Raw genomic sequence first — 57,671 nt, 5'->3', positions numbered from 1 at the left:
AACCGGCCCCCGGTGTGACGGAAATCATAGAGGCTGCTGATGTGGTGCTGCTGGCACCCTCGAACCCCGTGGTGAGCATCGGTGCGATCCTCGCCGTGCCGGGTATCCGGGGCGCCCTGCGGACCACCTCCGCCAAAGTCGTCGGTTTATCGCCCGTGATCGGGGGAAAACCCTTGCGCGGCATGGCCGATGAATGCCTCGAGGTGATCGGCGTGGAAACCTCGGCCGAGGCCATCGGACGGCACTTCGGCGCCCGGTCCGACACCGGCATCCTCGACGGCTGGCTGATCCACTCGAGCGACGAGGCCGACGTACCGGGTGTGGAGGTGCGCAGCGTGCCGTTGCTGATGACCGATCCGGCCGCCACCGCGGCGATGGTGCGGGCAGCGCTCGATCTCGCGGGAGTGCCGGCATGAGCGATCAGGCGCGGAGGCGGGAGCGGAGCATAACCACGCAGCGCCCAGCTCATGCCGAAAATGAGCACAGCATGAGCGATCAGGGGCGAAACACCGATCACGCGCCCGGCGGGGAGATCCGGATCATCCCGGTGCCGGGGCTGCCAGAATTCCGGCCGGGCGACGACGTCGCGGAACATATTGCGGCCCAGGCTCCTTGGCTCGCCGACGGTGATGTGCTGGTGGTGACCAGCAAGATCGTCGCCAAGGCCGAGGGACGCATCATCGAGGCGCCGCGGGATCCGGACGAGCGCGACGCGGTGCGACGGAAACTGGTCGATGCCGAGGCGGTGCGGGTGCTGGCGCGCAAGGGTCGCACCCTCATCACCGAGAATCACATCGGCATCGTGCAGGCCGCTTCCGGCGTGGACGGCTCGAATGTGGAACAGGGCGAATTGGTCCTGCTACCAACCGATCCCGACGCCAGCGCGAAGGCGTTGCGGGCGGAATTGGCCCAGCGCCTCGGCGTCGACGTCGCGGTGGTGATCACCGACACCATGGGTCGCGCCTGGCGCATCGGGCAGACCGATGCCGCGATCGGCGCCGCCGGCCTGCGCGTCGTGCACGACTACGCCGGCGCGGTCGACGGGCAGGGTAACGAGTTGCAGGTCACCCAGGTGGCGGTGGCCGACGAACTCGCTGCCGCAGCGGATCTCGCGAAGGGCAAGCTGGGCGGGGTGCCGGTCGCGGTCGTGCGCGGGCTGACTCCGCACGACGACGGATCCACCGCCAAGGATCTGCTGCGCGGCGGCGAGGAGGATCTGTTCTGGCTCGGCACCGCCGAGGCGATCGAGCGTGGCCACCGGGAAGCGCTGCTGCTGCGCCGCTCGGTGCGGACCTTCGCCGATACCCCGGTCGACCCCGAGGTGATCCGGGCCGCGGTCGGCGACGCGCTCACCGCGCCGGCGCCGCATCACACCCGGCCGGTTCGCTTCGTCTGGGTGCGGCAGCCGGAGCTGCGCGCGCGACTGCTGAATTCGATGGCGGCGCAATGGCGCACAGATCTCGGTGGCGACGGTCTCGATCCCGAGCGGGTGGAACGCCGGGTCGCGCGTGGCCGGATCCTGTTCGACGCCCCCGAGGTGATCATCCCGTTCTGTGTCCCCGACGGCGCGCACGACTATCCGGACCAGCGTCGCCGTGCCGCCGAATCGACCATGTTCACCGTCGCGGTGGGCGCGGCTGTGCAGGGACTGCTGGTCGGCCTGGCCACGCGGGGCGTCGGCAGCTGCTGGATCGGCTCGACCATCTTCGCGCCCGAGGTGACGCGTGAGGTGCTGGGGCTGGCGCCGGACTGGAATCCGTTGGGCGCCATAGCCATCGGCTATCCCGAGGAGGAGCTTTCGCCGCGCCCGCCGCGCGAGGCGGGAACGGGCCTGGTCGAGTTGTGAGTACCGAGTCGCTGCACGCCTCGGCCACCGAGCTGCTCGAAAACTGGAAGCCCGCAACGCATCCGGAACAGTCGGTGCGCGAGGCGATGCTGGCGTTCCTGGGGTCGGCGCCGCGCGGGTGTCTGCGCGAACACGCACCCGGCCACATCACCGCGTCGGCGGTGGTGTTCTCCCACGACGAGCGTGAGGTGCTGTTGACGCTGCACCCGCGAGTCGGCCGGTGGATCCAGCTGGGCGGTCACTGCGAGCCGGGGGACGAGACCGTCGTCGACGCCGCGTTGCGGGAGGCGACCGAGGAGTCCGGGATCGCCGGGCTGCAGGTCGAACCCGGCCTGTACGGCGCGCAGGCCCATCCGATCACCTGCTCGCTGGGGGTGCCGACCCGCCATCTGGATCTGCTGTTCAAGATCCGCGCTCCGCGCGGCGCGCTGCCGGTGCGCAGTGCGGAGTCGACGGATCTGCGGTGGTGGCCGGTCGACGCGCTGCCCGCCGATTCGGATGTGCTGTTGCGCTGATCCAGCTTTCACCGGCGGGACGGGTCGCCGAGCGGAATCCGTCCCGCCCGGCCGTCGCGCGGTCACAACGCGTTTACAAATCGGCAAAAATGTATAGACACCCGACAGGCATCGGCATATTGTCCACGGTAATGGTTACCCACATCACAGTAGATGTGGCAGCTGTATCGAATGGAGACGACGATGTCGACCGAAGCCGGAACCACCGACGGCCTGCTCGACTCGGGATGGCGTGACCGCAAGCGCTATATGTGGTTGTGGGGGTTGTTCGCCCCGACCGGACTGTTCATCATCGGACTACCGCTGATCTGGGGACTCAACGAACTGGGCTGGCATACCCTCGCGAAGGTGCCGTTCTGGCTCGGTCCGATCCTGATCTATCTGGTCATTCCCGCCGCCGACCTGTTCTTCGGGGCCGACGGTGAGAATCCGCCGGACGAGGTCATGGAGTATCTGGAGAACGACCGGTACTACCGCTACCTCACCTATATCTACCTGCCGTTCCAGTACGCGTCGCTGGTCATGGCGTGCTACCTGATCACCGCGGACAACCTGAGCTGGCTCGGCATCGACGGCGGGCTCACCGTCGTGGACAAGATCGGCCTGGCCCTGACGGTCGGAATGGTCGGCGGCATCGGGATCAACACCGCTCACGAACTCGGGCACAAGAAGGTGCATCTGGAACGCTGGCTGTCACGCATCGCGCTGGCCCAGACGTTCTACGGCCACTTCTACATCGAGCACAATCGCGGGCATCATGTGCGGGTGGCCACGCCGGAGGATCCCGCGAGTTCCCGGGTGGGCGAGACATTCTGGGCGTTCTGGCCGCGCACGGTCTGGGGCAGTCTGCGCTCCGCGTGGGGCCTCGAGCGGACCCGGCTGGAACGGCTCGGGAAGCGGCCGTGGAGTCTGCACAACGATGTGCTCAGCGCGTGGGCGATGTCGCTGGTGCTCTACGCGGCGCTGGTGGCCGGCTTCGGCATCGAGGTCCTGCCGTATCTGGTGCTGCAGGCGGTGGTCGGCTTCAGCCTGCTGGAGGCGGTCAATTATCTGGAGCACTACGGTCTGCTGCGGCAGCGCACGGCCCGCGGCCGGTACGAGCGGCCGACACCGCGGCACAGCTGGAACAGCGACCACCTCGTCACCAACATCTTCCTGTACCACCTGCAGCGGCACAGCGATCACCACGCCTACCCGACCCGCCGCTACCAGACCCTGCGCAGTTGGGACGGCGCGCCGAATCTGCCGAGCGGTTACGCCAGCATGATCCTGCTCGCCTACTTCCCGCCGCTGTGGCGGCGCGTGATGGACAACCGCGTTCTGGCCCACTACGACGGCGATCTCACGCTGGCGAATGTTCAGCCGAGCAAGCGGGACAAGGTCCTCGCGCGTTACCAGGAGGCACGATGAGCGACAATCGCGCAGCGGCTCGTCGTGCCGACCGGGTGCGGGTGTCCCGCACAACACAGGAGGGATGATGGGGGCTTTTCGTTGCCCTGTCTGCGATTACGTATACGACGAGGCGAAAGGCGCTCCGCGGGAAGGGTTTCCGGCGGGCACGCCGTGGGAGTCGGTGCCGGACGACTGGTGCTGCCCGGACTGCGGGGTGCGGGAGAAGATCGATTTCGAGGAGGCAGGGTGAGTGACAATCGCGGAGCGGCTCGCCGTGCCGACCGGGTGCGGGTGTCCCGCAAATCACAGGAGGCACGGTGAGTCGGCCCTATCGGATTTTCCAGTGCATCCAGTGCGGCTTCGAATACGACGAGGAGCAGGGCTGGCCGGACGAGGGTATCGCGCCGGGAACGCGCTGGGAGGACATTCCGGACGACTGGACATGTCCGGACTGCGGCGCGGCCAAGGCCGACTTCTTCATGGTCGAGATCGAACGTTCGTGAGTCGTTTTGACTGTGGAATCGACCCGTGACACCGTCGCGGGTATGCCGCGTAACGGATCCCGGGTCCCGTATCAGGAGGCGGCGCGCACCCTGCTGCGCACGTCGGTCCTCGATGCGGTGCGGGAACTGCTGATCGAGCGGGACTGGGCCAAGATCACGCTCGGCGACGTCGCGACGCGGGCGGGGGTGAGCCGCCAGACCCTGTACAACGAATTCGGCTCCCGGACGGGGCTGGCGCAGGCGTATGCGCTGCGGCTGGCCGACCAGCTGGTCGACCATGTCGGAACGGCCATCGAGGACAATGTGGGGGATGCGCGGGCGGCGTTCCGCGAAGGCCTGGCAAATTTCATCCTCGACAGTGCGGCCGATCCGCTGGTGCAGTCACTGGTGGTCGGTGAGGCCAAGCTGGATCTGCTGCGGTTGATCACCCTCGACGCCGGGCCGCTCATCGAACATGCCGCCCGCCGTTTGGGCGCGGCATTCGAAAACAGCTGGGTGGGGGCGTCGCCGGCGGAGGCGGATGTGCTCGCGCACGCCCTGGTGCGCATCGCCATCAGCTACATCCCCACCCCCGCCGCACTGCACCGCGACGCGCCGGAGGAGCTGAGCAGGTTGCTGTCGCCGTATGTGGAGGCGATTCTCGCCGCGCGGGACCGGACCGGCGGCCGGTAGCCCGAAATCGCCCTGTGACGGATAACGATTCGTCTCCGGGCCGGTTGGGGTGCCGGCCGACAACCGGGCGTGCGCTCGCCGGCCGATCGAGTGGACTGGATGGGTGCTGACCTGGGCGCTCGCTGCGGAAACGATGGTTGCTGATGCGATGCGGCGCAGCTGGTTCCGGCCCCCGCTGTCCGTGACTTCGGGTCCGCCTGTGTAACGGTTACCACTTTGCGGGTTTGAACCGGGCGTAACGGCCCCGGAGCAGCTACATATTTACCTGGCAGGAGTCCAGGTTCATTCAAGTGGGGCAATAAGTGCAAACGGTCGGCAAACGCTCGGGTTCGGCTGATCCCAAGAAGCATCTGTGGATGTTGGGATTGATCGCTCCGGGCTGCGCATTGCTCCCTTCCCAGCTGGTCGCCCGGACCGGCATCGAAGCGTTCTGGTGGATCGGGCCGATCATCGTGCTGATCGTGATACCGCTGCTGGACTGGTTCGTCGGCGAGGACGGCACGAACCCGCGCGACGAGGATTACGAGCGGCTCTCCCACGACCGCTACTACCGGTGGTGCACCTATCTGTTCCTGCCCATCCAGCTGGCCGGACTGGTGATCGCGGCCTACATGTGGTCGGGTGACGAACTCGACGTGGTGGACAAGCTGGGGCTGGCGGCGACGCTCGGTTTCGTCAGCGGTATCGGCATCAACGCCGCGCACGAGCTGGGGCATCGGGTGGAACGGCTGGAGCGGTGGCTGGCCAAGCTCGCACTGGCGCAGTCCGGATACGGGCATTTCTTCGTCGAACACAACAAGGGGCACCACGCCCGGGTGGCCACCCCGGACGATCCGGCCAGTGCCCGGATGGGCGAATCGCTGTGGATGTTCCTGCCGCGCAGCATCTTCGGCGGACTGCGCTCGGCGATCCGGCTGGAACGCGAAAGGCTGCATCGCAAGGGCCTCGGCTGGTGGAACGTGCGCAACAACATCCTGCAGGCGTGGTCGATGACGGTGGTGCTCTACGGTGCGCTGCTGGCGGTGTTCGGTTTCGCCATGCTCCCGTATCTGCTGCTGCAGGCCGTGATCGGATTCGGGCTGCTGGAAACCGTGAACTACGTCGAGCACTACGGGTTGTTGCGCCGTCGCCTGCCCGGTGGGCGCTGGGCGCGCTGCTCGCCGGCCGACAGCTGGAACTCCGATCGGCTGGTCACCAACATCTTCCTGTTCCATTTGCAGCGCCACAGCGACCACCACGCCAATCCGGGCCGTCGCTATCAGACCCTGCGCAGCACCCAGGAGGCTCCGCAACTTCCGGCGGGTTACGCGACGATGATCCTGCTGGCCACCGTTCCGCCGCTGTGGCGGCGGGTGATGGATCCGAGGGTCGCCGCCCACTACGCGGGCGATCTCGGCAGAGCCAATATCGCGCCGCGCAAGCGGGAGCGCACCCTGGCCGCCTACCGGCTCGCCGGATAGCGGGTTCGGGCAGGACCGGGTTTCAGGCGGGGACGAGCTCGGTCCGTTCCGGGGGAGTCGCGGGTGCTTCGGCGGGTTCGTCGTCGACCATGGTCGTCTCGTCGAAGGGGAGTTCGCGGTCGAGCACGGCGCGCAAGCGCACATCGTCGACGGTCTTGGTCCAGGTTCCCACCAGGACGGTGGCGACGGCGTTGCCGGAGAAGTTGGTGACGGCGCGGGCCTCGGACATGAACCGGTCGATGCCGACGATCAGGCCCACACCGTCGATCAGATCCGGGCGATGGCTCTGCAACCCGCCGGCCAGGGTGGCCAGACCCGCGCCGGTAACCCCGGCCGCGCCCTTGGAGGCGACGATCATGAACACCAGCAGGCCGATCTGCTGCCCCAGCGTCAGTGGCTTACCCATCGCGTCGGCGATGAACAGCGAGGACATCGTCAGGTAGATCGCGGTGCCGTCCAGGTTGAACGAGTATCCGGTCGGCACCACGATGCCCACCGTCGAGCGTTCGACCCCCAGATGTTCCATCTTCGCGATCAACCGCGGCAACGCGGACTCCGAGGACGAGGTGGAGAAGATCAGGAGATATTCGCGGGCCAGGTAGCGAACCAGCTTGAAGATCGATACGCCCGAACTCACCCGCAGTAGCACGCCCAGTACGCCGAAGACGAAGATCAGGCAGGTCAGATAGAACGCGAGCATCAGTGCCGCAAGCTGCTTCACGGCATCCAGTCCGGTCGCCGCCACCACGTTCGCGATCGCGCCGAAGGCACCGAGCGGTGCCAGCCACAGGATCATGGTCAGGATCTTGAACACCAGCTTCTGTGCCAGCCCCACCGCGCGCAGGATCGGTTCGCCCTGCTTGCCCATCGCCTGCACGGCGAAGCCGACCAGCAGCGCCACGAACAGGGTCTGCAGCACGCTGCCGGCGGTCAGCGACGAGAGCAGCGAGGTCGGAATGATGCTCTCCAGGAAGTGCCAGGTGCCACCGCTGCCCTCGGCCTGTTTCACGTAGCCGGCGGCAGCGCCGATGTGTTCGTGGACGTTCAGGCCGCTGCCCGGCTGCAGCAGGTTGCCGACGACGAGACCGATCGTCAGCGCCACCGTCGACATGATCAGGAAGTAGCCGATCGACAGGCCGCCGATCTTGCCGACCCGTGCGGCCGCCCGCACCGACCCGATACCCAGCACGATCGTGCAGAAGATGACCGGGGAGATCATCATCTTTATCAGATTGACGAACATGGTGCCCAGCTCGCCCACGGATTTTCCGAATGCGGGCGCCAGCCAGCCGACGAGTACGCCGGCCACGACCGCCACGATGACGGCGAGATAGAGCCAATGGGTACGGTCGCGACGGTGCGTCCGTGTCGAGTCGCTCATGAGATGTGCCTCCGGTGCTGCCCGATCTGTCCCTCGGGTTCGTACTGTGATGATGGGGGTGACCGTGACCTCGGTCACCATTACGTACGTTTCGTTCACGGGAGGACCGTTGCGGGCGAGAGGCCGGACCGCCGGACGTGGACGGGGCATGACCCTGGCCGGCCAGGTCTTCGTGGTGCAGCTGGCGGTCCTGGTGGTGGTGATCGCGGTCGGATCGGCGCTGGCGGTGTGGGAGGTGCGCCGGGAACAGGACGATGCGACGGCCCGGCGGGTCACCGGCATCGCGGTGGCCCTCGCGCAGGCGCCTTCCACGGCGGCCGCCGTGCGGACGCCGGATCCCACGGCCGTGCTGCAGCCGGTGACCGAACGGATCCGGCAGCGGACCGGAGTGGACTTCATCGTGGTGATGGCCCCCGACCGCACCCGGTACACCCATACCGATGTCAGCCGGATCGGACAGCCGTTCAGTGGCAACATCGATCGGGCGCTGGCCGGTGAGACGTTCACCGAGACCTACACCGGGACGCTGGGCCCGTCGATCCGGGCGGTCACACCCGTCGTCGACGACACCGGCCGGGTCGTCGCGCTGGTCTCGGCGGGCGTGACCCGCGCCCGCATCGGCGATCAGGTGAGTGCGCAGCTGCCGCTGATCCTCGGGGCGGCCGGCGCCGGTCTGCTGCTGGCCGTCCTGGGCGCACTGCTGCTGCGCCGCCGGCTGCTGCGCCAGACCCAGGGACTGGGTCCGGCCGAACTGCGGACGCTCTACGAACATCACGACGCGGTGCTGCACTCCGTGCACGAGGGCCTGATCGTGTTCGACCGCGACGACGAGGCGGCGGCGGTGGTCAACGACGAGGCCAGACGCTTGCTCGAACTCCCGGACGGCCCGGTGCGACGCGCCGATCTGCCGGTCTCGCTGCGGCGCCTCGACGCGACCGTGATCCGCGACGAGATGCACGTGACAGCGGCGCGGGTGCTGGTGGTCAATCAGGACGTCGTCTCCTGGGCGGGGCGGCGTCTCGGCACCGTTCTCACCATCCGTGACCACACCGAATTGCGCGACATCATGGGTGAGTTGGACTCCGCGCGCGGTCTGGCGGAATCGCTGCGCGCACAGGCACACGAGGCGGCCAACCGGTTGCATGCGGTGATCACCATGGTCGAACTGGGCAATGTCGCCGGAGCCGTCGATTTCGCGACGGCCGAGCTACAGCTGTCCCAGGCGCTGATCGACCGCCTGACCGATGCGGTCCACGAGCCGGTACTGGTGGCACTGCTGCTCGGCAAGGTCGACCGGGCCATCGAGCGCGGAGTGGAGCTGACCGTCGCCGACGACACCGCGCTGGAATCCGCCGCCCCGCTGACCCCGCAGGAGATGGTCACCCTGGTCGGGAACCTCGTCGACAACGCGGTGGACGCGGTGGCGCAGAATCCCGACGCGTGGGTCGAGGTGACGGTCCGCTCGGAGGCATCGGCGCTGGTGGTCAGGGTCGCCGACAGCGGCCCGGGAATGTCGGAGGAGACCTTCGCCCGGGCGATGGAGCGGGGATATACGACCAAGGCCGAACATCACGGCCTCGGCCTGGCGCTGGTGTGGCGGCTGGTGACCCGATACGGTGGCTCGCTGCGGGCCGAGCGAAGTCCCGAATCCGCTGTCGTGGTGAGGATTCCGGTGCGATGACGGGCCAGCCGATCCGGGTGCTGATCGTGGAGGACGAACCGCGCATCGCCGAGGCGCATCACTCGTATGTCGCGCGGGTGACGGGATTCGAGCCGGTGGGGGTGGCCGCCACCGGCCGCGACGCCATCCGCACGGCGACGCACGCTGCCGCCGCGGGAACTCCGATCGATCTGGTGCTGATGGATCTGGGACTGCCCGATATCGGCGGGCTCGAGGTGACCGCCGCCCTGGCCCGGCTGCGCCCGCGCCCCGATGTCATCGCCATCACCTCGGCGCGCGACCTCGAGATGGTGCGTGCCGCGGTCGCACACGGGATAGCGCTGTATCTGCTGAAACCGTTCACATTCGCGGCTTTCCGGGACAAACTCGAGCGCTATCTGGAATTCCGGGCCGCGCTGCCGGCCGATGATTCGACACTGACCCAGCACGACATCGATCGGGCATTGAGCGCGCTGCGCACCACCGATCCGAAGGCGTCCGCGCCGAAAGGTATTGCCCCGCAGACACTTCAGGAGATCTCCCGGGCGGTGCGCGAGACGCCGGCCGGGCTGTCGGCGACCGAAACCGGCCGCGCCGTGGGGGTTTCGCGGGTGACGGCATGGCGTTATCTGGAGCAGCTGGCGGCCGACGGCGTAGTGGAGCGCCGATCGGACTACGGCCGCGCCGGGCGTCCCCAGGTCCGATACGTCTGGCGCCGGTGATGTGCGGTCGGCTGTGCGGACGGTCGGCCGGGCGAGCACCGGCACGGTCGGGACCGGAATACGATCCGGCTCGGCGGCCGCACCCCGTCGGCGTACACCGAACGCGTGCGAGCGACTAGCCTGAGTTGTCGAACCGACATCCACCGAGAGGCTGATCCAGGCGCATGACGACCTCAGAACTTTCCGCTCAGACGAACCTGACTCCCGATGTCCGTAACGGCATCGACTACAAGGTGGCGGATCTGTCGCTGGCCGAGTTCGGCCGCAAGGAGATTCGACTGGCCGAACACGAGATGCCCGGTCTGATGGCGCTGCGCCGCGAGTACGCGGAGGTGCAGCCGCTGAAGGGTGCGCGCATCTCCGGTTCGCTGCACATGACGGTCCAGACCGCGGTGCTGATCGAGACCCTGGTCGAACTGGGTGCGCAGGTGCGCTGGGCCTCGTGCAACATCTTCTCCACCCAGGATCACGCGGCCGCCGCGGTCGTGGTGGGCCCGCACGGCACCGTCGACGAGCCCAAGGGCACCCCGGTCTTCGCCTGGAAGGGCGAGACCCTGGAGGAGTACTGGTGGGCGGCCGAGCAGATGCTGACCTGGCCGGGCGAGCCCCCCAACATGATCCTCGACGACGGCGGTGACGCCACCATGCTGGTGCTGCGCGGCGCCCAGTTCGAGAAGGCGGGGGTCGTCCCGCCCGAGGACGAGTCGCATTCGACCGAATACAAGGTATTCCTCAACCTGCTGCGCGCGAGCCTGGCCGCCGACGCCGGCAAGTGGAGCGCGATCGCCGAATCGGTGCAGGGTGTCACCGAGGAGACCACCACCGGCGTGTTGCGGTTGTACCAGTTCGCCGCCGCCGGTGAGCTGACCTTCCCCGCGATCAACGTCAACGACTCGGTCACCAAGTCCAAGTTCGACAACAAGTACGGCACCCGGCATTCGCTGATCGACGGCATCAACCGCGGCACCGATGTGCTGATCGGCGGTAAGAAGGTGCTGATCTGCGGTTACGGCGATGTGGGCAAGGGCTGCGCGGAGTCGATGGCCGGCCAGGGCGCGCGCGTGCAGGTCACCGAGATCGACCCGATCAACGCGCTGCAGGCGCTGATGGACGGTTTCGACGTCGTCACCGTCGAGCAGGCGATCGCCGATGCCGACATCGTGATCACCTCGACCGGTAACAAGGACATCATCGGCCTGGACCACATGAAGGCGATGAAGGATCAGGCGATCCTGGGCAATATCGGCCACTTCGACAACGAGATCGATATGGCCGCGCTGGAGAACTCCGGGGCCACCAAGCTGAACATCAAGCCGCAGGTCGACCTGTGGACCTTCGATTCCGGCAAGTCGATCATCGTGCTGTCCGAGGGCCGGCTGCTGAACCTGGGCAACGCCACCGGCCACCCCTCGTTCGTGATGAGCAACAGCTTCTCCAACCAGGTCATCGCGCAGATCGAGCTATGGACCAAGCCGGAGCAGTACGACAACGAGGTCTACCGCCTGCCGAAGGTGCTCGACGAGAAGGTCGCCCGCATCCACGTCGAGGCGCTGGGCGGCACCCTCACCAAGCTCACCAAGGACCAGGCCGAGTACATCGGCGTGGACGTCGAAGGCCCGTTCAAGCCGGAGCACTACCGGTACTGAGTTCGGAAACGGTTGTCCCGCAGGAGCTTTCGCTTCGACGGGACAACCGTCTCGTGAGCCGCGACGCTCAGATCTGGCAGGTGGGGCTGGGGTGCAGCAACCAGCACAGCACCGAGCCCGGCTCGTTCGAACCGCTCGCCGAGCCGGATCCGAGCGGCGTGTCGGCGATCGCGGTGTTCGCCTCCGGGGTCCGGGCTGCCGTCGCCGCGGCGCAGACGGTGCCCGGGGTGCACCCGTGGCTGATGTCGCCGAGCAGTTTCAACAGGTCGATGAGGCTGCTGCCGGCGCCGCCGTCGGTGGCCGAATCCGCACTTCCGGAGGCGCCCGCGACCGGGGCGGCGGGCTCGAGCGGGAGCGGTGCGGCCGTCGCGACACCGGCGACGAGGCCCGCGGTGATCGCGAGAGTCGCTGCGGCGGTACGTAATACACGAGTGATGAGCATGGGCGCCTTCCTGTTTTCGGGACGCTTCCTTGATCCCGCGCGGCGTCGCGGCCGTTATCCGGTGCGATGCCCCCAAAAGTAGCGCCTTCTGAAACGTCGACGTTTCCGATAACGCGCGGCGGGTGCGTGGAACAGGGCGGACGCAAAAGCTGTAACCTGCACGTTATGGGTGCACTCATCGCGGTAGAGGGCCTCGACGGCGCGGGTAAGCGGACGTTGATCGACGCCGTCGTCGCGGGCCTGCGCGACCGCGGTCTGCGCGTGGAGACGCTGGCCTTCCCGCGCTACGGCCGGTCGATCCACGCGGATCTCGCGGCCGAGGCCCTGCGCGGCCGGCACGGCGATGTGGCCGCATCCGTGAGCGCGATGGCGCTGCTTTTCGCCCTGGATCGCGCCGAGGCCCGCGACGAGTTGTCGAAACTGTTGGTGGACAACGATATTGTGCTGCTCGATCGGTATGTCGCCTCCAATGCCGCCTACAGCGCCGCACGGGCCGGCGAGCAGGCGGACGGCGAAACGAGTTCGTGGGTAGCGGAATTGGAGTTCGGCCGGTTCGAACTGCCGGTCCCCGATATCCAGATACTGCTCGACGTGCCGACCGAGCTGGCGGTCGAACGCGCCCGGCGCCGAGGTGAACTCGACACGGCACGCGCGCTCGACGCCTACGAACGGGATATATCGCTGCAGGAACGTACGGCGGCGGTCTATCGTGTGTTGGCCGAATCGCGGTGGCACGGGCCGTGGTGGGTCCATGCGCCGCAGGACGATCCGGTCCGACTCACCGAACGACTGGCGGAAATGATTGGCCGATAGGGTGGCATGTGCGTCGGTAATGTAACCAGTGTTGGCGTGGTTGCCCGTTCCGAGCCGGAGAGATGACAACATAGTAATTATGAAGCCGAAGATTCTGGTCGTCGACGACGATATGGCGCTCGCCGAGATGCTCACGATCGTCTTGCGCGGCGAGGGTTTCGACCCCCATGTGGTCGGCGACGGCACGCAGGCGCTCACCGCGGTCCGGGAGCTACGCCCGGATCTGGTGCTGCTCGACCTCATGCTTCCGGGCATGAACGGTATCGACGTGTGCCGGGTGCTGCGCGCCGATTCCGGTGTGCCGATCGTGATGTTGACGGCCAAGACCGACACGGTCGACGTCGTCCTGGGCTTGGAATCGGGTGCCGACGACTACATCGTCAAACCCTTCAAGCCGAAGGAGCTGGTCGCGCGGGTGCGGGCGCGGTTGCGCCGTACCGACGACGAGCCGGCCGAACTCCTGTCGATCGCCGACATCGTCATCGACGTGCCGGCCCACAAGGTGACCCGCAGCGGTCAGCAGATATCGCTGACTCCGCTCGAATTCGATCTGCTGGTGGCACTGGCGCGCAAACCGCGGCAGGTGTTCACCCGTGAGGTGCTGCTCGAGCAGGTGTGGGGTTACCGGCACGCGGCCGACACCCGCCTGGTGAACGTGCACGTGCAGCGACTGCGGGCCAAGGTCGAGAAGGATCCCGAGAACCCTGAGATCGTGCTGACCGTTCGTGGCGTGGGCTACAAGGCCGGACCGCCGTGATCGCAGGCTCCAGAAGCCGCGTCGAGCGGCTGCTGGCAGCCGTGGTGGCCTGGTTCAAATCCGTCGGAGAATCGCTGGGCCACACGTGGCGGCGATCGTTGCAGTTGCGCGTGGTGGTCTCCACGCTCACTCTGTCGCTGATCGTCATCACGATCCTCGGTGTGGTGCTGACCAGTCAGATCACCGACCGCCTCCTGGACGCGAAAGTCAATGCGGCCGTTGAGGAGATGAGCCGCGCTCGCAATACCGTCGAGGCGCAGTTGACGGGCGTTTCCGATTCGAGCACCCAGGCGGTCCGGCTGCAGGACGCCGTGCGCGCGCTGTCGACCGGCAGCAGTTCGTCCGCCGGCGGCGCCGGAACCTACAACGTCGCGCTGGCGATGGTGGGCGACGGCCAGCAGGAGGTGACCGCCGGGCCCATCACGGAGGTGCCGGCCGAGTTGCGCCGGTTCGTCCAGCAGAACCAGGTGAGCTATCAGTTCGCGACGATCTCGGATCCGGACGGTTACCGCGGGCCGGCGCTGATCATCGGCAGCCCGAGCTCGGAGGTGCCGACCCTCGAGGTCTATCTGATCTTCCCGCTCAACAACGAGCAGCGCAGCCTGAGCCTGATGCGCGGCACCATGCTGATCGGTGGCATCGTGCTGCTGCTGTTGCTGGCCGCGATCACCGCGCTGGTGGCCCGGCAGGTGGTGTTGCCGATCCGCTCGGCCGCCCGGATCGCCGGACGTTTCGCCGACGGCCGCCTCAAGGAGCGGATGCTGGTCCGGGGTGAGGACGATATGGCCAGACTCGCCATGTCGTTCAACGAGATGGCCGAAAGTCTGTCCAATCAGATCACTCAGCTCGAGGAATTCGGCAATCTGCAACGCCGCTTCACCTCCGATGTCAGCCACGAACTGCGAACTCCGCTCACGACGGTGCGCATGGCCGCCGACCTCATCCACGGATCCAGCGACGAACTCGATCCGGCGCTGGCCCGCAGTGCCGAACTGCTGGTGACCGAGCTTGACCGGTTCGAGGGTCTGCTCAACGACTTGCTCGAGATCAGCCGCCACGACGCGGGTGTGGCCGAATTGCAGATCGAATCGCTGGATGTGCGGATGTGCGCGCGGGCGGCGGTCTCCACGGTCCGGCATCTGGCCAAAGACGCCGGCTGCGAACTGGTGGTGGACCTGCCCGAGGAACCGCTGGTCGCGGAGGTCGACCCGCGCCGCGTCGAACGCGTGCTGCGCAATCTGCTGGCCAACGCCATCGACCACAGCGAGGGCAAACCGGTCCTGATCCGCATGCGTGGTGACGTCGACGCCAACGCCGTCGCGATGGTGGTGCGCGATCAGGGTGTCGGACTTCGGCCCGGTGAGGAGAAGCTGGTCTTCAATCGCTTCTGGCGGTCGGATCCCTCGCGGATGCGCCGTTCCGGCGGTACCGGCCTGGGTCTGTCGATCAGCGTCGAGGACGCCAATCTGCACGACGGCCGGCTCGAGGCCTGGGGGGAGCCCGGGGTGGGCGCGAGCTTCCGCCTCACCCTGCCACTGGTGCGCGGACGAAAACTCGGACCGAGCCCGCTGTCGCTGGAACCGCCCAAGCGGCGGCTGGCCGAGCTGCCGGCCGGGTCGGTGGAGGCGGCGGACGCGCTCGCGGAACCGGCGGACGATGCGCTCGCCGACCCGGCGGACCCGGCCGCGAGCCGGGCGCCGGCGGACGGGCTCGACGGTCACGCGGTCGTTGCCGGTACCGTCGAAGCGGATGCCGATGCCGAGCCGTCGGCGCGGACGACGCCGCCGGCCGCGGACGCCTCGGAATCGCCGGACGGTGAACCGGGGGCCGAGCGGACCTCGCCGAAGCCGGCGGGTGAGAGCGCGGGCGGCTCGGACGACTCCGCACTCGCCGACAAAGAGGACATCAACCCATGAACCGCACCCGTCTGGCAACGCTGCTCGCCGCGCTGTTCAGCTGCGTGCTGGTCCTCGCCGGCTGCGCCAATCTGCCGGATTCCTCGGCGCCGCAGGCGTTGGGAACGCTCAACCGTCAGCCGACGTCGACCGGCCCACATCCGCCCACCTCCGGGCGGGACCCGGATCTGTTGCTGCACGACTTCCTCGACGCCACCGCCGATCCGGCCGACCACCATCGAACGGCGCGGCAGTACTTGACGCCGGGGGCCGCGGAGGGTTGGGACGACAGTGCGCGCACCGTCATCGTCGACAAACCCGACACCCTTCGGGAGTCGAGGTCGGACGACTCCGCGACCTACCGCATCCGAGCGCGAAAACTGGGTGAGCTTGCCGCAGACGGGTCCTTCCGCGCCCAGGACAATACGTACGAGACCAGAATCGAGATGAGCAAGGTCGGCGACGAGTGGCGCATCAGCCAGGTGGAACCGGGCGTGGTAGTGGACAGCTCCGCGTTCTACAAGTCGTATCGTCGGTATCCGCTGTATTTCGCCAACAGCCCCGGGACCACCATGGTTCCCGAGTTGCGTTGGATCTCGAGCCCCAAGGACCAACTGACGCAGCGGCTGGTAGGACTGCTCGCCGCGGGCCCACAGCCGACCCTGGCACCGGCCGTGCGCAATATGCTCGCCCCGCCTGTCAGCGTGCGCGAAGGTATCACCAAAGCCAACGGCGAACCGGATAACGTCGGCGTCGGGCTGGGCGGGGTACGCATAGATTTCGCCGGTGCCTCGGCTCTTGATGCGCGCGGTAAGGAAATGCTGGCAGCCCAGGTGGTACTGACACTGGCAGGGGCGGATATCCCCGGCCCCTACGTGTTACTCGCCGACGGCAAGCCGCTGGACGACCGGTACGCAGGCGTGGGCTGGTCGTTGGACGACGTCAGTGCAATGAACCCGACAACTCCCACAGGAGATCGGTCCAACCTCCATGCGTTGCGGGATGGCTCGCTGGTTGCCGTGGATGTCTCCAAGGGGCAGATCGTCCGTATGCCCGGATACTTCGGTGCCGCCCGAAATCTGCAGTCGGTCGGATTGTCGGAAGACGGAAAGTTGATCGCCGCGGTCGCCGAGAGCGGCGAGCCTGCGCCCGCGCCGAAGCACACCCTCATCATCGGCAGCTATGACGGCGCTTCCACATTCTCGGTCGTCCAGGGCGAGACCATCACGCGGCCGTCATGGACCTCCAATGGCGAGGCCGCGTGGGCGGTGGTCGACGGAACTCGGGTGATCCGAGTTGCGCACGATCGCGGCACCGGCAACGTATCGATGCAGGACATCGATACGTCGATGCTGACTTCGGGTGAGGCGAACAGCACCGACCCGGTGCCCCGTCTCCCGATCACCGATCTCAGTATCTCTCGCGACGGAACGCGTGCAGCGATCATCGCCGGAGGCAAGGTTTACCTCGCTGTCGTGATTCAGCATCCGGATGGCAAGTTCGCACTGGTGTCGCCCAGGCCGGTGGCGGTCGATCTGAGCACAACGGCCGTATCCATCGACTGGTCCACTCCTGATTCTCTCGTTCTGGCACGAGAAGGAGACGTGAACCCGGTGGAGTCGGTCTTCATCGATGGTTCGGAGCTGACGCCACTGTCCAGTCAGAACCTGACTCCACCTGTCCGCGTGGTGAGTGCTGCCCCCGGTATTCTCTACGCCGCCGATTCACGTGCGGTAATGCAACTGCAGTCGACAGGACCGTCGGCGGACCGGTTTTGGCGTGAGACGCCGGGGCTCGGTGCGAACACGGTGCCGGTTCTGCCGGACTGAACAATCGATCCGCGCCATAATCCGTTGTGCTCCAAAGGATCTCGATGTACTGTCGGCTGCGGCCCGACGAGTTCGTCGAGCTCGGGGGTTTGTTCAGGGAGGGATTCGAATGTTCCGCAAATTGTCTGTCGCCGCAACATCTGCACTTGCCGTTGCTGTTGTCGGTATCGGGGTCGCGCACGCCGCTGACCTGCCCACTCCGGAGGGAACAGTGTTCACGGGCGAATATGCGCAATATGACTGCGCCAGGGCGTTGGAGCAGGACCTCAATGCGCTCAATGGGGCGGCGCAGGGTACTTGTGACCCCGACGGGTCAGGCGGGTGGGTGCTGCACATCGGCACACACTGACGGCGGGAACTCTGGTCCGTCCAGCAACTAGCGCGCGGCCTGGGCATCCGGAACCGGATGCCCAGGCCGTTCGTCGGTTCGGGGCCAATTGAACCTTTCCCGAGCGCTACCTGTCGGTGGCCTCGGCCAGACTGGGCCGATGCGGACGCTGCTGGATTTGGTCCTGCCGCAGTACTGCGGGGGATGTGGATCGGCCGGAATCGGATGGTGCGGGGAATGTGCCGCGACACTGAGCGCGGAGCCCATGCGGGTATGGCCGCGCACCGATCCGGGGGTGCCGTGCTGGGCGTTGAGCGGATACGCGGGTCCGGCCCGGCGCGCCGTGGTGGCGGCCAAGGAATCGGGCCGCCGGGATCTGATCGCACCGCTGGGCCGGGCACTGGCCCGCGGTATCGGCCTGCTGCGGGCTCCCGGCCGCCCGCTGATTCTGGTTCCGGCGCCGAGCCGCCGGGTCGCGGCCCGGCGTCGTGGGGGCGATCCGGTCCTGCGGACGGCGCGCGTCGCGACCGGTTGGCTGTCCGATTGCCATCTCGCACCCGTGCTGTGGGCGCGCGGTGACGTGCGCGACTCCGTCGGACTGAGCGCGCGAGCGCGCCGGGACAATCTGGCGGGCCGGCTCGTCTGCCGCATCGGTGCGACGTCGGCCCTGCGGACCCTCGCGGCCGCCGACATCGTACTGGTAGACGATGTTCTCACCACGGGCGCGACCGCAGCCGAATCGGTGCGGGTTCTGGCGCTGGCCGGGCTGAACGTGCGGGCCGTAATGGTGACATGCGCCGCGTGAGTGGGAGAAATTTGCGTGAACAGTGGCGGACGGATCGTTGGCGTAATAGCGTTGCTGACAGAGCGATCTGACACCCGAACCCAGAGTTTGGAGGTGGCGACTCGGACGACTTCGTACCGAGCATTCCGGCATGAGTGGCGGGCCACGGGTGGCAGTCTGCAAGCCCTTTCCGAATCCCGCGCAACCTCTCCCGGTCGGCTCGGTGCGGTTGCTAACCCGCCGCACATGGAGTTGTGCGGCCAGATCCGGGAGGTACGCGTGACGACTTCACGACCTTCAGTGAAAGAAGCAGATCCCTCGACCGGTACGGGCACCCAGCTGGGTTCCGGTGAACTGAACGGAGCCGAACAGACTATTTCGGATGTGCCCCGGACGCCCGAAGCGGACGTCGTGGTCAAGGGACGTAACGTCGAGGTACCCGATCATTTCCGCATTCACGTCGCGGACCGACTCTCCCGTCTGGAACGTTTCGATCCGTCGATATACCTCTTCGATGTCGAGCTGTTCCATGAACGAAACCGCCGCCAGCGCAAGAACTGTCAGCGTGTCGAGATCACCGCGCGCGGCAAGGGCCCGGTGGTCCGGGCCGAAGCCTGTGCCGACAGTTTCTACGGCGCACTGGAATCCGCGGTGGTCAAACTCGAGGCCCGATTGCGGCGCAGCAAGGATCGCCGCCGGGTGCACTACGGCGAGAAGACACCCGTCTCCGTCGCGGAGGCGACGGCCGCACTGGTCGAGGACACCCTGCCCGCCGGCGCCGACGGATCCGAGCCGGCCGACCGCGCCGACACCGAATCGAGCGAGTACGCCGGGCCGGGGCATATCGTGCGCACCAAGGTCCATTCCGCGACTCCGATGTCGGTGGACGACGCGCTGTATCAGATGGAACTCGTCGGCCACGATTTCTTCCTCTTCCACGACCGCGAAACCGACCGACCGTCGGTGGTCTACCGCCGCCACGCCTTCGACTATGGGTTGATCAGGCTGACGTAACGAGTTTTCGGGAGCTGGACGGCCGGGGCCTAGAGCCCCGGCCGTTCGTCGTTCACCGGGCCGGCGAGATTACCGTGACATCTTGTATCGGCATCTTGCTCGTCCTACTGTAAAGGCATGGCCACCAAGCGTTCTCGCCGCGCCGTCATCGTCGCGGGTGCTCGTACCCCGTTCCTGCGCGCCTTCACCGACTACACGCGGATGGACACCATCGATCTGGGTGTCCTGGCGGTGGGCGGGCTGCTCGAGCGGACCGGACTGCCCAAGAATCAGGTGCAGGCGATGGTGTGGGGCGGGGTGATCCTGCCGAGTGCGGCGCCCAACGTCGCGCGGGAGATCGCCCTGGATCTGGGACTCGACCACGGTTGCGAGGGCTACACGGTCACCCGTGCGTGTGCCTCCGGACTGCAGGCGGTGACCGCGGCGGCGGCCGCCATCGAACGCGGGGAATACGACATCATGGTCGCCGGAGGCAGCGATTCCACCAGCAATGCCGAGGTGAAGCTGCCGCAGAAGATGGTGCACGCGGCCGCGCCGCTGGCCCTGGGTAAGCCGAAGCCGAAGGACTATCTGTCCGCGGTGGCGCAGCTGGCGCCGTTCACGGATCTGCTGCCGCGCCGGCCGAAGATCGCCGAGCGCACCACCGGCGAGGTGATGGGGGAGTCGGCGGAGAAGATGGCCCGCATCAACGGCATCACCCGGGAGCAGCAGGACGCCTTTGCCGCCCGCTCGCATCATCGCGCGGCGGCGGCGATCAAATCCGGCCGGTTCGACCGGGAGGTACTCGCGGTCGCCACGCCGGACGGGAAGGCGGTCACTCGCGACGGACTCGTGCGCGCGAACACCGGTGTCGAGAAGCTGGCGACCCTCGCCCCGGTCTTCGAGCGGGACGGGACGGTGACGGCGGGCAACGCCAGCCCGCTCACCGACGGCGCGGCCGCGGTGCTGCTGATGAGCGAGGAGAAGGCGCGCGCCCTGGGCTTCGAACCGCTGGCGGCCTTCCGGTCCTGGAGTTTCGTCAGCGTCGACCCGTCCGATCAGGTGCTGATCGGTCCGGCCATCTCCATGCCGCGGGCGCTCGACAAGGCAGGGCTGGCCCTGTCGGACATCGATGTCGTCGATATCCATGAGGCCTTCGCCGCCCAGACCCTCTCGGTGGTGTCGGCCCTGGGCAGCGACGCGTGGGCCAAATCCCGGCTGGACCGCGACAGCGCCGTCGGCGAGATCGACCCGGACATCCTCAATGTGCACGGCGGTTCGATCGCGATCGGCCACCCCTTCGGCGCCACCGGTGCGCGCATGGTGACGACCATGGCCAACGAGCTGGCACTCACCGGGAAGAGCACTGCGCTGCTGGGCATTTGCGCCGCGGGAGGGCATGGCGCGTCCGCGGTCCTCGAACGGGTGTAGGCAGGGCGCTAGTACCGCTCCCAGTGGATCGCGTCGTCGAGTGGACGCCGGTCGCGCCAGCCGAACCGTTCCAGATCCGGCGTGTGCTGGAATTCGTGCACCGGGCCGATGCACAGCCACGCGACGGGACGAATGCCGGCGGGCAGCTCGATCAAGTCGGTGAGGAAGGGTGCGTCGTAAAAACTCACCCAGCCGACGCCCACCCCTTCGGCGGTCGCGGCCAGCCACAGGTTCTGGATCGCGAGAACCGTGGAGTACAAACCGGTTTCGGGGACCGTCGCGCGACCGAGGATCTGCGGGCCGCCGCGACTGTCGTCGTGGGTGACGACTATCCCGGTGCCGCTCTCGGTGATGCCCTCGATCTTGATCGGCTCGAAGGTGCGGGCTCGCTCCGGTGGCAGCGAATCGCGGAATTCGACGCGCTTCTCGGCGACGTGTGCGGCGAAGCGCGCCAATGTCGCCGGGTCACGCACGACGACGAAATCCCACGGCTGCGAATTGCCCACGCTGGGTGCGCGATGGGCCGCGTCGAGGATTCGGAGCAGGGTCGCATCGTCGACGAGATCGCCGGTGAATTCGGCACGCACATCGCGCCGCCGCCGGATCACGTCGTAGATGCTGGATTCTTGCGTTGACACCGGTTCAGTCAATCAGGCCCGGACGTGGGCAGACGAAAGGGGCTCCCCGGATATCGAATCCGGAGAGCCCCTTCTGTTCGGTGATCGCTAGGCGGCCGAGCCGACCGTCTGCCGGCGTTCCGCCACCCGGCGCCTGCCTTCCTTCAGCGCGGTGCGCAATCCGCGCCGGCGCCCGGTCACCGGGTCGACCGTGCCGATGCCACCGAATGCGCGCTCGGACTTGGTCTCGGGAGCGTCGTCGGTGCCACGGCGCAGATATTTGTTGGGCAGCGACAGCTTGATGATGGTGCGCCACGATTTCGCGTACTGCACCGGCAACGAGCCGCTGGTGTAGGGCAGGTCGTATTTGTCGCACAATTCCCGCACGCGCACCGAGATGGCCCGCAGCCGGTTGCTCGGCAGGTCCGGGAACAGGTGGTGCTCGATCTGATGGGAGAGGTTGCCGGTCATGAAATGCATGACCGCGCCGCCGGTGATATTGGCGCTGCCCAGCATCTGGCGCAGGTACCACTCGCCCTGCGTTTCGTTGTCCACATCGCCCTTGGTGAACTTCTCCGCACCGTCGGGGAAGTGGCCGCAGAAGATCACCGCGTTGGTCCACACATTGCGGACGATATTGGCGGTGATATTGGCCGTCAGCGTGGACAGGAAGGCCGGTCCGGTCAGCAGCGGGAAGATCACATAATCCTTCGCCGCCTGCTTGCCGACCTTCTTCAGCACGACCTTGCGGTCCTGCTCGAATTGCCGGCGTTCCGGAGAATCGGCCGGCCACTTCTTCTTCGCGACCTTGCCCAGCTCCAAATGCTGGATGGCCACGCCGTATTCGAAGAACATCTGCAGCAGCAGGTTGTAGACCGGCTGTCCGAGATAGAACGGCGTCCACCGCTGATCGCGCGTCACGCGCAGCAGGCCGTAGCCGATGTCGTCATCCATACCCAGCACGTTGGTGTACTTGTGGTGCAGGTAGTTGTGCGTGATCTTCCAGTGTTCCGACGGTCCGGCGTTGTCCCACTCCCAGTTGGAGGAGTGGATTTCCGGATCGTTCATCCAGTCCCACTGGCCGTGCATGACGTTGTGGCCGATCTCCATGTTCTCGATGATCTTGGCGGCCGACAACATCGCCGTGCCGGCCAGCCAGGCCGGCGGCAGGAAACTGGCGAACAGCGTGGCGCGACCCCCGATTTCCAGGGCGCGCTGCAAACGGATCACGTTACGGATGTAGCGGGCGTCGTTCTCGCCTCGGGAGGCCTCGATTTCGCGACGGATCGCATCCAGCTCCGCGCCGATCGCTTCTACATCCTCTGGAGTGAGGTGGGCGTATTCCTTGACATCCGAGATCGCCATGCCGGTTACACTACCGTAGGTTACGGTCCCGTAGGTTGTCTCCGGATCGGATTACAACTGTGGCGTATACCGCATTGTGATCGTGACCGATATGGCTTAGGTTAGTCGCCTTCGCTGTTGCCGCAACCGGACGCGAACGGTCGCTCGTCCCCGCAGTCCGCGGCGCCGGAGTATCTGCTTCTCGGCCCGAGCCTTTTCCTGCAGAGCGAGCTTGGCTTCGCGCAGCGCCTCCTTTTCCTGCCGTGCCTTCTCGCGCAGTGCGGCCTTGGCTTCCACCATTGCCGACCGCAATCCCTGCCGCCTTCCGGTGAGCGGGTCGACGCCGGACAGCGGCTCTTCGGTACCGGCCGTCAACGGGCGGGTCAGCAGCGAGAATTTGCGTTCCGACGACGTCTCCGGGGCGTCGTCCGCGGTCCGGCGCAGGAATCGGTCGGGCAGCGCCAGTTTGTGAATCGTGCGGAACGCCAGGGCATATTGTTTGCCCAGCGATCCCGTGGTGTACGGCAGGTCGTACTTGTCGCAGAGTTGGCGGACCTGTTCGGCGATCTCCGGATACCGATTGCTCGGAATGTCCGGAAAGAGGTGATGCTCGATCTGGTAGCACAGATTGCCGCTCATGAAGGCCATCGCCGTGCCGGCCTGGAAGTTGGCACTGCCCAGCATCTGCCGCAGATACCATTCCGCCCGGGTTTCGTCCGCGAACTGCTCCTGGGTGAATTTCTCGGCGCCGTCCGGGAAATGCCCGCAGAAGATCACGGCGTACGCCCACAGATTGCGGATCAGGTTGGCCGTCGCGTTGGCCTTCAGCGTCGCTTTCCAGCCCGGACCGCTCAGCAGCGGAAAGACCACGAAGTCCTTGGCGACCTGGCGGCCGGCCTTGCGCAGGAACTGCCGGTTGGGTTCGGACAGCAGGTCGCTGCGCGGAACTCTGGTCTGCTGTTTCTCGATCTTCAGATCGTGCAGGGCGATACCCCACTCGAAGAGCGCGGCCAGGATCAGATTCGCCACCGGCTGAGCGAGATTGATCGGCTTCCACTCTTCGTCGCGGGTCATGCGCAGGATGCCGAAGCCCACGTCGTCGTCCATGCCGACGATGTTGGTGTAGGTGTGGTGCGAGAAGTTGTGCGCCCGTTTCCACTGTCCGGAGGTGCCGGTCATATCCCACTCCCAGCTGGTGGAGTGGATCTCCGGGTCGTTCATCCAGTCCCATTGCCCGTGGCTGACGTTGTGCCCGAGCTCCATATTCTCGATGATCTTGGCCACCGACAACATCGCGGTGCCCGCGACCCAGGCCCATTTGTTGCGTCCGGCGAACAGGACCGCGCGGCCGGCGGCCTCGAGCGTGCGCTGGGCGCGGATGGTGCGCCGGATGTAGGCGGCGTCGCGCTCACCCAGCGATTGCTCGACCGTGCGGCGGATGGTGTCGAGTTCCTGCCCCAATGTGTCGATATCGGCAGCCGTCAGATGCGAATACGCCTTGATGTCGGTGATGGCCACGGTCCTGCAATGCCTCCGCTTCGCTCCGGCGGTGTCGAATGAATGCCTCTGCATCGCGTCGGCGGGCCGGTATCGGATTGCCTCCGCTGCGCTTCGATGGACTGCCTCCCCCGCGCTTCGGCGGCATGGGCTCCGCTGCGCTTCGGTGGGAGGTCTCGGTCTTGTCCTCTTCAGAGTATCGGTAACCGGTGGTGATCGCTCGCGCCGCCGCGGGGCGAACGGGTGAACACCACCGGAACGCGACTCACACGTCCAGGGTGCAGTCGCCGGCCGCGGCCGAGATGCAGGTCTGGATTTTCTCCCCGGCCTGGTGTTCGGCGCCGTTGCGCAGATCGCGCACATGTCCGTCGGTCAGGGTGACCACGCAGGTCTGGCAGATACCCATCCGGCAGCCGAACGGCATCTGCACGCCCGCGGCCTCACCGGCCTCGAGCAGGCTGGTGGCGCCGTCGACCTCGGCGCTGCGATCGGTGCGGGCGAAGGTGACCGTGCCGCCCTCGCCGACCGCCGAACGTTCCACCTCGAACCGCTCGACATGCAGCTTGTCGCTGATACCCGCTGCGGCCCAATGCTTCTCGACATCGTTGAGCAGACCGGCCGGACCGCAGGCCCAGGTCTCGCGCTCGCGCCAGTCCGGGAATCGGCTGTCGAGATCGGCCAGATCGAATTTGCCCTGCTCGCCGGTGAGGTGGATGTGTGCGGTGAAGCCGGGATGCTTGTCGTGCAGCGCCCGCAGTTCCGCGCCGAACATGACGTCCTCGGCGGTCCGGGCGGAGTGGATGTGCACGATGTCGTCCATCGCGTCGCCGTCGGTGCGGTCGGCGGCGCGGCGGTCCATGGTCCGCAGCATCGCCATCACCGGGGTGATGCCGCTGCCGGCGGTGATGAACAACACCTTCGCCGGCGGGGGCTCCGGCAGGACGAATCCGCCCTGCGGCGCGGCCAGGCGAACCACCGTGCCCTGCGGCACGCCGTTGACCAGATGGCTGGACAGGAAGCCCTCCGGCATCGCCTTCACCGCGATCGAGATCACTCGTTCGGCGCGGTTGTCGCGATGGGTCCAGTCCGGCGGGCAGGTCAGCGAATACGACCGCCAGTGCCAGCGCCCCTCGACCAGGACACCGATGCCGATGTACTGACCGGGGGTGAAGGTGAAATCGAAACCCCAGCCCGGCTTGATCACCAGGGTCACCGAATCGGCGGTCTCCTTGCGGACCTCGATGATCCGTCCGCGCAGTTCCCGCGCCGACCACAGCGGATTCACCAGATGCAGATAGTCATCGGGCAGCAGCGGGGTGGTGATGCGGGCCGCCGCGCCGCGCAGCGCGTCCAGGCGCGTCCGCCCGGCCATCTTCGCGTCGGCGACCGGGGCCTCGAGCCATGCCCGCAGGCCTTGTACCGATTTCGACACCATCGTGCGAATGCTCATTTCCTGTGATCACGCGCCTGCGGCGCACCCTTCGAGCCAAGGTTACGGCATCGTAGGTTAGCGGGCGGATCAGAGGAGGTCGAGCAGGAACGGCAACTCCTGTGCCGCGTACCAAGCCAGCTGGTGATCCTCCGCGTCGCCCAGCACGAATTCCGCGTCCGGATCGCCCAGGTCGGCCGCGTCGACGACGTCGACGGCCTTCGCGACCTGAGGTTCGGCCTCGGCCAGATCGACGTGCACCGAGGCGATGCGCTTGTAGGTGATCGGCCCGGACAGCCGGACCACCGCATCGTCGAGATCCGGGCGCAGGGTCGTGCCCGTCACATCGGCGGCGATCACGGCACGGCGGTAGACGGGGGCCGAATACGACGATCCGGTGTCTTCGGCGGCGTCCGGATCTGTTCCGTCCTCCGGTTCGGCATCGCCGTCGTCGGCGTGCAGCAGTGCGGATTCGCGTTCCTCGGCGAGCAGCCGCAGCGATGCGCGCGCCGCCTCACCCATCGCCACCTCGGCCAGTTCCTCGTCGTCGCCGGAGGCGTAGGCCTCGCGCAACGCGGGGGTGACCGCGAAGGCGGTGTCGTTCACCGCGCGAATTTCGCGCTGCGCCACCAGCTCTCGGAGCATGGCGATGGTGGCCGGGACATAGACGCGTAGCTTGCCCTGATCAGACGCAGGCACCGAGCATCTCCTCCATGGATTCGCGCACCGCCGCCGCCAGTACGGCGATATCGGCCATCGCCTCGCGGTCGGCATTGAGACCGTAGAACACACGTCCGTCGTAGGACGTGATTCCGATGCTCGACGCCTGATTGCGCAGCAACGGCGATACCGGATACATCTCCAGCATCCGTGCGCCGCCGATATACATCGGCCGCTGCGGACCCGGGGCGTTGGTGATCACCAAGTTGAATGTGTGTTCTGCGAACGTACTCGCCGCCCGCACGCTCATCGCGTGCAGGCTGGCCGGGGCGAAGCCGGCCATGTGAACCAGGGTGCGCGCCCGCACGGCGCGCCGATGCCGGGCATTCTCGGCCGTGGCATGCGAGATGTGCGACAGCCGCATCACCGGATTCTGCTCTCCCACCGGCAGATCGATCAGGAACGAGGAGACCTCGCTGGCCGGGCTCACGTCGTCGGGTGCCCCGTCGACGTAGACCGACATCGGTACCACCGCGCGCAGCACCGCCGATCCGACCAGCACCTCACCGCGCGATTGCAGGAATATCCGCAGCGCGCCGGTCACCACGGCCAGGATGGCGTCGTTGATGGAGCAGCCGAAGTGTCTTCGAATGCGGCGATAGTCCTCGAGGTCGGTCCGTGCGATGTCGAACCGGCGGCACCGCGAGATCGAGGTGTTGAAGGGGCTGTCGGGCGCCGTCCGCCCGGCCGCGCGCACCCGGTCGACCGCGGCGTCGACCGCCTTGCCCGCGGCCGCCACCACCGCCGACGCGTTGGCTCCGGCATCGCGGACGACTTCCCATGCCGTCGCGGGCTGGGTCGCTATTTCGGCCAGTGACATGCCCAGCAGTTCCATGTCGCCGGGTTCGCGGTGGGCCACCCAGGTATCGGGTGCGACCACCCGCGGCGAGGGCCCCGAGTCCAGGATGACGTGGCCGATCTCGAGCGCGGTCTCACCATCCACCAGCGCCGAATGGGTTTTGGTGAAGATCGCGCAGCGGTCCTCGGACAGGCCTTCGATCAGATACATCTCCCACAGCGGCCGGCTCGGGTCGAGCGGTCGCGACGACAGCCGCCCGACCAGTTCGTAGAGCTGCTCGTCGGAGCCCGGAGCCGGCAGCGCCGATCGCCGCACGTGATAGGTGAGGTCGAAGCGGCTGTCCTCGACCCAGACCGGGCGCCCCACCTTGAACGGGACCTCACGGACCTTGCGGCGGTAGCGGGGCACCATCGACAACCGGCTGTCGACCAGGTCCAGCAACGTCTGGTAGTCCACGCACGGAGATCCGTCGCCGGGGTCCTCGGGGGCGACGCGCACGATCGCGAGAGAGCCGATGTGCATGGGATTGCTGCTCGACTCGAGCCGGAAGAACGACGCGTCCTGCGGCGTCAGTCTCGTGATCACGCTGTCCGGGCTCCTCTCCGTTGCCGCTCTCCATTGTGGAGTGACACAAACCTTGCGCGCGTGACTGTGTGGGACTTGTCGCGTCGGCGTCGGAATTCCGCCGTCGTCGACGCCGCGCATGGCATGCTGGTTCGATCCGTGCCCAAGCATGCCGACCAGGGGGAGTGTCGAATGCTCGAGTCTTCTGCAAGCCCGGTATACACCCGTCGCGCCCGCCGCGCGCCGGTATTCGAACCGCCGTTGGATCCGAGGAGTTCCGGTGGCGCGACTGCGGGAAAGTCGCTCGATCGGGGGACGGCCGCGCACGTCGTGCCGCGACTGCGGACCCCGCGCCGGTCCGCGCACGACGGCCGCTCGCCGGGGTCCGGCGCGGGTGTGCCGGTGTCGTCCGACATATGCGGCGGGGACGAGATCGGTACAGCCGCAGCGCAGTTCGCGGAGCGGTCGCTGCGCCTGGTGCTCGAGGTCATCGACGGGCGGCGTCCGCTCGGGCAGTTACGTCCGGTGGTGGAGCCGACCGTGCTGGCCGCCGTCGAAACGCTCGCCCGCACCGCCGCCGCGGAGCGCCGCCTCGGTACGGCGGTGCTCGTCACCGTGAAGCTCGCCGAGGTCACCGCGAGTGCTGCGGAGGTGTGCGGCGGATACGAGCGGGGGCAGCGCCGTTTCGCCGTCGCCGCGCGGCTGGTGCTGCGCCGCGGGCATTGGCGGATGAGTGCCTTGCGCATGCGGTGATCGCGGGCGCGTGTCGTGCCGAAGTGTGATCGATCACTGCCGGGCCCCGATGGGCCGCGGCTGTCCGTGGATGTTCCGACGCGGCGGCGCCTACGATGGAGGCCGCATTACCATGGACGATGCCGCTTATCCGCGCGCCGGGGATTTCGCCCATACGATGTGGCGGGGCTTCGGTATGCCGCGAGTAGTGCGGTGTGCCGAAGATGTAGCACTGCAAGACGACAACATCGACCAGAGGACTGACGAGACCCGTGCCTGCGCTGACACTGACGAGGTTGCTACGTTTTGGTGAGGGTCGCACCGTCAAGCGGCTCGCGCATCTGGCCGACGAAGTTCTCGGTCTGGAAGACGAGTACGCCGATCTCACCGACGCGGAACTGCGGGCCAAGACCGACGAATTCAAACAGCGCTACATCGACGGCGAATCTCTGGACGAGTTGCTGCTCGAAGCTTTCGCCACCGCGCGCGAGGCCTCCTGGCGCGTGCTGAATCAGAAGCATTACAAGGTGCAGGTGATGGGTGGCGCGGCCCTGCACATCGGCAATGTCGCCGAGATGAAAACCGGTGAAGGTAAGACACTCACCTCGGTGCTGCCCGCCTATCTCAACGCGATCAGCGGCGACGGCGTCCACATCGTCACCACCAACGACTATCTGGCCCGTCGTGACTCCGAGTGGATGGGGCGCGTGCACCGTTTCCTCGGCCTGCAGGTCGGCGCGATCCTCTCCGGGATGAGCCCCGCCGAGCGGCGTGCGGCCTACGGCGCCGATATCACCTACGGCACGAACAACGAATTCGGCTTCGATTATCTGCGCGACAACATGACCCATTCGCTGGACGATCTGGTCCAGCGTGGGCACAACTTCGCCGTGGTCGACGAGGTCGACTCGATTCTGATCGACGAGGCCCGGACGCCGCTGATCATTTCCGGCCCGGCCGATGCGTCGAGTAAGTGGTATGCCGAATTCGCCCGTATTGCACCGCTTTTGAAGAAGGATGTGCACTACGAGGTCGACATCAAGAAGCGCACCATCGGCGTGCACGAGGCCGGTGTCGAATTCGTCGAGGATCAGCTCGGTATCGACAATCTGTACGAGGCCGCCAACTCGCCGCTGGTCAGCTATCTGAACAACGCGATCAAGGCGAAGGAACTCTACGTTCGCGACAAGGATTACATCGTCCGCAACGGCGAGGTCATCATCGTCGACGAATTCACCGGCCGCATTCTGGTCGGCCGTCGCTACAACGAGGGCATGCACCAGGCCATCGAGGCCAAAGAGGGCGTGGAGATCCAGCCGGAAAATCAGACGCTGGCCACTATCACGCTGCAGAACTATTTCCGCCTCTACGACAAATTGTCCGGTATGACCGGTACCGCCGAAACCGAGGCGGCCGAGCTCCACCAGACCTACGGCCTCGGTGTCGTGCCGATCCCCACCAACAAGCCGATGATCCGTATGGATCAGGCGGACCTGATCTACAAGACCGAGGAATCGAAATTCGCCGCGGTCGCCGACGACATCGCCGAGCGGCACGAGCAGAACCAGCCGGTGCTGATCGGTACCACCTCGGTGGAGCGGTCGGAGTACCTGTCGAAGCTGCTCACCAAGCGCGGCATCCCGCACAACGTGCTGAACGCGAAGTTCCACGAACAGGAAGCGCAGATCATCGCCGAGGCCGGCCGTCCGGGCGCGGTCACCGTGGCGACGAATATGGCCGGCCGTGGTACCGACATCGTGCTCGGCGGTAACCCCGACATCATCACCGATACGCTGCTTCGTCGGCAGGGCCTGGATCCGGTCGAGACGCCGGACGACTACGAGGCCAACTGGCTGCCCGCGCTGGAGCAGGTCAAGCGGCAGGTCGAAGACGACGCCGATCTGGTGCGCGACGCCGGCGGCCTCTACGTGCTGGGCACCGAGCGGCACGAGTCGCGACGTATCGACAACCAGCTGCGCGGTCGTGCCGGCCGCCAGGGCGACCCGGGCGAGTCGCGCTTCTACCTCTCGCTCGGCGACGAGCTGATGCGGCGCTTCAACGGTGCGGCCCTGGAGTCGATCATGACCCGGCTCAACCTGCCCGACGACGTGCCGATCGAAGCCAAGATGGTCTCGCGGGCGATCAAGAGCGCCCAGACCCAGGTCGAACAGCAGAACTTCGAAATCCGCAAGAACGTTCTGAAGTACGACGAGGTGATGAACCAGCAGCGCACCGTCATCTACGCCGAGCGCCAGCGCATCCTGGCCGGCGAGGATATGGAGGGCCAGGTTCAGTCGATGATCACCGACGTGATCACGGCCTACGTCAACGGCGCCACCGCCGAGGGCTACGTCGAGGATTGGGATCTGGCCAAGCTGTGGACTGCCCTCAAGACGCTGTACCCGGTGGGCATCGAATACCAGGATCTGACCGGTGAGACCGAAGACGGTGAGATCGGCGAACTGAGCCGCGAGGAGCTGCTCGACGCCATTCTCGACGACGCGCACGACGCCTACGCGCGGCGTGAGAAGGAGATCGACGATCTGGCCGGCGCGGGCAGTATGCGCAACCTGGAGCGCCAGGTGCTGCTGTCGGTCCTGGACCGCAAGTGGCGTGAACACCTCTACGAGATGGACTACCTCAAGGAGGGCATCGGCCTGCGCGCGATGGCGCAGCGCGATCCGCTCGTCGAATACCAGCGCGAGGGTTTCGACATGTTCGCCGCCATGCTCGAGGGCCTGAAGGAGGAGTCGGTCGGCTTCCTGTTCAACCTCCAGGTGGAGGTTCAGCAGGCTCCCGAACCGCAGCCCGCGGTCGGTGCCGGCCTGCGTTCCCCGGTGGGCGCCACCCATCCCGCCCCGGCAGTACCCCAGGGCAACGGCGCCGCCGAGAACGCCCCGGCGGCTCTGCGCGCCAAGGGAATCGACGAATCCGGCCCGCGCGGCCTCAGCTTCTCCGGTCCGGACGAGGGCGGCCACGCCGAAGTCCGCAGTGCCGCTCAGGAATACGGCGACACCCCCTCGACCGGCATGACCCGCCGCGAGCGTCGTGAAGCGGAACGTGACCGGTCCAAGCAGTCCAAGCCCCCGAAGTCCAAGCGCCGCCGGTAATTTCGGCGAACGATACCCGGCGAGAAGCCGCTACGCGGTTTCGGTCTGCTGGTCGTAGTGTTCGCGGGCGGCGTGGACGTGGTCCATGTTCTCCTCGGCCCAGTCTTTGACCGCGCGCATCACCGGTAGCAGTGAGCGGCCGAGTGGGGTTAGTTCGTAGTCGACGCGAACCGGGACCGCGGGAGTGACGGTGCGGCAGACCAGGCCGTCGCGTTCGAGGTTGCGCAGGGTTTGGGTGAGCATCTTCTGGCTGATGCTGGCGAGGCGGCGTTGCAGGTCGCTGTAGCGCTGGGGGCCGTCGGCGAGGGCATTGACGGCCAGGCTCACCCATTTGTCGGCGATGCGGTCGAGTAGTTGGCGTGCGGGACATTGCGCCAGGTACGCGTCGTATTCGACGCCGGCCTGGGCGCGGCGTTGGGCGGCGGTTCGGGTGGCCACGGCTCTCCTCGAAGTGGGATACGCACCTTCGAGTGCGTACTTCCTTATGGAGAGTAGCTCTCCATAAGTTGACAGCATGACTTCTGGAAACAGCATGCGGGCAGTGGTCGTTCGCCGCGTGGGCGGCCCGGAGGCACTCGAGGTGGTGCGGGTGGCGATTCCCGAACCCGGGCCGCGCCAGGTGCGGATCCGGGTGGAGGCGGCCGCGGTCAATCCGGTGGATATCGCGACCCGCAGCGGCGCCCTGATCGAGGCGGGACTGATGGCGCCGCGCGAAATCATCGGAATCGGCTGGGACGCTGCGGGAATCGTCGACCGCGTCGGCCCGGAGGTGACGACATTCGCGGCGGGACAACGCGTTGTCGGATTACGTGATCTGCTCGACCGGTCGCTGGGTGCGTATGCCGAGTATCTGGTGCTCGATACCGATGCGGTCGCACCGGCACCGCCGGGTGTGGATGCGACGGAAGCGGCCACCCTGCCGCTGAATGCGCTGACCGCACACCAGGCGTTCGCGCTGCTCGACCTTCGCGCCGGTGACACCCTGCTGGTGACGGGCGCGGCCGGAGCGGTGGGCGGCTTCGCGGTCGAACTGGGCGTTCGTGCCGGACTGCGGGTGGTCGCGCAGGTCGCCGATGAGGATGCGGCGTTCGTTCGCGGACTCGGCGCCGAATGGACCGTGTCTCGCGCGAGCGCCGACCTCGCCGGGGAGATACGGGCGCTGGTTCCGGGCGGTGTCGACGGCGCACTGGACGGCGCGGGCCTGGGGGTTCGCGCGACGGCCGCCGTCCGCAACGGTGGCGCCTACGCCGGGGTGGCCGGCGGACAGCCCCCTCTGCCCTTGCGCGGCATGAGAATTCACCAGGAGTGGATCCGGGCGGACGGAACCGCGCTCGGCGAACTCGCGGCGCTCGGCCTGGGTTTGCGGGTCGCCGATGTCCTTCCGCTCGAACGCGCGGCCGAAGCGCATGAGCGGTTGTCCGCCGGTGGATTGCGCGGGCGGCTGGTGCTGACGCCGTAGTCAACCACTGGTTATGTGCTCCGTCAGCACGCCGCGGCGATCAGGGCTGTGACTTCTCAACAGCGGGAACGAGCAGGGGGGCGAACGGCTAATCCGGGGCATACGGTCGGCTTCGTCGAAGGCCGACACGACCGACCAGGAGCTGCCGATGTGCTCGAAGTCGCAATTCTCGCCGCACCGCGTCACCGAGACGGCCGCGATGGCTGCCTCCGGTGCGGTATCCCCCTCCGAGCGCGGGGGCGGTGCTCGCGATGACCGGTGAGGTTCCGGGGCCCGAGGGCACCCGGGTGGCGACGGTGTCGCCGTTGCTGGTGCTCGAGCGCGGCGGCGCCGACGTTGTCGGGGATCTTCCCACCGCCGAGATGCTGCTGCGAACGGTGCGTGATTCGCGGCCCGCCGCACATCACCTGGACCCGCTCGCGCGGCACCTCGCGGAACTGCACACCGGTGCCGCCCAATCGCACGATGCCGACTATCGCCGCGCGGCCGAGGCGTCGCGCCGCGAGACTGTGCGCGCGATCGATCGATGGATCGAAGCCCACGTCCCGCAGCATCGGCACGGCACCGCGATCCATACCGAAACCGTCGGTTCGGTGATCGATCGGCTCATGGCGGCGTACGCCCGTGCCGCGCACCTGCTGGAGACCACCACCGACGATCTGGCAGTGCACGCTGCGTGGTTCCGGGTGGCCGAACTGGTCAACGGCTACGACGATCTGATCGCGGCGATCACGCACGGCGAGCGCCGGCTGCCGACGTCGGCGTAGACGCGGCCGGATCGCACACAACCGGGCGGCTTCGTCGAATATCCGGCCGCGCGGCGACACGGACCGGTGATCACGCCCGCCGGCCGGTGACCAGGAGGTACTCCCAGCGCATCCGCCCGCCGCCGAGATCGTGGCGAGCGGCCAGGTCGGCGAGGGCGCGGTCCAGCTCGGCGATGCGGTCCGGGTCGCCCGCCAGGGACCGGTAGACAGCGACCGTGGGACCGTAGTTGGCCTTGAAGAAGTCGCGGAACCGGTCACCGTCGGCGAAACACTCCACCGTCGCGAATTCGCGCTGTATCCGCAGATCGGTGACGTGGTCGCCGAACAGGTCCCGGAGATGGTCGGCGGTGCCCCAGAGCAGCGGCGATTGCGCTCCGGGCGGCGGTGGCGGTGCGAACTGCTTGGCGATGGAGAACATTTCGCCGATGAATCCTTCCGGCGTCCAGTTGATCAGCCCGATCGTCGCATTCGGCGCGGTCACTCGGAGCAGTTCGCCGGCGGCCGCCCGATGCGACGGGGCGAACATGATGCCCACACAGGACATGGCGACATCGAATCGGCCGTCGGCGTACGGCAGCGCCTGGGCGTCGGCGGCCTCCCAGGTGAGATGGACACCGCGAGCGGCCGCCGCGGCCCTGCCGGCCTCGAACATTTCCGGCGTCAGGTCACTGGCGACGACGTCCGCGCCGGCTTCGGCCGCCGGAATGGCCGCATTTCCCGCTCCGGCGGCGATGTCGAGCACGCGCAGGCCGGGACGAATATCGCAGGCTCGGACCAGGCGCCGGCCCAGGCCGGGTATCACGGTGTCCGCGACGCGAGGGTAGTCGCCGAGAGCCCAGAGGGCGTGGGTGCGTTCGGTGATGTCGGGGGATGGTTGCTGGGTGTGAGGGATAGCTGTCATACCGCAAGCATCCGGCGGCCGGGGCGGCCCCGGCCAGTTCAACATCTGTACCCGGCGCGCGCCGAGTGGTCTACTGGTTGTGTGTCCGGCTATGGGGAGTTCTGCCCGATCGCCAAGGCAATGGATGTCCTCGACGAACGATGGACATTGCTGGTCGTCCGCGAATTACTGTTGGGTAGTACGCATTTCAACGAGTTGCGGCGGGGCAACCCGAAAATGTCGCCCGCCCTGCTGTCGCGGCGTCTGCGCTCGCTGGAGCGGTCGGGGGTGCTGCGTCGCGAGATCGGTACGGACGGACGGGCCGCCTACCTCCTGACCGAGGCCGGACGTGAACTGTCGACCGTCGTCCAGGCGCTCGGGACGTGGGGGGTGCGCTGGATCGGCGATCTCGGCGACAGAGATCTGGATCCGCACCTGTTGCTGTGGGACATCCGTCGCACGATTCCGGTCCGGGCGTGGCCCGAGGAGCGCACGGTCCTGGAGGTCGAGTTCACCGATGTGCCCGGCAAGGAGGCGCACTGGTGGCTCGTGGTCGAGCGCGGAACGGCGGCGGTCTGCGACTACGACCCCGGTTTCGAGGTCGCCGCAACCGTGCGCAGCACGCTGCGGCAGCTCACCGAGATCTGGCGCGGCGACCGGAGCTGGGCAGCGGCGCTGCGGGAGGAAACCACCGAGATCGTGGGCCCGGCGTCGATTCGGCGGCAGGTACCGCAGTGGATCGGGCAGGCGAGCCTGGCAGCGACTCCGCGCCCGGAACACGCCGACTGATCACATCCGCTGATACTCGGTGAGGTCGATGTCCAGCTCGAACGGCACCGACAGTGCGAGCCGGTCGTGGTGGATGCCGGTGGGAGTGTATTGGCCGGTGGCCGGGTCCAGTTCGTAGATGTAGACCACCGCGCGACCGTTGTCGTTTTCCACACGCCAAAAATGGGGAATCCCGGCGCGCGCATACAACTGCGGTTTGCGTTCGCGGTCGCGCACAATCGAATCCGGCGAAACGACTTCGACCGCCAGGACGACATCCTCGGGCTGATAGGTGGTCTGGTCAGCCCCACGATCCGCCGATTCGTGGACGACGATAAGGTCTGGCTCCGGGCGTTGCCGAGGGCCCAATGTCACCGTCATTTCCCTTCGAACCCGAAGGGCCGATGGCGCTGACGATCGCAGCGCGGACACGAGCAGATCGATCACCAGCGCATGGAATCTCATCTGCGGGCTCACGAAGACGAGACTCCCATCGATCAGCTCGGTGTGCGGGGGTAGGTCGGGCAGCTTGTCCAGGTCATCGGCGGTATAGCCGCCGGGCGGCGGGACGACCCAGGCAGGCAGCGGCTCCGCGCTCATCAGCCCTCCCTCCTCGTCGGGACGTCTCGTGCAATGCCAAGTATCGCATTCCGGCGCCACCTGCCCGCGCCTGCAGACCCAGAGGGCTCAGCTGCCGCCGACCACCCAGGGATCGTTGGAATTCAGCGCTGTCAGCAACAGCCGGATCGCCGCCACCCGCCGCTCCTTGCCCGGCAGTTCGTCCAGCGCGCATTCCGGGTCGGCGGGTGGGCCGAGGTGGGTGCAGCCGCGGGGGCAGTCCTCGATGGCCTCGGACAGGTCGGGGAAGGCGGCGATCACGTCGTCGGGGGAGATGTGGGCGAGGCCGAAGGAGCGGATACCGGGGGTGTCGATGACCCAGCCGCCGCCTTCCAGCGGCAGGGCCACCGACTGAGTGGAGGTGTGGCGGCCCTTGCCGACGCCGGAGACCGTGCCCACGGCTCGTTCCGCTTCGGGGACAAGGCGATTCACCAGCGTCGACTTGCCGACGCCGGAGTGGCCGAGCAGACAGGTCAGCGAATCCCGCAGGAGGTCGCGAACGGGTTCCAGGGGATCGTCACGCCCGCCGTAGACGATGGTCAGATCCAGATCGGCGAATTCGGCGGCGAATTCGGAATCGGCGGCCAGATCGTGTTTGGTCAGGCACAGAATCGGTTGCAGCCCACCGGCATACGCGGCCACCATGGCGCGTTCGACGAAGCCGGTGCGAGGCGGCGGATCGGCCAGCGCCACGACGATGAACAGCTGTTCGGCGTTCGACACCACGATGCGTTCGAAAGGGTCGGTGTCATCGGCGGTGCGGCGCAACACCGTTCGGCGATCGGCGACGCGCACGATCCGCGCCAGCGTGTCGGGCCGGCCGGACAGGTCGCCGACCACATCCACCTGATCGCCGACCACGATCGGGGTGCGGCCCAGTTCCCGCGCCCGCATCGCGACCACGCGGCGATCCGGATCGTCGCCGAGCACGCACCCCCAGCGTCCCCGATCGACCGAAACCACCATGGCCGACACCGCATCTCGATGTTCCGGCCGGGTCTTGGTGCGGGGACGCGAACCCCTGCCCGGGCGGACCCGGACATCGGATTCGTCGTACTCCCGCCGCCTCAGTGGGCCGCTCCCTCACCCGATAAGGCGCCGGCGCCCGCCAGCATCGATTCCCACAGGGTGACGAATTCGGGCAGCGTCTTGGCGGTGGTGCCGATGTCCTCGATGCTCATACCGGGCACGCGCAGGCCCAGAATCGCGCCCGCCGTGGCCATTCGGTGATCGGCGTAGGAATGCCACTGGCCGCCCTGCAGCGGGGTCGGCTCGATGCTCAGCCCGTCCTCGGTTTCGGTGACGTTGCCGCCGAGGCGGTTGATCTCGGTGGTCAGCGCGGCCAGCCGATCGGTTTCGTGTCCGCGCAGATGGGCGATGCCGCGCAGCCGCGACGGGGAGTCGGCCAGCGCGGCGAGCGCGGCGACGGTCGGCGTCAGCTCGCCCACGTCGTGCAGGTCGATATCGATGCCGGCGAGGGACTGCGGACCGCGCACGGTGAGTTTGCCGTCGTAACGGCGCGCCTCGGCGCCCATCCGGACCAGGATCTCGCGGATCACGTCACCGGCCTGTGTGGTCAGCTGCGGCCAGTGCGGAATGGTCACCTCGCCGCCGGTGACCGCCGCCGCGGCCAGGAACGGCGTGGCGTTGGACAGATCCGGCTCGACATCCCAGTCGACGGCGTGGATCGGCCCGGGTTCGATGGTCCAGACCTGTTCCTTGCGCGGATCGGCGGGTGCCTCCACCCGGACCCCGGCCTGCCGCAGCATCTGCACCGTCATCTCGATATGCGGCATGGACGGCAGCGGCGCGCCCTCGTGGTGCACGGTGATCCCGGTGTCGAAACGCGCCGCCGACAACAGCAGCCCGGAGACGAACTGCGAGGAACCGGAGGCGTCGATGGTGACCCGCCCGCCGCGCAGCGTCCCGGCGCCGTGCACGACGAACGGCAGGGTGTTGCCGTCGATGTCGACGCCGAGACTGCGCAGCGCGTCGAGGATCGTGTGCAGCGGACGCAGCTGCGCCTGCTCGTCGCCGAAGAACGCGACATCGCCGTGCGCCAGCGCGGCCACCGGCGGCAGGAACCGCATCACGGTGCCCGCCAGTCCGCAATCGACGGTGGCGTTGTGCAGGTGCGTCGGCGGGGTGACGGCGAGGGTGTCGCCGTCACCGGTGATTTCGGTGCCCATCGCGCGTAAGCCCGCGATCATCAGCTCGGTGTCCCGGCTGCGCAGAGCGCCGGTGATCGTCGAGGGGCGGTCCGCGAGCGCGGCGAGAATCAGTGCCCGGTTGGTGATCGATTTGGACCCGGGCAGGGTGACGGTCGCGTGCACGGCATGGTCGATGTGGGGCGCGGGCCAGAAACTCACCGGACCATCTTCGCGCATGAGAGCTGAACCCGTGTGCAGGGAGCGCGGTTTTGTGATCTCCGACGTATGCTCGTTTATTTGCTGGATTCGGACAATTGCCGCCTCATCCGGGAACGCGCCGGTTGCCGCGCCCGATCTCACCACGCGATCGGGCCCGCACCGTTGGGTGCGGGCCCGAGGGAGAGGCAGTGCGTATTCGGACTACTTGTGGCGTCCGTGCAGCAGCGGAACCACCTTGCGCAGCAGCTTCATGGTGCTCTCGGTGCGCTTGTAGCTCATCAGCGCCATACCCGGAATCGCGAAGCGCTGCACCGCGATCGAATGCGGGCTGGTGAACTCCAGCAGACCGGGCGCACCGTGGATGCGGCCGATACCGGAATCGCCGACGCCGCCGAAGGGCAGCGACGCGATGGCGGCGAAGCCGAGCACCGAGTTGACCGAGGTGGCTCCGGCGCGCAGCCGGCGGGCGATCTCGAGGCCGTGCTTGCGCGAGTACACCGCCGATCCCAGGCCGTACTTCGAGTTGTTCGCGAGGTCGACCGCCTCGTCGATGGTGTCGACGGTGCGGATGGTGACGGTCGGGCCGAAGGTCTCTTCGCACACGGCATCCGAGTTCTCGTCCACGTCGACCAGAACCACGGGCTCGATATACGGCGCGTGCACCGAATCCGGGCCGCCCAGCACCGCGGTGCCGCCGTTGGCCAGCGCCGATTCGATGTGCCGGCGCACGATGTCGACCTGCGACGGCATGGTCATCGGGCCGTAGGAAGCCTTGGCGTCGGAGCCGGCGTGCACGTCCGACAGTATCTTCTTCACCTCGGCCACGAACGGCTCGCGAATCGACTTGTCGACGTAGACGCGTTCCACGCCGGCGCAGGTCTGGCCGCTGTTCATGGTCGCGCCGTAGGCGACGGCGTCGGCCGCGGCGGCGATATCGGCGTCCGCGGCGACGATCACCGCATCCTTACCGCCGCATTCCAGCAGCACCGGAGTCAGCGTTTCGGCCGCGGCGGCCATGATCTTCTTACCGGTCGCGGTGGAGCCGGTGAAGGCGATCTTGTCGACTCCCGCGCGCACCAGCGCGGCGCCGGTCGCGCCGAATCCGTTGATCGTGACGAACACGCCCTCGGGCAGGTCGGGGTTGGCGTCCACGAAGGCCTGGCCGACGAAATTGCCGATGGCGGTGGAGTATTCACTCGGCTTGAACACCACGGTGTTGCCGGCGGCCAGCGCGTAGGCCAGCGAGCCGTTGGGGGTGTAGACGGGGTAATTCCACGGGCCGATCACGCCGACCACACCCAGCGGCCGCTGCTCGATCGACGCCGCGAAATTCGACATCAGGGCGCCGGGCGACACCTTCTTCGGTTTGAGAACCTTCTCGGCGTTCTTGGCGGCCCAGGCGATGTGTTCGAGGGCCAGCATCAATTCCAGGTATGCGTCGTCGCGCGGCTTGCCGTTCTCGGCGTGGATCAGATCGCAGAATTCGTCGGCACGGGCGACGAGGCGGCTGGACCAGCGCAGTAGCGCCCGCTTGCGATCGGCGAAGCTGAGGCCGCCCCAGGTCGCGGCGGCCGCGCGGGCCTTGGCGACGGCCGCCCGCACCGCATCGTCGTCGGCGATGGGGTGGGTGGCGATGACCTCGCCCGTGGCCGGATTGAGAGAGGAGAGCTCGGTGGGCCGAGCGGATTCGGCTGCCTGTGCCGACGCGGTGGCGGCGGTGGACTCGGTGGTGGACATGGTTCGGCGACCCCTAATGAGAGAGTGGTGGCAAAAAGTTCTCACATTCGCGATGTGATGTCAATCGCCTTCAGTTGGATTCGTCTCGTTGTGCGGGTATGGCCGAGCCTACGGATTCTGTCGGTCCCGGATGGCAGCATGGAGATATGTGCGGCAGATATGCGACCACGGCGAATCCCGCCAGGCTGGCGGTCGAACTCGACGCCCTCGACGAGACCGCGGACGGTGCGCCGAGTGACGCCGCCGCAGGAAAACCGGTGCCCGGTGCTGGTGACAAGAGTGCCGGCGGCACATCCGGACACGGCGCCAACTACAACGTCGCCCCGACGAATCAGATCCTCACCGTCGTTCGCCGTCACGACCACAACCACCCCGACGACGACCCGGCGCTGCGGATTCGCCGCATGCGCTGGGGGCTGATCCCGGTCTGGACGAAGGCCGCCGAACCGGGAGTTCCGGCCAAGGGCAAGCCGCTGTTCAATGCCCGGGCCGACCGCGCCGCCACGGCGCCCTCGTTCCGGGATTCGGTGAAGAAGCGTCGCTGTCTGGTTCCGATGGACGGCTGGTACGAATGGCTCACCGAACCGCACCCCACCGGCTCCGGCAAGGCCGTGAAGCAGCCGTATTACATGTCGGATGCCGAGGGGCGCCGGCTGTACATGGCCGGCCTGTGGTCGGTGTGGCGGGATCCGGCGCAGCGGGATATGGCCCCGCTGCTGTCCTGCACGATCCTCACCACCGACGCGGTCGGCGATCTGACCCGCATCCACGATCGGATGCCGCTGATGATGCCGCGCGAACACTGGGACGCCTGGCTCGACCCCGACCATCCGGCGCCACACGAATTGCTGGAAACCCCTGAGGCGCAGGTGATTTCGTCCATCGTCGCGCGTCCGGTCTCGCCGCTGGTGAATTCGGTGCGCAACAATGGTCCGCAGCTGCTGGAGCCGGTACCGGGTGCGGGCAGCGAACAGGCCGGGCAGATCAGCCTGATCTGAACCCGGCCCGGCGCTGTCGGCCTGCCGCTAGTCACATTTCACGGATGGCATCGCGATATTCAGCCCACATTTCAGAACGTCGGCGCCCATCTCGACGATCTTCGTGGTGGTGTCGGTGGCCAGTTCGATGATGTCGGTGGTGGCGTGGCCGCCCAGCTTCTCGGCCTTCTCCGCCTGTGGGTCCTGCTCCGGCGGGCCCGGATGTTCGGCGTCGCCGCCGAGCGGATAGTTCGGATCGTGGACGGGGATTGGCGCGCTCGGAGCAGCGTCGGCGGGCGCTGCCGTCAGCAGGCCGGATCCCAGGGTGAGCAGTGCGGCGCCTGCGGTCGCGGCGAGCAGGCTACGTACGCGCGGACGATGGATCATTTCGCATCACATCCTCGGTTCGGAACGAATCGGGAGAGAACGAACTGCCCGACCAGTAACGCACAGAGACAGGTGAGCTTCGGGTAATTCGCGGGAATCGTGGGTGTGGCGCAGCGTGTCCAGCGCAGTGTTGCCGCCGGATCACCTCTGTGGAGTCGCCGCCGGATCCGGCTCTGCCCGCACCGCTGTCGCGGTCGGTTCGGCCTTCTCACCGCCCGCCGGAGCGGAGTCGGCATCGACCAGGGCACGCGGCTGATCGGTCTCCGCACTCGCCTGCAGCCCACCCGCCGTGCGTAGCGGTACTTCCTTCCAGAACACCACCAGCAACAGCGCGATACCGGCGATGGCGGTGACGGCGAGGAATACGGTGTCCATCGAATCGGCGAAGCCGACCTGGAACGGGCGGGCCAGCGTCGGATTCAACTGCTGGATCACCGAACTGTCGCTCATCACCTGCCCGGCCGCCGAGACATCATGGGACAGCAAACCTTTCGACAGCGCCGCATCGGCGGGATTGCCGCTGTGCGCACCGGCGATCACGGCCTGCTGATAGGCCGGTTGTGTTGCCGCGCTGTGCAATTCGTCACTGATATGCGGCGTCAGCTGCGCGAACAGAATGGACAGGAAGACCGCCACGCCCAGGGTGCCGCCGATCTGCCGGAAGAAGGTGGCCGCGGCCGTGGACACGCCCATATCCTTCGGCGGCAGGGCATTCTGCAAGGCCAGCGTGAGCGGCTGCATGAGGTTGCCGAGGCCGAGTCCGGCGATCGCCATGAAGATCATCACCAGCCACAGCGGGCTGTCGGCGCCGATCAGATGCAGCAGGAACAGCCCGAGCGTCAGCAGACCGGCGCCGATCAGCGGGAAAACGCGATAGCGGCCGGTGCGGGAGATGGTCTGGCCCGCGATCACCGAGGCCGTCATCATGCCGAGCACCATGGGCAGCATCTGCAGGCCGGCGACGGTCGGACTCGATCCGCGCACCACCTGCAGATACTGCGGCAGCAAAGAGATCCCGCCGAACATGCCGGCGCCCACCACGAACGAGATGACCACGCCCAGCGCGAACGTCGAATTCTTGAACATCCGCAGCGGAATCAGCGCCAGATCGCCGAGTTTCGCCTCGACCGCGATGAAGCCCAGTACGCCGGCCGCGCCGATCAGATAGCAGGCGATGGCATTCGGACTGCCCCAGCCCCATTCCCGGCCCTGCTCGGCCACCACCAGCAGCGGAACGATGCCCACCGCGAGCATCAGCACGCCCCACCAGTCGATCCGCACCCCGGGATGCGGGCGGCGCGGCAACTGCAGGACCTTGGTGACCACGGCGAAGGCGAGCAGTCCGATCGGCACGTTCACCAGGAACACCCAGCGCCAGCCGTCGATGCCGAGAATGGCCGGCTGACCTGCGAACAGGCCGCCCAGCACGGGCCCCACGACACTCGAGGTGCCGAAGACGGCCAGGAAGTAGCCCTGATAGCGGGCGCGCTCCCGCGGCGAGACGATATCTCCCATGATGGTCAGCGCCAGCGACATCAGCCCGCCCGCGCCCAGTCCCTGAAATGCGCGGAAGGCGGCCAGCTCGTACATCGACTGGGCCATGGTGCACAGCAGCGACCCGGCGACGAAGATGGCGATCGCCGCCAGATAGAAGGGCTTGCGCCCGAACATATCCGACAGCTTCCCGTACAGCGGCGTGCTGAGGGTCGCGGTGATGAGATAGGCGGTGGTGACCCACGCCTGCAGCGAATAGCCGCTGAGATCATCGGAAATGGTGCGGATGGCCGTGGACACGATGGTCTGGTCCAGGGAGGCCAGCAGCATGCCGAGGATCAGGCCGCTCATGATCACCAGCACCTGCCGGTGGGTGAAACCCGCGGCGTTCGGTGCGGTGCCGGCCGCGGCCGGGGTGGTGGTTGTCGTCACGAATTCTTCTCCGTCGCAGGGCCTTCCGTGGGGGAGGGGAGGGTGAGTATCGCCGGTCGTGCGGCTTCGTAGTCGTCGACGAAGCGGTGCAGCAGGACCGCGAACAGCTCGCGGTCGGGGTCGTTCCAGTCGGCCAGGATGCGCCCGATCATCTCGTTGCGCCGCACGCGCAGGTGGGCGGCCATTTCCTCGCCGGCGTCGGTGACGATCAGGACGCTGGCGCGGCCGTCGCTGGGATCGGCCTCGCGGCGCAACAGGCCGCGCTTGACCAAGGCCGCCACCTGGCGGCTGATCGTGGACGCGTCGGAGTACATAGCCTCGGCCAGCGCGCCGGAGCGCATCGGGCCGTCGCAGAGCAGGCGGAAGATGATGCGGTAGGCGGAGAGATCGATGTCGCCGTGCGATGCCGCTGCCACCTGGGCGTTGGTCCGCTCCCGGATCCGCCCCAGGCGAATCAGCTGCTGGGCGATCTGATCGATCACCTGCTCGCTGTCCATGTCGGACCTCCGTTTCCACCCGATCGGCCGCATACCGGGCCGAAAACTACTTGCATCAATCAACTATTTGTATACACCAACTAGTTGTTACACACAAATATTTCCGATGAGGGCGGTCGGATCTCACCGCATGCGAGAAATCAGGCGCTGACGGACGCTGTGACCGCGCCGGTCAACCGGATCAACTCCGCGGGCGCGAGTTCGATCTCGAGGCCGCGCTTCCCGGCGCTCACGAGGATGCGATCCCAGCTCAGGGCGGATTCGTCCACCACGGTGGGGAGTGCGCGCTTCTGCCCCAGCGGCGACACGCCGCCCAGGACGTAACCGGTGACGCGCTGGGCCTTCGCCTTGTCGGCCATGGCCGCCTTGGGCGCGCCCAGAGCCGCGGCCGCCGCCTTCAACGCCAGCGAGTGCGGAACCGGAAGCACCGCGATCGCGGGGGTGCCGGTCGACAGTTCGATGATCAGCGTCTTGAAGATCTGAGCGGCCGTCACACCCACCCGCTCCGACAAGGCGGTGACGGCCTCGTCGCCGTAGGAATCGCTGCGCGGATCGTGGGGATAGGAATGCACCGCATGGGGCACCTTCGCCTGGGTCAGCGCCCGGATCGCGGGTGTCGATGCGGCCATGCCGGCCACCCTAGCGGCGCCGGTTCATCCCCGGCAATCGCGTTTCGCCGGGTGTGACGCGGCCGTGGGAACACAGTGGAGGCCCCGCATGTTGCACTGTTCCGCCAGCACAGCGCAGCTGCCTTCGCAGCCGCTCGAGATCGGAAAAGTTCGAAGGAGATGCCGGTGACCGTCCTCGTCGACGAACGCCCGGTAACGACCGGCGACTCGCTGTCGTACCCGCTGATCGACATCATGATCCCGGACACCGGGTTCGATCGGCGACCCTCGCGCGCGGTAGATTCAGATGCTACGGCGACCGAAGGGACTTCCGTGACGAGCGACGACGAACTGGCGGCCGATCGCCCCCGCGGTGACACCGCGGGCGGTTCCCGACCGGAGGATATCGAGATCCCCGACGACCCGGTGGACGACGACCTCACGTCCGAGGATTCCGACGCTCGCGACGCCGAGGACGCGGACAGCGACGACGATTCGACCGTGCGCTCCACTGCCGACGAGGCCGAACTCGCGCAGCGCTTCGAGCGGGACGCGCTGCCGCTGCTGGATCAGCTCTACGGTGCGGCCCTGCGGATGACCCGCAACCCGGCCGACGCCGAGGATCTGGTGCAGGAGACCTTCGCCAAGGCCTATCAGGGTTTCCGGTCCTTCCGGGAGGGCACCAACCTGCGGGCCTGGCTGTATCGGATCCTGACCAACACCTACATCAACTCCTATCGCAAGAAGCAGCGCCAGCCCGCGCAGTACCCCACCGACGAGATCACCGACTGGCAGCTCGCCGCGACGGCCGAGCACACCTCCACCGGTCTGCGCTCGGCGGAGATGGAGGCGCTGGAGGCGCTGCCCGACGACGACATCAAGGCGGCACTGCAGTCGCTGCCGGAGGAATTCCGGATGGCGGTGTACTACGCCGACGTGGAGGGCTTCCCCTACAAGGAGATTGCCGACATCATGGGGACTCCGATCGGCACCGTCATGTCCCGGCTGCACCGCGGGCGCAAACAGCTCAAGGGGCTGTTGGCCGATGTCGCGCACGAGCGGGGGTTCGACCGGAACCGAACGGGCAACGGGGCGCGTCAGGAGGTAACCCAGTGAGCACCAGTGGGCACGAGCACGAGGATCGGGGCGCCGGGGACGAGATGGAACTGGACTGTTCGGCGGTCCTCACCGACGTCTGGCTGATTCTCGACGGTGAATGCGACGATGCCACGCGGGCGCGATTGCAGCACCACATGGACCATTGCTCGCCGTGTATCGAGGCATACGGTCTGGAGGAGAAGCTCAAGCGCCTGCTGAGCCGCAAATGCGGTGGGGACCGGGCCCCCGAATCGCTGCGCGAGCGGCTCACTCTCGACATCCGGCGGTCGATCACCGTCACCGAAACCCGGGTCGAACGCGAGTCCTGACCGGAAACGCGAATGCGGCACGCCATCCGTGATGGCGTGCCGCATTGTCGTCTTCAGCAGTGCACCGAGTCCGCTGGGCGGTCCCGGGGCGCACGGCGCAACGGCTCAGGAGTTGGGCCGCTTGCCGTGGTTGGCCGCATTCTTACGGCGGCTGCGCTTCTTACGCCCACGCTTACCCATCGGTATCTCCCTTCTGACCACACCAGGCTGGGGTGAACCCGCCTCAGGTGCGAGTTCCTGGGAGGAAAGGTTACATGCGTCCGCCGCCCACCCGGCAATCGGCCGGTGAGCGACCCGAATGCGGCACGCGGTAATCCGCCGATCGTGCGGGCGGCGGTTGTGGCGGACCCGGGCGTCGGTACCGTGAGCGGAGGAGGTGCCAGGTGGACAGACAGATGACGCAGGCCAGGCAGCGGCGTCGGCGGGTGATCCTGGCCGCGGCGGCCGGTTTGTTCGCCGCGTGTGGGTATCGGGCCGCGGGCATGGAGGAGATAGCCTGCCGGGCCGGGATCAGCAAGCCGGTCCTGTACAAGTCGTTCTCGAGCAAGCTGGAACTGTATCTGGCCGTTCTGCACGAGGCGATGCAGGACCTGGAGGAGACGCTCACCGCCGCACTCGAACCCGCCGAGGGCATGCGATCGATCGTGGAGGCGTCGGTAGCAGCGGTGTTCGACTTCGCCGACACTCGGCCACGCAGTGCCGCCCTGCTGGCCGGCGCCGCCGTGGCCGACGAACCGTCGGCGCAACGCATCGCCCATCAGGCCGCCACCATCTGTATCGACACGCTCGCGCAGGCGCTGGCACCGCATCCGCTACCGCGCGCCGAGCACGGCTGGCTGATCACGGCCGAGCTGGTCGCCATCGCTCAGTCGTGTGCGCGGGACTGGGTGGCCACCGGCAAACCCCTGCCCAAACACGAGGCCATCGCCACGACCGCCAGTCTGTGCTGGACCGGACTCGCCGGCGTGCAATTGGCGCCGAAGCATTCGGCCCGCGACGCCGGCCAGTTCCCGGTTCCGGACGCCACGGCATAGCGGGCGAACCACCGGCAACTGTCCGGCGCCGCTGATGCCTTGCGCCGATTCGACTTTCGCCGCTGCCACCGCATCGGCCCGGCCCCCGAACGCGACCCGCGTCTTCGGTCGCGATCAGTAGAGTGAATTCGTGAGTCCCGCGAAGATCGTGATCATCGGCGGTGGTTTCTCCGGCGTCGAATGTGCCCGTTACCTGGAACGTCATCTCAGCTCCGACGAGGCGTTCATCCAACTCGTGACACCGGATGCGGGGCTGCTCTATCTGCCGCTGCTGCCGCAGGTCGCCTCGGGTGTGCTGAATCCGCGGTCGATCACGGTGTCGCTGCGGCGGGTGTTGCGCCGCACCGAGGTGGTGCCGGGGATGGCGATCGGGGTGCATCCGGATACCCGGCAGGTCGTGGTGCGCGGATCCGCGGGCACCGACAGCGCTCTCGACTACGACCATCTGGTGCTGGTGCCGGGCAGTATCACTCGCGTCCTCGATGTGCCCGGACTGGACGAGTACGGATTCGGGATGAAGACGCTCGCCGAGGCCATGTTCCTGCGTGACCACGTCCTGCAGCAGTTGGACGTCGCCGCCGTGCGCGGCGGCGAGGAGGAAGACCGGGAGCGGCTGAACTTCGTCACCATCGGCGCCGGTTACGCCGGTACCGAGACCGCGGCGGTGCTGAACAAGGTCACCCGGGCCGCCGCGCGCCGGTATTTCCCGAAGCTGGAATCCGGCATGGTGCGCTGGCATCTGGTCACCCACGGCGATCGGATCATGCCCGAACTCGGGCAGCGACTGGGGGAACAGGCCAAACGGAATCTGGCCGAACGCGGCATCGAACTCATCACCGGTACGTCGGCGAAAGAGGTTACCGCCCACGGGGTTCAACTCACCAACGGCCGGTTCATCCCGACGCGGACGGTGCTGTGGACCGCCGGTGTGGTCCCCAGCCCTCTCGCCGGACACCTCGGTGCGGCGACGGAGAAGGGCCGCATCGTCGCGGCAGCCGATTTCACCGTGCCGGGACTCACCGGTGTATGGGCCTGCGGCGATGCGGCCGCGGTACCCGACCTGACCGCCGGTGCGGGCGCGGTGTGCGCTCCCACCGCGCAGCACGCCATGCGGCAGGGACGTCACCTCGGCAAGAATCTGGTGGCCGCGCTTCGTGGCGAGCGGCCGACGCCGTACCGGCACCAGGACCTCGGGTTGGTGGTCGACCTCGGCGGCGCCGATGCGGTGGCGCGCCCGCTGAAGATCGGATTGCGCGGCATCCCAGCACAATTCGTCACGCGCGGCTATCACCTGATGGCGCTGCGCACCCTCGTCGCCCGGGCCCGGGTGGCCTTCGACTGGACCGTGCACGGCCTCAGCGGCGACGACTTCCTCCGTATCGGCTACGGCGACTACAGCACCCACACGATCGGCGGTTTCGAGCAGACCGGATGCTATCTACCGGCCGAGGAAGTCCCGCGGACCTTGAAAGCGCTCTGCGACAACGACTGACCGCAGGGCGTATCTCCTCTCACCGGTTCGCCGCGGACGCCGCGAGCACGGGCTTGATGTCGAGGACCGGGGTGCCGTCGAAGGCTTCCAGGTGGGCGACGCGGATGCGGGCGCCGGCGATGGACAGGATCCGGACCTCGTGCAGCCCGATCGGGTTCGGGCGGTGTGGTGCGCGCGTGCTGAACACTCCGCTGAGCGGACGGCTCGTGTCACCACGGGGATGGAGGGTCAGGGTGTCGCGGTCGGCGCGGTCGAGCCAGGTCAGCAGAACGAGGTCCATCCCGGGCTCGAGCCCCTCCAGCGCCTCGGCGTAGCGGTCGTCGAGCACGATCCAGGCCGGCGGGGCGCCTTCGTCGGGCTGGCGTGGTGCGGTAGCGAGGTCCGTGAGTTCGGATTCGACGGATCCGATCGGGCGCAGCAGATAGTCGGTCACCGCCCCAGTGTGATACCTCAACCCCGCTGCAGGTCAAGGGTTTCGGGTGAGGACACGGCGTGCGACGGCGGGACTCCGCTACGACCCGTACAGCTCGGCGCGCATCTGCTCCGGGCTCCGGCCGTACCGGCGCTGGAAGGCTTCGCGGAACCGGCGTGTGGTGGTGAACCCGGTGTGGTGCGCGACCGTGTCCATGTCCACCGGCAGGGGAGACGACAAGCGCTGCCGCGCGCGGTCGAGACGAATCGTGCGCAGCAGTGCCGCCGGGGCCAGACCGGTCGCCTCGGTGAGGGCGCTGTGCAGCGTCCGGCGCGAGCAACCGCACAGGCCGGCGACGGCGTCCGGGGTCAGTCTGCTGTCACCGCAGTGTATTTCCATGATCTCGCGTGCACGGGCAGCCAGATTCGCGTATTTTCCGCCCCCAGCGACGTGCGTGTGATCGTGGTTGAGCACACCGTCGAGCAACACGAGGGCGCTGGAGTACGCGACCGCGAAATCCACTGCGGTCCAGTCTCCGTGACCGGCGTGCAGCTCACCGATCTGGCGCACCAGCGATCGCACCAAGGGCCGACGTCCGTCGAGTGCGAGGGGAGCGTTCCTGGCGCGGGAGAGATCCACCGACGTCTCCGGGACGGTCATGATCAGCGCTCGCAGTGGCTCGTCCTGACGCATCACCAGCGGCGCACCCCAGTGGAAGAATGCCAATGTGCCGGGAGTGACGACTTCCGCGGAATCACCCTGCGCGAACTTGAATTCCCCGCGCAGCGGTAGCAGCAACCGGTAGCTGTCGTCGCCGTCGCTGCGCACATCTCGTCCGGTGCGGCGGTAGTGCACGGGATCGGAATCGAAGCGCACGATCTGCATCCGGCCGACTCGCTGCGCGGTGGTCGACCAGGTGAAGTCGTCGGCGTCGTCGCCGAACGCCAATCCCACCGACCCTTGCCGACTCCGCAGGTAGTGGTGCCAGTACTCCATCCGCTCGGCGAGTGTCTCAGCGGATGTCGACGATTCCTCCTCCCACTGATACTCCGAATCCAAGAGAAGTTCCCTTTCGCGCGGCCGGCCGAAGAACGGCTTCAAGCTACAGCTCCGGCCTGAGCGCGGATCTCCCCTCCTGCTTGCGGATCCGCGATCAGTGTGCCCGCCGCGACCACCCCTGGGCGCACGAAAAACGTTAGACGCCAACACTTCCGATTTCTGGCAAGCTCACGGCGCATTCTGGCAAGACTCGCTGCCGACCGGTGTGCCCGCGGCGTGACTCGAGAGCCGCAGGTTCATTTCCGTCGGGGGCCGCGGTTGTCGATAAAGGGATTTACAGGACAGATCGGAAAAAACAGACGTATCGCACCAACGCCACTTTCACGTCCGAATCAACCTTTCCTCGATTGAGCTGGAAACGCATTCCGGCGAGACTGCTCGGATTTTTCGTCTTTCCCTCTTCGTGGTTATAGTGCTTGCGTTCCGCCTGGTTGGTTCCGATTATGGTGAAGGTCGCCGATGATGTCGCTCGTCTGTGTTGCCGACACATCGCCGTTTTCGTTCGGCGGGGCGGACGCGAGGTCTTTGTCATGATGTGGTCGAGTGACCGAATTCGTGGTGGCCTGGCCGGCGTCACGTGCGGGATATTGGCTTTCGCGGCGCACGGTATCGAAGGGGACTCTCCGAATTCTGCTGCGCTTATGCTCGTGTTGCTGGTCAGTGGCGTAGTCGGTTCGGTAGTGGGTTCCTCGGCCGGCCGCGGCCGGTTGCGGTTGTTCGGAATGCTGGCCCTGGGGCAGTTGCTCGGCCACACGGCATTGGCATCGACGGAGCCGCCGCGACCTTCGCATCCATCCGAGATCAGTGGCTGCGGCGGGGGATGGATCATGCTCGCCGCTCACACGTCCGCCACGATGCTGTGTGCCCTGCTCATCGCGGCGGCCGAGCGGTTGTATCGCGCGGTTACCGGGCTCGTGTGGACTCTGCTGTCGACGTTTTCGCCCCGCCCTGCCCTCGACGACCCCCTCTCCGGTGTGCGGTACGCCGCCGATCGGCGGGACGCGATTCTGCTGCGGGGCGCGATTTCTCGTCGTGGCCCTCCTTTCCCATTGCCGGTTGTGTTAGCGGCCTGACCGGTTATCGGTTCGGCGCGAACGCTCGGCAACCGCACCTCCTCGTACCGACCGAGATTCATATCGCGGGCAATGGACCGTGGCCTGCGGCGAATATTCCCACAAGTGGTTATTCGATACTTTACTTCGGTGCGGTCGATCTGATCATCTGTATCGTTGCGATATTCACGCGGCGCTATCGGATGGGAATGTGTACGGCTGTTTTCCTCCGGGATCATGTGGCCGGCCTTCGGTATTGCCGTGTAGCTGTTTCTGCTCGCAGCCGGCCTTTGCTCGCGGGCAGAAGAGATGGTCCGCCACTGTCGTTTTACTCACCACTTTTCGACTCGTGGGCATTCGTGCTCACGAAGAAGGACTCCTGATGAAGACCATGAAGAAGTTCGCCGCCACCTCCGCGATCGCGATCGCCGCGCTGACGGTCTCCGCCGGTACCGCATACGCCGACACGCCGGCGCCGTCCGCCCCGGCGGCCGGTAAACCCGACGCGACGATAAGCACCGACGTCGCCCCCGGGATTCACTACACCGCCAACGTGGTCGACCAGTCGGTAGTGCTGCGCACCGATGCGGGCCGGCTGACCACTCGCGGAAACCAGTTCGAAATGCTCGACGGCAATGGCAATCTCGCCTTCGGTATGCCCCTGACCTATCGGCTCGATCACAAGGACTGGCCCATCGCCGCGCAGATCGATGCCGATGGCCGCACCGCGACGCTCACCCCCAGTCGTAACCCTGCCGACGCCGTCGCCTCGACGCAGCCCGATGCGAAGCCGATCTTCTCCCAGGACGACTTCAACGGCGCGCTCGGTGTGGCCGCCAACCAGGTCGGCCTGGCCTCCGGACTCGGTGTTCTCCTGGGTACCGCGATCGGTCTCGCCGGCGGCTGTGTGGCCGGTGCGGTGGTCGGCACCGCGCTGATGCCGCCGCTGTTCTTCGCCGGCGCACCCGGAGGCTGTATCGCTGGAGCCATCTCCGGTGCGGCGCTCGGTGCCGCGATCGGCACGGTCGCCATCGGCGGCCCCGCCGCGGTGGTCTCCTTGGTCCAGATGTACAACACCCTCACCAACCCTCAGAAGTAACGCTGTGCGGGTGTCGCGTTTCGTCACGGACCGGACGCGACACCCGCTCGGGGAGTGAAAATCGCTGCGGTGGCGCGTTTCTCGCGGAGACGGCGACCGATCGAAGAGTGTTCGATGACGTCCACGTCCAGCCTTCACGACTACGAACCAGCCCGCGCCCTTCGGCAAAGTGACTGCAGCGCAACCGGGTTGGTACGCCGAGCCCCGGACTTGTCGGGCGTCAGGGCTCGACGAAAGCCCGTTCCAGGAGCGTGTACAGGAGGGCTCGGTCCTCGTCGCCGAGCCTGCTCAGGCCTTCTCGGGTCCGGTGCATTGTCGCGCGGATCGCGTCGACGGCGCACTCGCCCTCGGACGTGATGACCAGATTGGTCACGCGGCGGTCGGATGCGCTGGCCTCCCGTCGCACGAGACCCCGCTTCTCCAGCCGGTCGATGATCCCGGTGACGTTGGACGCGTCGCACGCCAGTATCTCGGCCAGGGTGCGCATCGCGGCAGGACCCCGGCGCAGCACCGTCAAGGTTTTGCCCTGGCTCGCGGTGAGGTTCTCACTCGCCGCGGCGGCCGTGAAGTCGCTGTAGTAGACGCCCAGCGACACCGAGAGCAGCTCCATGAGCTGGGCTGTGTCGATGTGCTGAACCTCTGCCATGCAATTCATCCTACGTCCCGAAACTTGACCATCTCAACTATTGACCCCTACCGTGGGAATTGCTTGAGGTTATCAACCATCAAAGTTGTCAAGTTTCTACGAGGAGCAACCCGTGCCCGTCACCGCGTCCGACGTCTCCCGCGCAGCGGAAATCCTGTCCCGGCCTGTGTCCGTGAACAGCCTGACCATCCCCAACCGCATCGTGATGGCGCCGATGACGCGCATGTTCTCCCCGGGCGGCATTCCCGGCGACGACGTGCGGTCCTACTACGCGCGCCGGGCTGCCGCCGGTGTCGGTCTGATCGTTACCGAGGGGACCTACGTCGGGCACGCGTCGGCCGGTCAGAGCGATCGGGTACCGCGATTCCACGGTGCCGAGCAGTTGGCGGGCTGGGCGAAGGTCGCCGCGGACGTGCACGCGGCGGGCGGCACGATCGTGCCGCAACTGTGGCACATCGGCATGGTCCGCAACCACGGCGAACAGCCCTACCCCGAGGCCCCGGCCATGGGCCCCTCCGGCATCCGCGTCGACGGCACCGAGGGGACCGGGGACGCGATGACGCAGCGCGACCTGGACGACGTCGTCGCCGCCTTCGCCGAGGCCGCCGCGGACGCCGAGCGCATCGGTTTCGACGGGGTCGAACTGCACGGCGCCCACGGCTACCTCATCGACCAGTTCCTGTGGGCGCGCACGAACCGCCGCACCGATGCCTACGGTGGAGATCCCTTGGCGCGCACCAGGTTCGCAACCGAGATTGTCGCCGCGGTCCGCGCGGCCGTGTCGCCCGGCTTCCCGGTGATCTTCCGCTTCTCGCAGTGGAAGCAGGAGGCCTACAACGCGCGGCTCGCCGAGACCCCGCAGGAACTCGACGCGATCCTGGCGCCGCTGGCCGCCGCCGGTGTCGATGCCTTCCACGCCTCCACCCGCCGGTACTGGCTCCCGGAGTTCGAGGGCTCGGACCTGAACCTGGCCGGGTGGACCAAGAAGCTCACCGGCAAGCCCACCATCACCGTCGGCTCGGTCGGCCTCGACGGCGACTTCCTCCACGCCTTCACGGGCCGCGGCGCCGAACTCGGCAGCCTCGACAACCTCCTCGACCGCCTGGAACGCGACGAGTTCGACCTGGTCGCCGTCGGCCGGGCCCTCCTGCAGGACCCGGAATGGGCGGCCAAGGTGCTGGGCGGCCGGATCGACGAACTGAAGGCCTACGATGCGGCGGCGCTGAAGACCCTGAGCTAGGAAGCCACTGAACTCTCGGCCGCGGTGAGCGAAATCGTGGGAGCTGGTCGGGTGGTGTGGGTGGCGAGGTTCAGCGCGCCAGATCTATGACCGCCGCGCGGCAGGCCGCCCACGCGGCGGACGTCACGTCGATGAGTGCGTAGTGGTCGATGCCGGGGAGCACGAGTAGCCGGGAGTCGTCCCCGGCCTGTCGGGCTGTGGCGACGAAGCGCTGCGACTGGCTGAGTGGCACGTCCTCATCAGCGGTGCCGTGCACGCACATCGAGGGAACGCCCATCGGAAGTAACGCGCTGGGGCAAGCCAGCGACCGGGCCGCGGGGTCGTCTGCCCAGGCGCCCAGGAAGTTTCGGATGGCTCCGGAACCCAGGTCCTCCTTCAGCGCGAGCTCGAGGTCCAAAACTCCCGCCTGGCTGACGAACCCGGTCAGCGGTACAACGGGCGAGGCTCCGGGACAATCGGCGGGCAGCGATCCTCGACCGGCCAGCCAGCCGGCCAGCTGACCTCCCGCCGAATGCCCGATCGCGACGACTCGTGACAGGTCGAGACTGCCGACTTCCCAATTCCGGCCGATCGCGGCCAGCCGGTCTACGGCGGCGGCAACGTCGAGACAGGTGGCCGGCCAACCACCGCCGCCGCGGTCCGGGTCGCCGCCCACTCTCCGATATTCGATGTTCCAGGCGGCGAAGCCGTGCCGTGCCAGATCCTCGGCCGGCTCGGAGGTCAGGTCGGCACCGTAGGCCGTTCGCCAGAATCCGCCATGGATGACCACGGCAACCGGCCAGTGGCCGGGGCAGTCGGGAAGGCTGAGCGTGCCGTGCTGGCTCGGGTGGGTGCCGTAGCGCACCAACGCACGTGTCGGCATTCCACACCTCTCAGTGCGACCAGCGAGTCCTACGACGGCCGCGAAGAATCACTCAAACGATCGATCAGGAAGCCGAGCCCGGCAGTGCCCCCGGTGCCCCGGCTGTTGCCGATGAAGCGGCGGACGACGTCCAGATGGTTCAGTCGCCAGCGCGTGAGGCCGGCGATGAACACATCGAGCTGCGCGCCCAGATAGCGGCGCTGCCGGCGGTGGGTGTTGTCGTCGTCGTGCCGGTCGGCCACGATCTCCAGCAGAGCTGCCACGGGAGCGTGGCGAACGCCGGTCAGCAAGGTCGCCAACTGGTCCGACTGTGCCGCGCTCACTCCCTGCAGTCGAGGCCGGAACTGCTGGAAGGCGTCCACCGCGAGATGCTGTAGGGCGCTCTCTGTCGTCAGCATCAGTTCGAGCACGGCATTGGCACGCTTCAACCGATCGACCGCGTTGTCGAACTCCGCCAGACGGGCGGACTGCAGCGCGAGCTCGAGGTCGAGCAGGATCTGCGAAACCCACAGTTCGGAGGTCTGGTGGACGACCAGGAAGTACCTCTCGTCGCTCCAAGCAAAACGGTCGTCGCCCGCGAACAACGGCTGAACAGCGCCGAGCAGCTCGTCGAGGTGAAGGTAGTCCGCGTAGCTGAGACGCTTTTTCCCGGGCTTGTTCTCGGCCTTCTTCTCGGCATCGACGTGCTGACTCTGCTGCGCGGGAGCGGTATCGGAAGGTGTCGACGTGGTCCCTCCGTGTCGCACATACGCGCAGATACCACCGAGGGCTTCGAACCACAGCCTGCTGAGCTCCGTCATCGCCGCGCGATCGAGTTTGGATGGCGCCCATGTCCACTGGGCGTGCAGGCGCGGGCCGCTGTCGCTGTCGACGGTGACCGCATTGACGGCCGCGGTGTGCGCCAGTGGCATCGCGCGACCGGCATTGCCGTTGTCGGTGAACAACGAGCCCCAATAACCGAGCCGCCAGACATCACTCTCAGCCGAAGCGTCGAGCACCGGCACGCCCAGGCGCCCCAGATAGTTGAATCCGATCGGCGGGTCGGAGCCGCCCAGGTCGACATCGGTGTTCAGGTAGCGCAGCAGACCGTAGGTCACTGGGTTCGGGAGCGTACGAAGTTGCTCCTCGGCGTCACGGATCACCACACCCAGCGCTGTCTCGCCGGCCGCTACCTGCGCCCACGAGAGCCCACCCACCGCCAGCGACACCGGGTATTTGGTCGTGAACCATCCCACGGTGCGCGACAGGTCGACATCGGGGGCCAGCTCCTCCTCGCGCCCGTGGCCCTCGACGTCGATGCCGATCGGCGTGCTGCCGCTGCCCGAAAACTCCGTCCACGCCAAGGCGTACGCGATCAGCAGGATCTCGTGTACCCCGGCATCGAACGCGGCCGGCACCTCACCGAGGATCGTGCGGGTGGTTTCGGCGTCCAGTGACACCTCCATGTGCTCGGCGGTGGCGAACGTATCCTCGGGCTGCACCGGCGGGATCGCGGCGGGGATCGCCGCCACCTTCCTCCAAGCGGCCGCCTGCCCGGCGATTTCCGGGCGGTGCGCGTACTCGGCCAGCAGCGATGCCCACCGGGCGAACGACGTCCCGGCTGTCGGCAACGTGACCTGTTGCCCCGCACGGTGTTGCGCCCAGGCGATGTTGAGGTCGTCCAGCAGAATCCGCCACGAGACCACGTCGACGGCCAGATGGTTCACTATCAGCACCAACTGGCGGGTGGAGGCGACCCACAGCGCGCTGAGCATCACCCCGGCGGCCGGATTCAACCGAGATTGCGCCTTCGTCAGCTCCTCATCGGACAACTCGTCGACCGCTTGCACACAAGCGCTCGAATCCACCGACCCCGCCTCGGGCACCCGCAGCGACCACCCACCGGCGCCGTCGTCGTCGACGCGGAGCCGCAGCATGGCATGCCGATCCAGCAAGGCCTGCACCATCACCACCACGTCGGTCTCGGTGACCTCCGCGGGCGCCTGCAGTAACGCCATCAGATTGAACTGCTCGATCGGGCCGTGGACACTGTGCAGCCAGCGCATGATCGGGGTCGCGACCACCTGCCCGACACCGTCGTCGATCGGGCCGTCGGCACCGCCGGCCACCTCCGCCACCTCGGCCAGGCGGGCAACGGTCTGCTCGACGAAGATATCGCGCGGCCTGAACACGAGACCGGCCGTTTGGGCCCGCGCCACCACCTGCATCGATGAAATGCTGTCTCCGCCGAGGTCGAAGAACGAGTCGTCGATGCCGACGTGGTCGAGTCCGAGTGTGTGGGCGTAGATGGTGGTGAGGATTTCTTCTGTGGGATTGGTGGGGGCACGGTATTTGCCGGCGGTGTATTCGGGTGCCGGTAGGGCGCGGGTGTCGAGTTTGCCGTTGACGGTCAGCGGTAGTGCGGGAAGTGTCATGATTGCGGCCGGGATCATGTAGGTGGGGAGTTGCCGGGTGAGTCGGTTGCGTATCTCGGT

55 protein-coding genes (1 of these 55 running past the window's edge) are annotated in these 57,671 nt (G+C 67.2%); 31 read left to right on the top strand and 24 right to left on the bottom strand.

All coding sequences use genetic code 11. The annotated features are described in order from the left end of the window. From cofD to ACPCUW_RS30890, 8 genes are all read left to right on the top strand, one after another. Positions 1–416 carry the final stretch of a 2-phospho-L-lactate transferase gene (cofD, locus tag ACPCUW_RS30925; RefSeq protein WP_231983207.1) on the top strand. It extends 733 nt beyond the left edge of the window, so only the last 416 of its 1,149 coding nucleotides appear in the window; its start codon lies beyond the left edge, outside the window; the stop codon is at positions 414–416. Positions 417–487: 71 nt separating this feature from the next. Then, complete coding sequence (locus ACPCUW_RS30920; protein WP_423428736.1) at positions 488–1,846, top strand: coenzyme F420-0:L-glutamate ligase; 1,359 nt, start codon at positions 488–490, stop codon at positions 1,844–1,846. Further along, on the top strand, positions 1,843–2,361 hold the full coding sequence (locus ACPCUW_RS30915; protein WP_423428735.1) for an NUDIX hydrolase: 519 nt from the start codon (positions 1,843–1,845) through the stop codon (positions 2,359–2,361). The genes ACPCUW_RS30920 and ACPCUW_RS30915 overlap by 4 nt, the downstream gene beginning before the upstream one ends. 183 nt (positions 2,362–2,544) lie before the next feature. Beyond that, complete coding sequence (locus tag ACPCUW_RS30910; protein WP_423428734.1) at positions 2,545–3,771, top strand: alkane 1-monooxygenase; 1,227 nt, start codon at positions 2,545–2,547, stop codon at positions 3,769–3,771. 67 nt (positions 3,772–3,838) lie between these two features. Next, the gene (locus ACPCUW_RS30905; RefSeq protein WP_030515011.1) at positions 3,839–4,003 is read left to right on the top strand and encodes a rubredoxin; all 165 of its coding nucleotides are present in this window, start codon (positions 3,839–3,841) and stop codon (positions 4,001–4,003) included. 67 nt (positions 4,004–4,070) lie between these two features. Continuing rightward, a complete protein-coding gene (locus tag ACPCUW_RS30900; protein WP_030515012.1) occupies positions 4,071–4,256 on the top strand; it encodes a rubredoxin in 186 nt (61 codons plus the stop codon). Between the two features lie 42 nt (positions 4,257–4,298). Beyond that, complete coding sequence (locus ACPCUW_RS30895; RefSeq protein WP_104392697.1) at positions 4,299–4,928, top strand: TetR family transcriptional regulator; 630 nt, start codon at positions 4,299–4,301, stop codon at positions 4,926–4,928. 356 nt (positions 4,929–5,284) lie between these two features. Then, positions 5,285–6,388: an alkane 1-monooxygenase gene (locus ACPCUW_RS30890; protein ID WP_423428732.1), complete on the top strand. Its 1,104-nt coding sequence runs from the start codon at positions 5,285–5,287 to the stop codon at positions 6,386–6,388. Positions 6,389–6,410: 22 nt separating this feature from the next. On the opposite strand, the gene ACPCUW_RS30885 is transcribed toward ACPCUW_RS30890, so the two are convergent. After that, entirely contained in the window at positions 6,411–7,769 is a 1,359-nt protein-coding gene (locus ACPCUW_RS30885; RefSeq protein ID WP_423428730.1) for a cation:dicarboxylate symporter family transporter, read from the bottom strand. A gap of 148 nt (positions 7,770–7,917) precedes the next feature. Between ACPCUW_RS30885 and ACPCUW_RS30880 the strand changes: the two genes are divergently transcribed. The 3 genes from ACPCUW_RS30880 (at position 7,918) to ahcY (ending at position 11,797) form a co-directional block, all read left to right on the top strand. Continuing rightward, positions 7,918–9,450, top strand: coding sequence for a sensor histidine kinase (locus ACPCUW_RS30880; RefSeq protein WP_423428728.1), 1,533 nt, complete (start codon positions 7,918–7,920; stop codon positions 9,448–9,450). After that, the gene (locus ACPCUW_RS30875) at positions 9,447–10,151 is read left to right on the top strand and encodes a response regulator (protein ID WP_064901691.1); all 705 of its coding nucleotides are present in this window, start codon (positions 9,447–9,449) and stop codon (positions 10,149–10,151) included. Before ACPCUW_RS30880 ends, ACPCUW_RS30875 begins: the two co-directional genes overlap by 4 nt. 164 nt (positions 10,152–10,315) lie before the next feature. Then, positions 10,316–11,797, top strand: a complete 1,482-nt coding sequence (ahcY, locus tag ACPCUW_RS30870) for an adenosylhomocysteinase (RefSeq protein ID WP_423428725.1) — start codon at positions 10,316–10,318, stop codon at positions 11,795–11,797. Positions 11,798–11,864: 67 nt separating this feature from the next. On the opposite strand, the gene ACPCUW_RS30865 is transcribed toward ahcY, so the two are convergent. Further along, complete coding sequence (locus tag ACPCUW_RS30865) at positions 11,865–12,239, bottom strand: hypothetical protein (RefSeq protein WP_423428723.1); 375 nt, start codon at positions 12,237–12,239, stop codon at positions 11,865–11,867. A 165-nt stretch (positions 12,240–12,404) separates the two neighbouring features. On the opposite strand from ACPCUW_RS30865, the gene ACPCUW_RS30860 reads away from it, so the two are divergent. The 7 genes from ACPCUW_RS30860 (at position 12,405) to ACPCUW_RS30830 (ending at position 21,069) form a co-directional block, all read left to right on the top strand. Then, the gene (locus ACPCUW_RS30860) at positions 12,405–13,052 is read left to right on the top strand and encodes a dTMP kinase (RefSeq protein ID WP_063018901.1); all 648 of its coding nucleotides are present in this window, start codon (positions 12,405–12,407) and stop codon (positions 13,050–13,052) included. Positions 13,053–13,131: 79 nt separating this feature from the next. Further along, positions 13,132–13,809 (top strand): MtrAB system response regulator MtrA, encoded by a 678-nt coding sequence (gene mtrA / locus ACPCUW_RS30855; RefSeq protein WP_030515021.1) that lies wholly within the window; start codon positions 13,132–13,134, stop codon positions 13,807–13,809. Further along, a complete protein-coding gene (gene mtrB, locus ACPCUW_RS30850) occupies positions 13,806–15,725 on the top strand; it encodes an MtrAB system histidine kinase MtrB (protein ID WP_423428720.1) in 1,920 nt (639 codons plus the stop codon). The genes mtrA and mtrB overlap by 4 nt, the downstream gene beginning before the upstream one ends. Beyond that, positions 15,722–17,533: an MtrAB system accessory lipoprotein LpqB gene (gene lpqB / locus ACPCUW_RS30845; RefSeq protein ID WP_063010778.1), complete on the top strand. Its 1,812-nt coding sequence runs from the start codon at positions 15,722–15,724 to the stop codon at positions 17,531–17,533. The genes mtrB and lpqB overlap by 4 nt, the downstream gene beginning before the upstream one ends. A gap of 488 nt (positions 17,534–18,021) precedes the next feature. After that, positions 18,022–18,666, top strand: coding sequence for a ComF family protein (locus ACPCUW_RS30840; RefSeq protein WP_423428718.1), 645 nt, complete (start codon positions 18,022–18,024; stop codon positions 18,664–18,666). 333 nt (positions 18,667–18,999) lie between these two features. Then, positions 19,000–19,659, top strand: coding sequence for a ribosome hibernation-promoting factor, HPF/YfiA family (gene hpf / locus ACPCUW_RS30835; protein ID WP_369829573.1), 660 nt, complete (start codon positions 19,000–19,002; stop codon positions 19,657–19,659). Between the two features lie 117 nt (positions 19,660–19,776). Beyond that, on the top strand, positions 19,777–21,069 hold the full coding sequence (locus ACPCUW_RS30830) for an acetyl-CoA C-acyltransferase (RefSeq protein ID WP_423428716.1): 1,293 nt from the start codon (positions 19,777–19,779) through the stop codon (positions 21,067–21,069). 8 nt (positions 21,070–21,077) lie between these two features. Here ACPCUW_RS30830 and bluB read toward each other — a convergent pair whose 3' ends face one another. The 6 genes from bluB to ACPCUW_RS30800 all read right to left on the bottom strand — a co-directional run bounded on the left by bluB (position 21,078) and on the right by ACPCUW_RS30800 (position 28,060). Beyond that, complete coding sequence (gene bluB, locus ACPCUW_RS30825; protein ID WP_030515028.1) at positions 21,078–21,707, bottom strand: 5,6-dimethylbenzimidazole synthase; 630 nt, start codon at positions 21,705–21,707, stop codon at positions 21,078–21,080. A gap of 87 nt (positions 21,708–21,794) precedes the next feature. Then, entirely contained in the window at positions 21,795–23,051 is a 1,257-nt protein-coding gene (locus tag ACPCUW_RS30820) for a fatty acid desaturase family protein (protein WP_423428714.1), read from the bottom strand. A 96-nt stretch (positions 23,052–23,147) separates the two neighbouring features. Then, on the bottom strand, positions 23,148–24,548 hold the full coding sequence (locus tag ACPCUW_RS30815) for a fatty acid desaturase family protein (RefSeq protein WP_423428712.1): 1,401 nt from the start codon (positions 24,546–24,548) through the stop codon (positions 23,148–23,150). A gap of 244 nt (positions 24,549–24,792) precedes the next feature. Continuing rightward, positions 24,793–25,962 (bottom strand): ferredoxin reductase, encoded by a 1,170-nt coding sequence (locus tag ACPCUW_RS30810; protein WP_423428766.1) that lies wholly within the window; start codon positions 25,960–25,962, stop codon positions 24,793–24,795. Between the two features lie 84 nt (positions 25,963–26,046). Beyond that, positions 26,047–26,655 carry a DUF6912 family protein gene (locus ACPCUW_RS30805; RefSeq protein ID WP_393533227.1) on the bottom strand — a complete coding sequence of 203 codons (609 nt, stop codon included), beginning with the start codon at positions 26,653–26,655 and terminating at the stop codon, positions 26,047–26,049. Further along, positions 26,642–28,060, bottom strand: coding sequence for a WS/DGAT/MGAT family O-acyltransferase (locus tag ACPCUW_RS30800; protein WP_423428710.1), 1,419 nt, complete (start codon positions 28,058–28,060; stop codon positions 26,642–26,644). The genes ACPCUW_RS30805 and ACPCUW_RS30800 overlap by 14 nt, the downstream gene beginning before the upstream one ends. A gap of 381 nt (positions 28,061–28,441) precedes the next feature. On the opposite strand from ACPCUW_RS30800, the gene ACPCUW_RS30795 reads away from it, so the two are divergent. Together ACPCUW_RS30795 and secA are read left to right on the top strand one after the other, a co-directional pair. Then, positions 28,442–28,792 carry an Rv3235 family protein gene (locus ACPCUW_RS30795; RefSeq protein ID WP_423428709.1) on the top strand — a complete coding sequence of 117 codons (351 nt, stop codon included), beginning with the start codon at positions 28,442–28,444 and terminating at the stop codon, positions 28,790–28,792. Between the two features lie 251 nt (positions 28,793–29,043). Then, a complete protein-coding gene (gene secA / locus ACPCUW_RS30790) occupies positions 29,044–31,881 on the top strand; it encodes a preprotein translocase subunit SecA (RefSeq protein WP_423428707.1) in 2,838 nt (945 codons plus the stop codon). A 30-nt stretch (positions 31,882–31,911) separates the two neighbouring features. On the opposite strand, the gene ACPCUW_RS30785 is transcribed toward secA, so the two are convergent. Beyond that, entirely contained in the window at positions 31,912–32,319 is a 408-nt protein-coding gene (locus ACPCUW_RS30785) for a winged helix-turn-helix transcriptional regulator (RefSeq protein WP_063010762.1), read from the bottom strand. Between the two features lie 76 nt (positions 32,320–32,395). On the opposite strand from ACPCUW_RS30785, the gene ACPCUW_RS30780 reads away from it, so the two are divergent. Together ACPCUW_RS30780 and ACPCUW_RS30775 are read left to right on the top strand one after the other, a co-directional pair. Beyond that, a complete protein-coding gene (locus ACPCUW_RS30780; RefSeq protein ID WP_423428705.1) occupies positions 32,396–33,340 on the top strand; it encodes an NADP-dependent oxidoreductase in 945 nt (314 codons plus the stop codon). 251 nt (positions 33,341–33,591) lie between these two features. Further along, positions 33,592–34,107, top strand: a complete 516-nt coding sequence (locus ACPCUW_RS30775; protein ID WP_146098632.1) for a DUF4254 domain-containing protein — start codon at positions 33,592–33,594, stop codon at positions 34,105–34,107. Positions 34,108–34,177: 70 nt separating this feature from the next. Here ACPCUW_RS30775 and ACPCUW_RS30770 read toward each other — a convergent pair whose 3' ends face one another. After that, positions 34,178–35,008 carry a class I SAM-dependent methyltransferase gene (locus tag ACPCUW_RS30770; RefSeq protein WP_063010756.1) on the bottom strand — a complete coding sequence of 277 codons (831 nt, stop codon included), beginning with the start codon at positions 35,006–35,008 and terminating at the stop codon, positions 34,178–34,180. A gap of 81 nt (positions 35,009–35,089) precedes the next feature. On the opposite strand from ACPCUW_RS30770, the gene ACPCUW_RS30765 reads away from it, so the two are divergent. Then, a complete protein-coding gene (locus ACPCUW_RS30765) occupies positions 35,090–35,776 on the top strand; it encodes a winged helix-turn-helix transcriptional regulator (protein WP_063010754.1) in 687 nt (228 codons plus the stop codon). Here ACPCUW_RS30765 and ACPCUW_RS30760 read toward each other — a convergent pair whose 3' ends face one another. From ACPCUW_RS30760 to ACPCUW_RS30745, 4 genes are all read right to left on the bottom strand, one after another. Continuing rightward, positions 35,777–36,355, bottom strand: a complete 579-nt coding sequence (locus tag ACPCUW_RS30760; protein WP_063025189.1) for a Uma2 family endonuclease — start codon at positions 36,353–36,355, stop codon at positions 35,777–35,779. Positions 36,356–36,442: 87 nt separating this feature from the next. Further along, positions 36,443–37,444, bottom strand: coding sequence for a ribosome small subunit-dependent GTPase A (gene rsgA / locus ACPCUW_RS30755; protein WP_063010750.1), 1,002 nt, complete (start codon positions 37,442–37,444; stop codon positions 36,443–36,445). Next, complete coding sequence (aroA, locus tag ACPCUW_RS30750; protein WP_423428702.1) at positions 37,441–38,760, bottom strand: 3-phosphoshikimate 1-carboxyvinyltransferase; 1,320 nt, start codon at positions 38,758–38,760, stop codon at positions 37,441–37,443. Before aroA ends, rsgA begins: the two co-directional genes overlap by 4 nt. A gap of 183 nt (positions 38,761–38,943) precedes the next feature. After that, positions 38,944–40,479, bottom strand: a complete 1,536-nt coding sequence (locus ACPCUW_RS30745; RefSeq protein ID WP_063010746.1) for an aldehyde dehydrogenase family protein — start codon at positions 40,477–40,479, stop codon at positions 38,944–38,946. 146 nt (positions 40,480–40,625) lie between these two features. Here ACPCUW_RS30745 and ACPCUW_RS30740 point away from each other — a divergent pair, with 146 nt between their 5' ends. Beyond that, complete coding sequence (locus ACPCUW_RS30740; RefSeq protein WP_423428700.1) at positions 40,626–41,477, top strand: SOS response-associated peptidase; 852 nt, start codon at positions 40,626–40,628, stop codon at positions 41,475–41,477. A 27-nt stretch (positions 41,478–41,504) separates the two neighbouring features. Here ACPCUW_RS30740 and ACPCUW_RS30735 read toward each other — a convergent pair whose 3' ends face one another. The 4 genes from ACPCUW_RS30735 to ybaK all read right to left on the bottom strand — a co-directional run bounded on the left by ACPCUW_RS30735 (position 41,505) and on the right by ybaK (position 44,904). Then, on the bottom strand, positions 41,505–41,843 hold the full coding sequence (locus tag ACPCUW_RS30735; protein ID WP_423428699.1) for a hypothetical protein: 339 nt from the start codon (positions 41,841–41,843) through the stop codon (positions 41,505–41,507). Positions 41,844–41,984: 141 nt separating this feature from the next. Then, the gene (locus tag ACPCUW_RS30730; protein WP_423428765.1) at positions 41,985–43,688 is read right to left on the bottom strand and encodes an MDR family MFS transporter; all 1,704 of its coding nucleotides are present in this window, start codon (positions 43,686–43,688) and stop codon (positions 41,985–41,987) included. A 77-nt stretch (positions 43,689–43,765) separates the two neighbouring features. Then, positions 43,766–44,266 (bottom strand): MarR family winged helix-turn-helix transcriptional regulator, encoded by a 501-nt coding sequence (locus ACPCUW_RS30725; RefSeq protein ID WP_423428697.1) that lies wholly within the window; start codon positions 44,264–44,266, stop codon positions 43,766–43,768. A 140-nt stretch (positions 44,267–44,406) separates the two neighbouring features. After that, on the bottom strand, positions 44,407–44,904 hold the full coding sequence (ybaK, locus tag ACPCUW_RS30720; protein ID WP_423428696.1) for a Cys-tRNA(Pro) deacylase: 498 nt from the start codon (positions 44,902–44,904) through the stop codon (positions 44,407–44,409). Positions 44,905–45,375: 471 nt separating this feature from the next. On the opposite strand from ybaK, the gene ACPCUW_RS30715 reads away from it, so the two are divergent. Further along, the gene (locus tag ACPCUW_RS30715; protein ID WP_423428763.1) at positions 45,376–45,990 is read left to right on the top strand and encodes a sigma-70 family RNA polymerase sigma factor; all 615 of its coding nucleotides are present in this window, start codon (positions 45,376–45,378) and stop codon (positions 45,988–45,990) included. A gap of 44 nt (positions 45,991–46,034) precedes the next feature. Continuing rightward, complete coding sequence (rsrA, locus tag ACPCUW_RS30710) at positions 46,035–46,301, top strand: mycothiol system anti-sigma-R factor (RefSeq protein WP_030515050.1); 267 nt, start codon at positions 46,035–46,037, stop codon at positions 46,299–46,301. Positions 46,302–46,406: 105 nt separating this feature from the next. On the opposite strand, the gene ACPCUW_RS30705 is transcribed toward rsrA, so the two are convergent. Further along, a complete protein-coding gene (locus ACPCUW_RS30705) occupies positions 46,407–46,481 on the bottom strand; it encodes a 50S ribosomal protein bL37 (protein ID WP_369801531.1) in 75 nt (24 codons plus the stop codon). Between the two features lie 203 nt (positions 46,482–46,684). On the opposite strand from ACPCUW_RS30705, the gene ACPCUW_RS30700 reads away from it, so the two are divergent. Continuing rightward, on the top strand, positions 46,685–47,335 hold the full coding sequence (locus tag ACPCUW_RS30700; protein WP_423428694.1) for a TetR/AcrR family transcriptional regulator: 651 nt from the start codon (positions 46,685–46,687) through the stop codon (positions 47,333–47,335). 130 nt (positions 47,336–47,465) lie between these two features. Further along, a complete protein-coding gene (locus ACPCUW_RS30695; RefSeq protein ID WP_423428693.1) occupies positions 47,466–48,827 on the top strand; it encodes an NAD(P)/FAD-dependent oxidoreductase in 1,362 nt (453 codons plus the stop codon). A gap of 19 nt (positions 48,828–48,846) precedes the next feature. Here ACPCUW_RS30695 and tsaA read toward each other — a convergent pair whose 3' ends face one another. Then, on the bottom strand, positions 48,847–49,260 hold the full coding sequence (gene tsaA / locus ACPCUW_RS30690) for a tRNA (N6-threonylcarbamoyladenosine(37)-N6)-methyltransferase TrmO (RefSeq protein ID WP_030515053.1): 414 nt from the start codon (positions 49,258–49,260) through the stop codon (positions 48,847–48,849). Between the two features lie 78 nt (positions 49,261–49,338). Then, on the bottom strand, positions 49,339–50,298 hold the full coding sequence (locus ACPCUW_RS30685; protein ID WP_423428691.1) for a helix-turn-helix domain-containing protein: 960 nt from the start codon (positions 50,296–50,298) through the stop codon (positions 49,339–49,341). 443 nt (positions 50,299–50,741) lie between these two features. Between ACPCUW_RS30685 and ACPCUW_RS30680 the strand changes: the two genes are divergently transcribed. Both ACPCUW_RS30680 and ACPCUW_RS30675 read left to right on the top strand, forming a co-directional pair. Beyond that, entirely contained in the window at positions 50,742–51,371 is a 630-nt protein-coding gene (locus ACPCUW_RS30680; protein ID WP_423428689.1) for a hypothetical protein, read from the top strand. Positions 51,372–51,732: 361 nt separating this feature from the next. Further along, a complete protein-coding gene (locus ACPCUW_RS30675) occupies positions 51,733–52,449 on the top strand; it encodes a hypothetical protein (RefSeq protein WP_423428688.1) in 717 nt (238 codons plus the stop codon). A 220-nt stretch (positions 52,450–52,669) separates the two neighbouring features. On the opposite strand, the gene ACPCUW_RS30670 is transcribed toward ACPCUW_RS30675, so the two are convergent. Then, complete coding sequence (locus ACPCUW_RS30670; RefSeq protein ID WP_423428686.1) at positions 52,670–53,095, bottom strand: MarR family winged helix-turn-helix transcriptional regulator; 426 nt, start codon at positions 53,093–53,095, stop codon at positions 52,670–52,672. A 112-nt stretch (positions 53,096–53,207) separates the two neighbouring features. On the opposite strand from ACPCUW_RS30670, the gene ACPCUW_RS30665 reads away from it, so the two are divergent. Further along, the gene (locus tag ACPCUW_RS30665; RefSeq protein WP_423428685.1) at positions 53,208–54,335 is read left to right on the top strand and encodes an NADH:flavin oxidoreductase; all 1,128 of its coding nucleotides are present in this window, start codon (positions 53,208–53,210) and stop codon (positions 54,333–54,335) included. A gap of 70 nt (positions 54,336–54,405) precedes the next feature. On the opposite strand, the gene ACPCUW_RS30660 is transcribed toward ACPCUW_RS30665, so the two are convergent. After that, positions 54,406–55,197: an alpha/beta hydrolase family protein gene (locus ACPCUW_RS30660; RefSeq protein ID WP_423428684.1), complete on the bottom strand. Its 792-nt coding sequence runs from the start codon at positions 55,195–55,197 to the stop codon at positions 54,406–54,408. 29 nt (positions 55,198–55,226) lie between these two features. Further along, on the bottom strand, positions 55,227–57,671 hold a 2,445-nt coding region (locus tag ACPCUW_RS30655; RefSeq protein ID WP_423428683.1), incomplete at its 5' end, for a tryptophan 2,3-dioxygenase family protein.

Origin of the sequence: Nocardia sp. AB354, from assembly GCF_049538315.1 — a bacterium.
GTDB lineage: Bacteria > Actinomycetota > Actinomycetes > Mycobacteriales > Mycobacteriaceae > Nocardia > Nocardia nova.
Note: the sequence above shows the minus strand (reverse complement) of the source record. Positions and strands in the feature narration are given on the sequence as shown.

Coding starts and splice junctions, on each gene's coding strand:
- ACPCUW_RS30820 (WP_423428714.1), bottom strand. CDS start 23,051: ATGGCGATCTCGGATGTCAAGGAATACGCCCACCTCACTCCAGAGGAT.
- ACPCUW_RS30680 (WP_423428689.1), top strand. CDS start 50,742: ATGGTGAAGGTCGCCGATGATGTCGCTCGTCTGTGTTGCCGACACATC.
- ACPCUW_RS30910 (WP_423428734.1), top strand. CDS start 2,545: ATGTCGACCGAAGCCGGAACCACCGACGGCCTGCTCGACTCGGGATGG.
- ACPCUW_RS30770 (WP_063010756.1), bottom strand. CDS start 35,008: ATGACAGCTATCCCTCACACCCAGCAACCATCCCCCGACATCACCGAA.
- ACPCUW_RS30670 (WP_423428686.1), bottom strand. CDS start 53,095: ATGGCAGAGGTTCAGCACATCGACACAGCCCAGCTCATGGAGCTGCTC.
- ACPCUW_RS30865 (WP_423428723.1), bottom strand. CDS start 12,239: ATGCTCATCACTCGTGTATTACGTACCGCCGCAGCGACTCTCGCGATC.
- ACPCUW_RS30745 (WP_063010746.1), bottom strand. CDS start 40,479: ATGTCCACCACCGAGTCCACCGCCGCCACCGCGTCGGCACAGGCAGCC.
- ACPCUW_RS30730 (WP_423428765.1), bottom strand. CDS start 43,688: ATGAGCGGCCTGATCCTCGGCATGCTGCTGGCCTCCCTGGACCAGACC.
- ACPCUW_RS30810 (WP_423428766.1), bottom strand. CDS start 25,962: ATGGTGTCGAAATCGGTACAAGGCCTGCGGGCATGGCTCGAGGCCCCG.
- ACPCUW_RS30895 (WP_104392697.1), top strand. CDS start 4,299: ATGCCGCGTAACGGATCCCGGGTCCCGTATCAGGAGGCGGCGCGCACC.
- ACPCUW_RS30860 (WP_063018901.1), top strand. CDS start 12,405: ATGGGTGCACTCATCGCGGTAGAGGGCCTCGACGGCGCGGGTAAGCGG.
- ACPCUW_RS30920 (WP_423428736.1), top strand. CDS start 488: ATGAGCGATCAGGGGCGAAACACCGATCACGCGCCCGGCGGGGAGATC.
- ACPCUW_RS30890 (WP_423428732.1), top strand. CDS start 5,285: ATGTTGGGATTGATCGCTCCGGGCTGCGCATTGCTCCCTTCCCAGCTG.
- ACPCUW_RS30780 (WP_423428705.1), top strand. CDS start 32,396: ATGACTTCTGGAAACAGCATGCGGGCAGTGGTCGTTCGCCGCGTGGGC.
- ahcY (WP_423428725.1), top strand. CDS start 10,316: ATGACGACCTCAGAACTTTCCGCTCAGACGAACCTGACTCCCGATGTC.
- lpqB (WP_063010778.1), top strand. CDS start 15,722: ATGAACCGCACCCGTCTGGCAACGCTGCTCGCCGCGCTGTTCAGCTGC.
- ACPCUW_RS30735 (WP_423428699.1), bottom strand. CDS start 41,843: ATGATCCATCGTCCGCGCGTACGTAGCCTGCTCGCCGCGACCGCAGGC.
- ACPCUW_RS30875 (WP_064901691.1), top strand. CDS start 9,447: ATGACGGGCCAGCCGATCCGGGTGCTGATCGTGGAGGACGAACCGCGC.
- ACPCUW_RS30775 (WP_146098632.1), top strand. CDS start 33,592: ATGACCGGTGAGGTTCCGGGGCCCGAGGGCACCCGGGTGGCGACGGTG.
- ACPCUW_RS30675 (WP_423428688.1), top strand. CDS start 51,733: ATGAAGACCATGAAGAAGTTCGCCGCCACCTCCGCGATCGCGATCGCC.
- ACPCUW_RS30905 (WP_030515011.1), top strand. CDS start 3,839: ATGGGGGCTTTTCGTTGCCCTGTCTGCGATTACGTATACGACGAGGCG.
- ACPCUW_RS30840 (WP_423428718.1), top strand. CDS start 18,022: ATGCGGACGCTGCTGGATTTGGTCCTGCCGCAGTACTGCGGGGGATGT.
- ACPCUW_RS30660 (WP_423428684.1), bottom strand. CDS start 55,197: ATGCCGACACGTGCGTTGGTGCGCTACGGCACCCACCCGAGCCAGCAC.
- mtrA (WP_030515021.1), top strand. CDS start 13,132: ATGAAGCCGAAGATTCTGGTCGTCGACGACGATATGGCGCTCGCCGAG.
- ACPCUW_RS30725 (WP_423428697.1), bottom strand. CDS start 44,266: ATGGACAGCGAGCAGGTGATCGATCAGATCGCCCAGCAGCTGATTCGC.
- ACPCUW_RS30880 (WP_423428728.1), top strand. CDS start 7,918: ATGACCCTGGCCGGCCAGGTCTTCGTGGTGCAGCTGGCGGTCCTGGTG.
- ACPCUW_RS30740 (WP_423428700.1), top strand. CDS start 40,626: ATGTGCGGCAGATATGCGACCACGGCGAATCCCGCCAGGCTGGCGGTC.
- ACPCUW_RS30830 (WP_423428716.1), top strand. CDS start 19,777: ATGGCCACCAAGCGTTCTCGCCGCGCCGTCATCGTCGCGGGTGCTCGT.
- rsrA (WP_030515050.1), top strand. CDS start 46,035: ATGGAACTGGACTGTTCGGCGGTCCTCACCGACGTCTGGCTGATTCTC.
- aroA (WP_423428702.1), bottom strand. CDS start 38,760: ATGCGCGAAGATGGTCCGGTGAGTTTCTGGCCCGCGCCCCACATCGAC.
- ACPCUW_RS30885 (WP_423428730.1), bottom strand. CDS start 7,769: ATGAGCGACTCGACACGGACGCACCGTCGCGACCGTACCCATTGGCTC.
- ACPCUW_RS30760 (WP_063025189.1), bottom strand. CDS start 36,355: ATGAGCGCGGAGCCGCTGCCTGCCTGGGTCGTCCCGCCGCCCGGCGGC.